Origin of the sequence: Tepidanaerobacter acetatoxydans Re1, from assembly GCF_000328765.2 — a bacterium.
Classification (GTDB): Bacteria; Bacillota; Thermosediminibacteria; order Thermosediminibacterales; family Tepidanaerobacteraceae; genus Tepidanaerobacter; species Tepidanaerobacter acetatoxydans.
In genome coordinates this window covers 2,614,675-2,672,345 of sequence record NC_019954.2, presented here as the reverse complement: position 1 = coordinate 2,672,345, position 57,671 = coordinate 2,614,675, and the positions used below count along the sequence as shown (strand labels likewise).

Here is a 57,671-nt window from a genome sequence, read left to right as displayed (position 1 = left end):
ATACTGCCCGTAGTTGCTGTGGGAGAGAAAAAGCAAATGGATGACGAAAATATAATCAGAGCGGTCACCCTAAGTCTCTTGGTTACCATCTATGTAAAAAGTTACACAGGCACTCTTTCCCCTGTCTGCGGGTGCGGGGTTGCTGCAGGTGTGGGCGCTAGTGCAGGTATTGCATATATATTGGGAGGCAGTCTCGAACAAGTTGAAGGTGCTATCAAAAACATGATAGGCACTATGGCGGGAATCATTTGCGACGGCGGCAAACCCGGCTGTGCTTTTAAACTTTCCATCTCTGTAGATGCTGCATTGGAGTCGGCCTTGATGGCATTAAACGACATCGTAATATCCTCCGCTGACGGAATCGTAGACGAAACAGCCGAAAAAACCATATACAACCTCGGCAAGGTGTCAACTGACGGTATGATAAATACCGATAAAACAATTTTGGAGGTGATGTTGGGGAAATGCCAATAATTATGGTATTATTGATGGTGTAACGATAATTTTCATCCATAACCACATTTTGAAGGTATGGATGATCTTGTTAAATACCATATTATATGTACAAATTATAATTAGGAGGTGTTTTTAATGTCAAAAAACAAAGGGGGCAGCAGTTTAATAGTCAAACTGCTGGTAAGTATTGTTATCGGTATTATTCTCGGTCTTATAGTTCCGGAAAATGTTATGGTAGTCATAGAGACGATTAAGTATTTCCTAGGTCAGATAATCTTCTTTACAATTCCTTTGGTTATCCTGGGATTCATAGCACCTGCAATAGCTGAACTTAAATCTAATGCCAGCCGATTTATGACTGTTACTATTTTATTGGCATATCTATCATCGGTAGGAGCTGCAGCATTTGCAATGATTTCAGGATACGCTATAATACCGCATTTATCGATTGCTTCAAACTTAGGCAATTTAAGAGAAATTCCAAACCCCATAATAGAACTTAACATACCTCAAGTATTCAGTGTAATGAGTGCGTTGGCATTAGCTTCAATGGTAGGCATTGCAGCTGCAAATACTAAAGCTGAGACTGTAAAGAAATTATTGCAAGAATTTCAAAAAATGGTCTTATATATCGTTCAAAATATCGTGATTCCTATACTGCCTGTTTTTATAGCTTCAACTTTTGCAGGACTTTCCTATGAAGGCAGTATAACAAGACAGCTTCCTGTTTTTCTGCAAATAATAGTCCTTGTTATACTGGGCCACTTAATATGGCTTACAGTACTGTATACACTGGGCGGGGTTATATCCGGCAAAAATCCTTTAAATGTTGTAAAACACTATGGCCCCGCATATATGACAGCGGTAGGTACCATGTCAAGTGCTGCAACACTGCCGATAGCTTTAGAGTGTATCCATAAAAATAATGAAATACCGAGGCATATTCAAGATTTTGTAATACCGCTTTGCAATACTGTTCACCTTTGCGGTTCTGTACTTACGGAAACATTTTTTGTAATGGCTGTTTCTAAAATCCTCTATGGCACGATGCCGCCGCTTACGCAGATGATAACATTTATCTTTCTTTTAGGACTTTTTGGTGTTGCTGCACCGGGAGTACCGGGCGGAACGGTTATGGCATCCTTGGGCCTTATTACAAGTGTGCTTGGTTTTGATCAGGCAGGAGTTGCCATGGTGCTTTCTATCTTCGCACTTCAGGACAGCTTTGGAACAGCGTGTAATGTCACAGGGGATAGTGCAATAGCTCTTATGGTAACAGGAATTGCAAAAAAATTTATGAAGGATGATGGATCGGCAGATAGCGTCTGACAAGATAAAACTTTTAACGCAGCATTTTAAATATAAATAATATATGATTCTTTTGTGGCAACATATTTAACAGAAAACTAAGCCTTATATTTGTTAACAAATTAAAAAGCCTGTATCTCATATTTTGATACAGGCTTTTGAACATTTATTACTTGACAAAACAGAGCTTAAATAATTGTGCAGCGAGAGTAATTGGAAAAATAAGTTAGAAGTTTATTAAAATTGATTGGTTATATAAGACTTTGTCCTTATAGCTTAGACAATTTCGCGAAACTGTAAGAATAAAAGGAGGAAGAGTTTAAGGTGAACAAACTCTTTTATGGGTATATAGGAATTACTGTTTTATTGGGCATATTAGCCATAATTTTAAGGAGCAATATTATAGTTTTATGTATTATTATTATGTCTAATATTTTATTTTCTCTTTTAACGATTTGGACCATTGTTAAATCTTTCAGTTGTTTACAGGGTAATCTAAATGAGATTGTCAACGGACAGCTCAATATCAATATTAAGCGATCAAAGATTAAAATAATTGACCAAATAGGACAAACGATAAACAGCTATCTGGTTAAAATTCGCAAATTGATTTGCCAGTACCAAAACTTTTCAGAAAAAGCAATAAATCAATCTAACTCAATTAAAAAGCAAGCGGAAAGTATCAAGGATACATCAAGGGAAATAGCGTTAACCGTGCAAAGTATAGCCGAAGCAGTGACGAATCAAGCTGCATCTACGTCTGAAGTGAAGGAGAATATAGAAGTATTTTCTAAAGAAGTCGATGAAATATGCCAAAATGCCAGGCTCTCTGTTGATGTTGCCAAAGACTCAAAAAACATAGTAAAGGAAAGCTTCGAAACCTTTCGTGAAACCTTTAAAGAGCTGGAAGGTATCAAAAATTATAATGATAAGGTTTTAGAGGATATGGAAATCTTGGACAAATCGGTGAGGCAGATAAGTGCTATAACTGAGGCAGTAGAGGAGATTGCCTCGCAAACACATCTTTTGGCATTAAATGCTTCTATCGAAGCCGCAAGAGCCGGAGAAGCAGGAAAAGGCTTTGCGGTAGTAGCGGAAGAAGTAAGCAAGTTAGCTGATAATTCTTCTGATTCGGCAAAAAAGATTAAAGAATTAGTTAACAGTATAATAAGTGAGATAAAGGGTTTAGCAGTTGATATAAAAGGTCAGGCGGATGTAATCAGCAAAAATGCGGTATATGCACAAAAGGCATTGGAAAAATCTGATGGGATAAGCAAGGCGATGGATGATAATATAAAAGCAACAAATGCCATAGTAAAACTCACAGAAGATCAAAGAGCAAAAATAGAAGATATAACTTGTGCAATTGATGTGATAAATCAAATCACACAGCATAATGCGGCTACATCGCAGGAGATAACCGCATCGACACAAGAGCAGCAATCCATAATTGAAATGATATATGACTCTATTGTATATCTTAATAATGCCATAGAATATAGTAACAGTATAATAAGTGATTTTACTAAAGGGTTTAAGATTACTCCTGAAATTAAAGAAAAGGTAGATAAGGCAAAACAGTTAGTTGAAGAAATATCAACCTCTCATGAAATATTAAATTTAAAAGGAGAAGAATTGCGCAAATATCTTATAAGTAAACAGAATTCAGTTGATTTTATTGAGCTAATTTCATTTATTAACAAGGATGGCTATCAAGAGGTTACTTCAGAAGATGTGCCGGAAGAACACCGGGATGTAAGTGCCAGACCGTACTTTTTGAAGGCAATTTCAGGAGAAACGTTTATAAGTGAAGTATATGTTTCTACATTCACTAACAATTATAATATAACAATAGCTGTGCCGATATTTAAGAACAATGCCACAGTAGGTGCTGTTTTGGCGGATATAAACCTTAACCAGAATTAGAGTTTGATAGCGAGAAAAATTAATTATTTTTTAGAACATTTATTCATACTAATAAAAAATATATAATTAAATGAACTTTATAAACATAAAAAGTATATTTTGATCCAAACAATATCTGAATTATACAAATATTTTCAGGAGGGTAGAATATGTACAAACCTATTGGCTCTTGGGTGGCCATACCTACACCCTTTAACGAATCAGGAACAATTGACTGGAAAGGTTTTGAGATTCTTATTGACCATCAAGCAGCACATGGTACATCAACATTACTTGTGATGGGATCTGCAGGGGAAGTTACTTTGCTGTCAGAAGATGAGCGAAAAGAAATTGTAAGGCGTGTATCGAAATACGCAAAAGGGAAGATACCGGTATTCTTTGGAGCTACATTTCCTACAACGGAGGAAACCATAAAATTCAGCCAGTATGCTGAAAGTGAAGGGGCCGATGGCTTGGTATATACCGCACCGCCTTATTTGCTGCCGCCCCAGACAGCCCTAGCGGAACACTTATTAGCCTGCACTAAATCGGTATCGATACCTGTTGCCATCTATAACAATCCAAGCCGAGTAGGGGTTTTTATTAAGCCTGATACCATTGGACGTTTGGCTGATGAGTGCCCTAATTTTGTGGCAGACAAAGAGGCCATGGGAAGCGTTCAGCATCTGGTAGAGGTTAAACGACGGGTAGGGGACAGGGTGCATATACTGTGCTGTGATTTTCCACAGTACTCCATTTTATTGCCAACGCTTGCCATAGGAGGCCATGGAGCTGCAAATATAGGCGGGAATATAATTCCTGAAGAGATGGCTATCATTGCAAGACCATGGGACAGCATAGATAAAGTTGAGGAAAGCCGCAGGCTGTATTTTAAGTATTATCCTCTGCTGGAAGCATTGTATTGGTTTTCAAATCCAATTGTAATAAAGGCTGCCTTGAATATTCTCGGTCTACCTGCCGGAAAGCTGCGCAGGCCTTACCCGGAGTTAAGAGGGGAAAAGCTTGATGAGTTAAAGAGATTGATGGACGAAATGGGCATTATTGAAAAATATGGTCAAAGATAAACTTGTCATTACTTTAAAAAGTCAATGTTGACCTAAAATCTCAACATATTTTTCTTGACTATTTTTCCATCAGGGCGAATAAAAGTCTACTGGCAAAAGCGAATTTGTCTAGGTAATTTGCAGGGATATGAGTCTGTTATAGAATTAAGATCGATATTCGGCTAGGGAGGTAAGTTTTCTAATGGATAAACATTTAGTTGTAATCGGAGGCACTGCAGCAGGCATGAGTGCAGCTGCTAGGGCGCGTAGAGGCGATCCATCACTCTCCATAACGGTATTTGAACGCACAGGGCATATAACTTATGGTTCTTGCGGACTGCCGTATTATATAGGTGATGTTATAAAGGATGTTAATAAACTAATCACATATACTCCTGAATATATGAAAAAAGAAAGAAATATTGATGTCTATACATTGCACGATGTTACGGATATTAATACTCAAGAAAAATATGTAAAAGTAAAAGATCTTAAAAGCGGTGACATATTTAAGCAGCCTTACACTCAACTTGTGATTGCCACCGGTGCAATCCCCGTAGTTCCTAAAATATTGGGCGTTGAGCATAAAAACATTTTTACATTAAGAAATGTAGAAGATGGGCTGAGGATTAAGGAGCTTTTGTCTTCCGGCAGGGTGAAACGAGCTGCTATTCTTGGAGCAGGTTTTATAGGGCTTGAAGTATCTGAAGCATTAAGAAACTGGGGAATAGAAGTGACTGTATTTGAGATGCTACCTGCCATACTCCCGCAAATAGATGAGGAATTTGCTATACTGGTAGAAGATGAGTTACAGAAGAATTCGGTCAAGCTATATAAAAATACAAAAGTTGTGGAGTTTCAGGCTTCTGACGAAAATGTTATAAAAATATTGACTGAGGACGGAAGAACTTTTGAGTCAGATATGGTCATTGCTTCGGTTGGGGTCAAACCTAGCACGGCGCTTGCTAGAAATGCAAATATAAGCATTGGTCCTCTGGATGGCATAGCAGTGGATAAATACATGCGGACAAGTGCTCCGTATGTTTGGGCTGCAGGAGATTGCACAGAGACATACAATTTGGTGACAAGAAAACCTGCTTATCTCCCTCTGGGCACTACGGCCAACAAACAAGGTAAAATTGCAGGTGAAAATGTAGTAGGCGGCAGTGCTGCCTTTCCCGGTATTCTTGGAACGCAGGTAACTAAGATTTTTGATACCTATGTAGCATCTACCGGCCTTAATGAAATGTCGGCGAAAGATGCCGGGATTGCTGCAGTTTCAGCTAAGATAGTTCACACAGACAAGGCATCATATTACCCCGGCTCAAAATACATTCACACAAAAATCGTATTAGACAAAAACACAGCAAAAATTATTGGAGCTCAGATGACGGGAAGTGAGGGCATTGGAAAAAGAATTGATGTCTTTGCCACTGCTATCACTGCCGGTATGACGGCTTACCAGCTAAATGAACTAGACCTTGCCTATGCACCCCCTGTATCACCCGTTTACGATCCCGTCCTTATTGCCGCATCAGCAGGGATAAAGGAGTTAGAAAAGGCATAAAAGTTAAAAACTAATCTTATATTCTTTAATATCAGACCATCTTATGAAGACGGCTACATAGAAAACTAATTATGTTGAATGCAATAGATTTTGCAAATAAAAGTCATTTGGCTTTTTCTTCATGGAATAAGTTTAACAAAATAATTCCTACAATAAATAACACAGCACCTAACACAATATAGACTGTAACAGGTTCTTTTAAAAAAAGCCACGCCCATAATAACGTAAATAAAGATGACATCTTGATTTCAATCACTGCCAATATAAAAGATATTTTTTTCATGGCTTCTGTGTAAAGATAAAAGCCTAAGCCAGTGATAATAGTTCCTAGGAAAAACATAGCTACTATTGTCCTAAAATCTAGTAGTTTTGTGTCAATACCAAATATATATGGAAAGGGACATGTTAGTAACATGCAGATCATAAATATAGAATAATTAATACTTATAGAATCCATTCTTTCTATCAAAACCTTTTCACTGATCACGTGAATGCTTTCTCCTACACCAGATAGAAAATACAATAAAAGTAACATGATTGAACCTATATCCAATATATCTTTTAAAGGCGCACCATTCCAACCGATTATGAATATGCCCAGCATACACAACACAGCTGCTCCCCAGCTTTTGGTAGAAATTCTTTCTTTAAAATAAAATTTGCTAATTAAAAGCATGATAATTGTTTGAATCGGACTTATTAAAATAACTCCATAGGCATATCCCAAATACGTAGCCAAATTCATAAACACATAACCGGCTGTTTTTCCAATAGCTGCAATCCAAATCCATGGATCTTCAAAATTAACCTTCAAGTTCTTATTTTTTATAAGCTGATATGCCCCCAAAAACAATACCGCAAAGACGTAAGTGGAAAATGAAAGGACATATGCATTGACATTATTGTCAACTGCTTTTATCAATACACCTGAAAAACTCCATAGGACAGAGGTTATTAAAATCATCAAAAATCCCAATTGCATTATCCTCCCTAAAGAAAATGAAAGGTTTCGCAAAGTTTATAGCTTTACGAAACCTTCATGAAAATAATAATCTTAAGCCTTGTTGTCAGAACCAAACAGCCGTATATATCTTTCTAGCTCGCTACTATAGCCCTTTATTCCTTCATCGTAAAAGTCTATAAGATTAATCTGCTTAGCTGATTCTATTTCCAACATTTTTTTCATAAAATCTATAGCTTTGTCACTCAGATCTGTGAATAAATTTACCTTTGAGATACCACTTTTTATGGCTTTCTGCAGAGCTTCATCACCGGTAGATGAACCTCCGTGCAAAACCAATGGAATATCAAGACTGTTTCTGAGTTGGGTTATCCGCTCAAAGTCGAGTTTCGGCACACCGGCATAATGACCGTGAGCAGTGCCTACAGCTATTGCAAGGCAATCTACTCCCGTTTCTTTTACGAAAATTTGTGCTTCTTCAACTTTGGTAAAACTATTATTATCATCGGCATATTCTTCGCCTACTCCAACATGACCTAGTTCAGCTTCTACGCTAACATCGGCAGCATGAGCGATTTTACATAGTTCCTTAGTATCCTTTAAGTTTTCCTCGAAGGGCCGACTGGATCTATCTACCATTATAGAAGTAAAACCTGCCTTTATAGCCCGAACAGCACCTTTGAAGGTTTCGCCATGATCCAAATTGATAGCTACAGGAACACTTGCATTTTCACCATAATGCTTGGCAATCATGGCTACTTCAAAGATATTTTCCTCATATCCGCCTTCACCGTAATCCAAAATAATAGGTGACTTTAATTTCTCTGCAATTCCTACAGCTGCCTTTATAGTCTCTAAGTTCCACACATTAGGTGCAGCTACACCGTATTGCTCTTGGGTAGCTTTTTTCAAGATATCATCCATTCTGCAAAGCATAAAACCACATCCTTTAAAATTCTATAGTAACTCTATAAGCCGAACCTGAAGTAGCTCGCTTAAAAGCCTGTTCAGCTTCTTCTACCGTATATTTTTCATCCAACAATGCTTTAACATCAATTTTCTTTGAATTAATCAATTCACAAGCTGCTCGGAAATCATCAGGATCTCCACCATAGGTTCCGATAAGGGCAACTTCTGTGTAATGAATATTGTTTGGATCAACAGTAATTTCAGGTTTCGGATAACCGGCGGCAAAAAACAGTACATTACCCTTGTGCCTGACAATTTTTAAAGCCTGATTATTGGCAATGGTATTCCCTACTGCTACTATAACGTGATCGACACCCCTACTTTCGGTCAAGCTATTTATGGAATCTTCTATATCTTCTTCCTTAGAGTTTATGACAAAATCACACCCCATGCCCTTAGCTTTCTCCAAGCGTTCTTGCTTAATATCAATTATGACAGTTTTAGCTCCATGATTTCGAGCCATCATCATATTTAACATTCCCATAGTTCCTGCTCCAAAGACAGCTACCGTATCTCCCGGCTGGATACCCAACCGCTTCTGGCCGTGTATCACGGTGCCAAGAGGCTCTTCAAAGCCTATATCTGCAAAGGGAATGGATTTACTAAAACTATATATAGTTTTGACAGGCATTACTAGATAATCAGCTAAACCGAACATGCCATAATAGCCGTCATACCTTATATCGGTCTTATATAGCGTTGGGCAGTTAGTATATATGCCTCTCCTGCAGTACCAGCATTGGCCACAGAAAGTATAGCCACACGCCACGTGATCTCCAACAGCTATATCTTCTCCTGTATCTGGGCCTAATTCCTCTACAATACCCCCGAATTCGTGGCCGCCGATATACGGATAGTTCAATGGCCTTTTACCCAAGTACTGTCCTTGTTCAGTAGTACAAATATTGCATGCTTTCACACGAATGAGAGCTTCGCCGGGACCGGGTTTAGGAACATCTAGCTCCCTTATCTCCAGTTTTTCCGGACCTGTAAAGACTATAGCTCGCATCTTTGCCATATCAATGTCCTCCTTTGATTTAGAATATATACAAAGAACCTCCTATAATTCCAATTATGAGAAGATACAACATAATGGTAGTTATCTTCTTTTTTCGAAGCATCATCTGCCAGCAGAAAAGAACTAACCCCAAAGGCAAAATCCCTTTTAAAATGTTATCCAGCACATCAGTCTGTAGTGACAATGCTTGACCGCCGGCAATAGGAATTGTTATTTGTGTCGACAGATTAACATAAGAACCAGTCAAGGCTCCAAGCACCGACATGCCAACTATTCCTGCAGCATAAATGAGTTTATTGATTGATCCACTTTCTAGTAAGCTAGCAATCGACTGTTGACCATATTGGTAGCCTCTGAAAAACAAGAAATAAGATTCGCCTAGCATAATACAGCTTATCAATAGAAAGGGTATAATTGAACCAAGGGAATTTCCATTCATAGCAAAAGGAAGCCCTATAGATACCGCTAATGGTACTAAGGTTCCCCAATCTATAGTATCGCCTATGCCTGCCAATGGTCCCATAAGGCCAGTTTTCAAACCATTTATTGCTTCATCAGAAAGCTCTGCACCATTAGCTCTTTCCTCTTCCATGGCTAAGACTATGCCGCCGATAATTGAACCCCAGTTGCCTTGAGAGTTATAAAAAACTAAATGTCGCATAAAGGCTGATGCTTTTTCACTTATATCGGAATACAGCTTATCTAAAGCATCACTGATGGAGTACAAAAACCCTGAGGCCTGCAACCTTTCCCAACTGGGACATGATTCAATAAACCATTGCCATCTAAACCAAGCTTTAAATATATCCTGTCGAGTAAGTCTTTTCTCTTTATTATCTTTAGTTGCCATTATTTAAACCTCCCTTTAACTCGAGGTTGATAAACGCTATACAGGTTGCTAACACAGCGACAGGTAGTATTCCTAGATTCATATACTGTGTCAACAAGAACCCGACGAAAAAGTATGGAAGTATCGACTTTTTTCCTATAACTCTCATACTAAGAGCAATACCAACTGCCGGCATCATACCGCCGATAACCTCCAGAGAGTGCATAAGTCTTTCCGGGATAGCATTCAAAAGGGCTTGTACCGCTGTATTACCGTAATATACGGCTAAAAAAGTTGGAATGCCATAAAGTACAAATAACATAGCTTGTGGGATAATTACATGAAACAAGAAAAACTTGCTACCATCACCTTTTTCAGCATACTGATCCATCATATGTTGCCAAATGGCATTGGTCCCCATCCTTACCTGATGTAGTAATATCCCCAGAAGACCGATAGGTACCGCCAGAGTTACTGCAGCTTGCGGACTTACTCCTGTAAGAACGGCTAGCGCTGTACCTACAGTGCCAGCTAATATGGCATCAGAGGGCAAGGCTAGTCCTGCCCCGGTAATCCCCAAATAAGGTAACTGCACGCAAGCAGCAACCTTCATTGCTTCGGGCACGTTACCAATGATTAATCCAACAGGAAATCCCAACACAATCGGGCTCCACATAGATCCACAGATAGAATAGCCAAGTACTGCACTATGAGCTAGCCAACATACAACTCCTACCATCAATGCTTGCATAAAAGAAATATTCATATTTAAACCCCCTTATCCTCCAATATCTTTTTAATTGATACTGCTGATTGTTCGGGTACTACTTGGTAGTAAACGTTTATCCCCTTATTTACTAACTTTTTTAGCATTTCCACTTCTTCCGGCGATGCAAAAACATTCTTATAAAATGGCTTCCTACCAGCTGCTGCACCGATTCCCCCTAGGTTTATCGAATCTATTTTGACACCTGCATCAATGAGTCTTGTAGCAGTTTTGATAGTCTTCATCAAAACAATAGTGCGCTTTTTAAAAGATTGTTTTTTTAGAACATCAATTGCATCATTGACTGATAAAATATCAACGGAAATTTCTTGAGGTACAGCCATTTTAAAAATATTTTGCATAAATGAATCCTTGGACAATATATCATCTATGATTGCGATATTTTCTGCGCCTACTGTTCCTAGCCATGCAGTCATGACTTGACCATGAATAAGTCTCTCATCAATTCTGTATAACACGACTTCAGCCATTGAGTCACCTCCTCTCTAATATCAAGTATTAAGAATATATTTCTTGGAAGATATCTTTGATTCCTGAGCAACCTATTTGCATGCAATGATTTTTTAGTTCTCTTAGACTCATAGATTTTCTCATGGTCATAGCTTCTAAGATCATAGGCAGGTTTACTCCGCTTATGCATTCAATTTTTGACTGTTTGAGATTTTTTTGGTCTTTCATATTTATTGCCATCACATTACATGGACTTCCTCCGTATAAGTCGACAAAGACCATTACACCTTCGCCACGATTCAATGACTGAATTTTGTTATTTACTCGCTCCTTAAAGCTATCAATGCCGTCTTCGAGGAACAGTCCTAAAGCAGCAACATCATCTTGTTTTCCTGCTATTAACTCTGCACTCTTAATAAGTTCTTTGCCTAAATTTCCATGGGTTACTACAAGCAAGCTTATCATATAATCATCCCCTTACAGTATATAAATGCTAGTTCAAAGTGAAGATTGCTCAATTTCCACCTCTGTTGTCTTACGTTCAATATTTGATTGCAATAATCATGCCATGAATTTTCTACTTGCGTATCAATTGATAACAAACATGCCTTTGGGTTCATAAATATCAAGAAAAAATCCCCGGTTTGAACCAATTCAAATCGGGGTAAAAGGTATCCGTATCAATAAAAACATTATTAGTATCAAGTTTATAATTGTGTATCAAGATGTGTATCGAATATCTTGGCCACATAAGCAATTTCTGTATCAGGAATTGTCACTCCAAAAACTTCCCCTGCTAAGGTAAAATGTTTTTTCAATATATTAAACAGTATGCGATTATGCATTTCAACTAACTCTATATTTTTATAAGGAAGCGGTTCATGAACTAAAACCCTTTCAATCATGCAAGAACAGTGAAACGTGAATTTTACGAGCATATCATCATTAAGATCCTCGCCAATATCTTCTAAAATTCTCTCCAATGTATACTTTAAAGTATCAAAAGCTTTTTCGGGGTTTAAAAAAGTTAATGTCTTACCCAGTGTATCAATCAGCATCCTTTCAAAAAATCGTTTACCCGAACCTTCGGAGTATATTTTTAATTCTTCACTGTCTACTGATTGACCAATAAATGGACTTATATTCTTTACATCCTCCTCCAGAGTTTCTAAGTCCATACCCGGCACTATGGCCTTCCGAGTGGCTTCTATTACCATAGGAGTGCTTACCATCTCAATCACTTTCGTTGGGATTCCGGTTTTTTCCGTGGCTATTTCGCCAAAGGCTTTGAGTGATCCCATATCTACCAGCATTAATACTCCCTTGCCGGTGTTCAATCGTTTTATTTCTTCTATTGTTTTTTCAAGGGCATCTTCAACACTAAGCTCCAAGGGCATATCTACAGCATGAGCATGGTCAACACCGAGAAGCTTATTGGCTACGTGGGCCATACCACTAGCTACTGCAGGACCATGGGCTATAACGAGGACTCCGATGTTGCCACTGTCTTTTCCTGTCCTTACTGCATATAAAAACATGGCCAAAAATGCAGCTTCATCTTCCGGTATGGGAATTAAAAGTTTATTTTCCAAACTATGCATGATCTTTAAAGCTAGTTGATACTCTTCAGGATGTTCTTTTTTTATACTTTTTCTGTCGGGATGAGATATCACCGTTCCGCGTTTCAATCGTTCTATCAGTGTTTCTATGTGAAGAGCTAGACTATATACGATTTTTCGATTAAATAAAAAATCAAAATCGGCACTAAGCTCAGATAAGGTATCCTCTACTTTTTGCAATATGGATTGATCGATGATATTCGATATAATAAGTCTATTGGCAGGAACGTTACTGGTACTATTAAGCCTGACCGAGAAATTCTGGAAGTAATTTTTAATATTTTTATCTATTTTTTCTCTTATTTGTTTTCCGGAAAGTCCTGCCTTGGAATATCGCTTCCAACTCTTCTCGATTAAGTCATAAAAATCCACAGCCATTTTGTAGTCATCCACTAAAATCCTATTAAACAACCCACCGGCACCTCCAGGATTTTTACCGTCGAACAGAATACTGTCTGTTTCCAATAGACTGAATATCTGAATGATTTCCTTTCTCTTTCCTTCTGTCTTGAACAAACCTTCTCGCACCTGATGGGAAAGCTGAGACAACCTTATCTCCATTAACTCATCCTTATATGTTATGTAATCCAAAAAAGCTTTTGCACAAATCAGTTGGATATCACTTTTCAACTGACCTATGTTGTTTGGGCAATCATACAGCAAAAATGCCTTCAATACTTCCTTTGAGACCTTGATCGAAACTTTAACCCGCTCTGACTCCTCCTGAAAAAATTGACAGATTAAATTCATTCGTTCCCTTAAGCTTCTTTCGTTCAGCGTAGGAAGCTTTATTAGAACAGGGATTCTTCTTAAAAAAGTATCTAACATTACGCTTTCCGGAGCCTCTGATGTTGCAGCTATTATTAATACTCTAGCTTTTCTAGTATTAGCTGCTTCACCCATCATTCTATAGATGCCTTTATCCATCAATAAAAACAACATTTCCTGACCCTCAGGTGGGAGACGATGGGCTTCGTCCAAAAAAAGGATACCTCCATTGGCATGGCTGACCAAGCCTTCTTTGGTTCTGCCAGCTCCAGTAAAAGCTCCTTTAATGTGTCCAAAAAGATGAGATAAGATTAGCTGTGGGTTTTCAGCATAATCAGCACAGTTGAATACTATAAAGGGAGCGTCCTGAGGTAATCGGCCAGTCTCTAGAGCGAAACGGTACATAGCTTCAGCGAAAGTGGTTTTACCTACGCCTGTAGGACCGGATATAAGAGTATGAAGTCCAAAGGGAGGATACAGTATGGCGGCTTTAGCCTGTTCTACCTGAGCTTTCAGGCTGCCGTCAGCTCCCACCAATGAATCCAATGCCCCAGTTGACCCTTTAACAGAACTGACAGGATAAACATCCTTTTTACTATTTGTGTCTGATTCATCGGAGCAGTTATTCACAGTCTGCATAAAGTCCTTAAAATCGGAAAAAGTCGGGTTCTTTATACTTATTGCAAAATAACCTTCGATCAGCTGTTTATCAAGATAAAGCACAGGTCTTCCCCTGATTTTTAGAACTTTTCCCTCTCTAAGCAAGCGGTTTAATTCCTTGCTCGTATTATTTCTGCTGACACCTACCTTGTTACCGATATACTCTGCATTAAAGCCTATTTCTTTGTCGCTATTAAAACCTTTTAGACAGAGGGCTCTGGTCAGACTTTGTAGTTCATTATAAATTTTTGCCTTTCGACTTAAAGCCTGTTTTTTATTACTAGATTTGGACATTGACCAGCACCACCTTTTTAAAAGAATAAGATATTCTATTATAACTAAATGAGAAAAAACTCTTATAAATTAATAAGTTGATAAACGGATTATCCTTCCTCCAACAGTTGCAGCATTACATCAATAATATTGGAGTCATACTTAAGACCTCGGCCGCTCTTAAGTTCGTCAATAACCTCTGCAATGCTTTTTGCCGGTCGGTAAGGGCGGTGTGAACTCATTGCTTCTACCACGTCGCAGACTCTTATAATGCGGTTTTCAAGGTTTAATTCATCATCCTTAAGGCCATCCGGATAGCCTGAGCCATCTAACTGTTCATGGTGATGGAGCGCAACATCTGCTACTGGCCATGGCAAGCTGCAATTCTTTAAGATTTCATAGCCTCTAATTGTATGTGTACGCATGAGCGCCCATTCTTCTTCGCTTAAACTGCCGGGTTTACAAAGAATACTCTCAGGTATTGATATCTTACCTATATCATGAAGTAAGCCGCAAACATAAAGCCCATTAATTTTATCCCTATCCAATTCCATTTTCTCACCTATTTTACGGGCATATTCAGCTACTTTGCGAGCATGACCGGCTGTATATGGATCGCGGGAATCCATTGCCCTAGCAACCGTTTCGGCCAAGTCAAAAAACGAGTGTTCAAGCTGCTTTTCTGTTTCTTTTTTCTTATGCCTTATCTGCGCTTCGCCTAATTCGCGCTCAATGGCAGCGACCAATCTTGCCAAGTTGTCTTTCATGACGTAGTCATGAGCACCGGCTTTCATGGCCGCGACTGCTGTTTCTTCTCCGATAGCTCCCGATACGATAATAAAAGGTATGTCAATCCCGCTTTTTTTAAGCATGTCAAGAGCTGCAAACGCATCAAAACGCGGTATATTATAGTCTGAGAGTATTATATCCCATGTATTTTTAGATAAAGCGTCTTCCATGGCCTCAGGAGTATCTACGCGTTCAAAAGTTGGATTAAAACCATCTCGCTTTAATTTGCGTACCAACAATAGGGTGTCATCTTCTGAATCATCGACAATAAGTACACGAAGCGGTTTATTCATTCAAATCTCCTCTCTACAAGCAGTAATTTCATTTAAGAATACAAATACATTAGCATTATATATAAGGAAAAACCTATTTGCTTTTTAGACTGTATATCTTACAAAGGGAGAGTAAAATAAAAAGTTGTACCTTTGTTTTCATGGCTTTCAGCCCATATCTTTCCGCCGTGACGCTGAATAATTTTATATACGGTTGCTAAACCAATACCCGTGCCGGCAAATTCAGCTTCGGTGTGCAGCCTCTGAAAAGGCTTAAACAATTTATCCGCATATGACATATCAAAACCTATACCATTATCGCGCACAAAATATATGGGGCCATCTTCAGAGTGCATAATACCAAATTCTATCTTGGCATTGGGATTTTTTCCGGTGAATTTCCATGCATTTTGCAGTAAATTTTGTATAACGACTTGCAATAAGCTTTGATCTCCATACACAGTAATATCTTTAGCAATTTCAATTTGTACCCGGCGCTGTGGCTCAAGGTCTTTAAGCTCTGCTGCAATCTCACGGCATATTTCGCTTAAGTTTACACTGCTCATACATAGCTGTGCACGTCCTAATCTTGACAGCTTAAGCAGATCATCGATAAACCCTTCCATGCGTTTGGCAGCTGTATATATTCGCTGCAGGTAGTTTATGCCATCTGAATCCAGCATATCCTCATAATCTTCCAGCAATGCCTGACTAAATCCTTTAATACTTCTTAAAGGTGCTCGCAAGTCATGCGAAACGGTATAGCTGAAAGACTCAAGCTCTTTGTTAATTTGTTCCAGTTCAATCCTTGACTTGGTATCAGTTATATCTACAATATTAAACAGGGTTGCTGTATTCCCATTGTAGTCAATTAGAACATTGCTTATCAGCGCATAAAAAAAGCTGCTGTCTTCTCTTAAAAATCGGATTTCATAAGTATCCGGTTCACTGCTGCCGCTTTGCCTTCGCTCCACCCTTTCCAAAATAAAACTGCGATCTTCAGGGTGAATAATATCAGCAATCCATCGGCCTACTACATCTTTTGCTGTATAACCCAGCATTGTTGCAAACTTTTCATTGGCATAGACTATCTTATTATCCTGATGTATTCCGATGCCGATTAGAGCATGTTCAACTAAGCTTCTGTATTTTTCCTCGGATTCCCGTAAGTCCTGTTCTATCTTTTTGTGCTCTCGAACATCTCTGGCATTGATTACTATACCTGTTGGCTCGCCAAATTTATCTTTTACCGCTGATGCCAAAATCCAGACCGGTATATTTTCACCACTTTTTGCTTTCAAATACATTTCATGGTTATTGACGTCGTCGGACTCTGCAAGAAGTTTGCTAATAATGCTCCCATCTGCCGCAGGAGCAGTAATTAAGTCAAAAGGCTTATCTTGCAGTTCATAAGGCGAATAGCCCAGCAAATCATAGGCGGCATTGTTAGCAAAGGCGATTTTATAATCAGTATCCAACAAGATAAGAGCGTCACTCATTGTTGCGATTATTTCATCGGCAGCACCTGCCGGAGTTAAATCCATCAATTTATAGTTTGATATTGCAAAAACAAAGCCGTTTGCCCAAATAAGAATAAAGACAACTCCGATGGGCGGCACGGCGGTAATTTCAAAAAGCGGAAAGATTATATCTGTAAGCGAGCTTAAAATAACCGTAAGTAAAGGTGTAATAAAAAATAATCTTGCAGCTTTTTTATCTCGCTTTGTTTTTGCTTTCCGCCCATAATCGTATATTAAATAAATACTGGTGGCAACAAAGCCGATATAGTATAAAATAAAGAAAGCGAGAGGAAGTGTTGGCTTTATTATGTACGACCATCCGTAGGGCTGTTTAATAATTCCTGCGATGATATAGCCGGCTTGCTGCCAGTAAATGCAAAACAAAGCAGGAATTATGCATAGTATCACCATCAGCGGATTGCTAACCACTCTGTCATATCCGGTAAATTCCATATAAAAAAACAATACGAAGGAAGGGAAACTGCACCATCCTATGGAAGCGATGTTAAGCCATGCCATGGCTTCATCCGGCGAAATAGCACTGTGAAAAAATACGAATGCAGTGCTCCAGATTGTAAAAGGTAAAATTGCTAATGCACAAAAGCGGTTTAATCGGCTCTTTGGATTTTTGTATAGCAAAAAAACAATTAATAATATATAGAATACTGAGGCGAAGTAGCAAAGTAAAATATTAAATAATCTCAAAATATTTCACCCTTTGTGATGAAATTTGAGTAAACTAGAAAATCATATTTTGGAATTAAACAGGTTTTTATTTATCCGTTTGTACAGTTTATTATAAAGTAAACCTTGAACAAATACCAATCATTTTGTTTAAATGGTAAATTTAAGCCTGCCGGGCTAAGCACTAAGCTAATAAAAGCTAAACATAACTCCAATGTGAAAATCAATTTTATCTGGCAGTATCGGCATACCGTTAATGATAATGATGCACAAGACATGCCGACCGCAGCTTTAGAAAAAAAGGTTTATTTCTAAAGCAGAATCAATATATTACATCGAAAAGACATAGATAGTGATTGAGTCCGATATTTTTGAAATATTCGGTCCCAATCACTATCGCTGTATAACAATCTTCTAAATTATACCTTAAATACCTTAGTTGCCTCTGACAACTCTTTTATCATACTTGCAAGTTCATTTATTGAAGCCGTTATTTCTTCCATGGAAGCTGCCTGTTCTTCAACTGCTGCACTGACTTCTTCCGTGCTGGCGGCAGATTCTTGAGTGATAGCAGAGATATTTTCAATAGCGCTTATAACGCTTTGCTTATTTTTATCGATTTCTTTGATTTGTTCAATAAGTAATGCCAAATGCTTGATTGAATCATTTACAGCTTTTTGTATTTCCTTAAATATGTCAGATGTGTTGTTCATTGAAAGGGTAAAATTACCCATCAAATTTTCTGCATTTGCCATAGATGTTTGTGCCTGCCGTATAACAGATGTGATTTCATTTATCATACCGCCGATATCCTTTGTTGCAATGGCAGTTTGTTCGGCTAATTTCCTTATTTCATCTGCAACTACTGCAAATCCCCTTCCCGCATCTCCTGCTCTTGCCGCTTCAATGGCTGCATTTAGTGCAAGAAGATTTGTTTGGTCTGCTACAGAAGTAATTGTTTCAAGTATGTTTGAAATTGAAGCGGATTTTTCAGTAACAGCCTTTATGGTTTGGGATACCTCTTCTATTGCCATACTGCTTTGTACAAAGTTGCTTTCCAGTTCGGTTACAATTTTTAGACCGCTTTCGCTTTTTGAACTTGTCTGCATTGTAAAATCACTGGTATCTTTGGCAATACTGCTTATGCTGTCAAGTTTTTTGCCAAGCTCTGCAGTTAAATTTACGGCTATTTCAGCATCTTTTGCCTGCTCACTTGCTCCTTCGGCTATTTGCTGAATAGTTGCAGAAACCTCTTCGCTGCCGGCGGCTACCTGCTCTACAGATTCATTTAAAGCACCAGTGGTATCTTCGGAGATTTGTGCTATTTTTTGTATATTTGTTACTATATTTTTAAAGCTTACTACTGCAGTATTAAGTGCTCTTATTGCCGCACCAAATTCATCCCGCCTCTTAGTATCAATAGACCGAGTGAGATTGCCTTCTGCAAGCTCCGCGGCATACTTCTGCACCTCTAATAGAGGGGTTTTAATAGTTTTAGAAATGTAAAACGCAAACAGTATTCCAAGTGCTATAAAAACAATTGTCATTATGATAGTGTTTCGTCTTATGGAATTAAGGCCTGCGAATATCTCGCTTTTTTCCTGAGTCAAAGCAATTGACCAATCAGTTCCCTCGACCGGTGCAAATGCCATATACTTTGCCACACCTTTGTATTTATATTCTCCAAAACCGGATTCGCCTTCGGCCATTTTTTGCTCCAATATTGCCAAACCCTGAAGCTCGGGCGTGTTTTCAGCACTCTGCACAGTATTATCCTTGTCTATGACAAGCTGTGTATCCCGGTGTGCTATGGTTATTCCTTCACTGTTTATCATATACCCATAGCCGGTCTTGCCGAACTGAACGCCGGCAATCATATCATTCATTTTTTTATGATCTAATGCTGCTACTAATATGCCAACCTGCTTGCCCTCATTCTTTATCGGAGTTGCCAAATATATAATCAATTGATTGTTTTTATAGACAGGATCTGAAAAACTGGTTTTGCCGCCAAGTGCATCTTTAAAGAATTTTTCATTATTTACAGTATCCTGCGTTTCATCTATGTATACAACATTGCCGTTCAAGTCTGCTACTCCTATATTATAGTAGCCTAAACGCTCTTTATCTTCTAATAAAGCCGGTTTTTGTTCGACCCAAACCATATTGCGTACTCTTATCTTTGCAGCACAACTTTCAAGCTCGGCTGCTATTTTTTCGTTCCACATTTTTATAGATTGTGCATGTGCTTTAGCTTGTGCCAGTAACAGTTCCGAAACACTGCTTTGAATCGTCGACGCCGCACGCATATATGACATATATCCTAAAGTGCTGCAAATGATTACTATCAGTATAGAAATGCTGAAAGTGATAAACCTACCGATACTGGAGCTTTGTTCGAACCTTTTACCGCTGAGCGCCCTGCTTTTTTTTGACATTTTTGACTACTCCTTTCTCGTCTTTCTGTTTGTTTATGCAAATAATTGTAGGAATTTGTAGAAATTTGTAAGACTAGCTTATTTTAATTATAAACCAGCTTTTATGGTAAATCAAGCAAATTTTGTAATTTCCCAAAAGAATCAATTGTATAATAATGTGCTAATATTAATAATTAATAGAAATATTGTAAGTGAGAGCTAAAAAGAAGAGCATAAGATTTGCTTTAAAAAACTTTAAATGTATAGTAGAATTGATATGGAACTCTTGAGAACTTTATTGTTAATAATTCAGGGAGGTTTTTATATGACATCCGATATTCAGGATACCGGGTATTCCCTTAGAGCCAGAATATATAATAGTCTAAAAAAAGCAATATTAGATGGAACTTATAAACCGGGTGAAAGCCTGATTGAGATGAAGCTGGCAAAAGAATTGGGTGTTAGCCGCACACCTATAAGGGAAGCACTCAGACAATTGGAACTTGAGGGCTTGGTATCAAGTATTCCAAACAAAGGCGTTATCGTTGAAGGAGTTACCCTTCAAGATATTGACGATATTTATACTATCCGAAAAATGATAGAGGGTTTAGCCGCCAGATGGGCTGCAGAAAAAATTTCCGATACTCAACTAAAGGAACTAAAAGACATTTTAGACCTGATGGAATTTTATACCAAGAAAGGGAATACAGAAAAACTTTCGGAATTGGATTCTAAGTTCCATGATATAATATTCCAAGCAAGCAATAGCAGACCACTGGAATCGGTGCTTACTAATTTTCACCAATTTATTCAGCGTGCGCGGTTGGTATCTGTAAAAGCTGAAGGAAGAGCGATTCACTCACTAAAAGAGCATCGGGATATTTATGATGCATTAGCAGCTCATGATGCTGATACCGCAGAGAAAGCCATGACAAACCACGTAGGCAATGCCAGAGTAAACCTCATACCATTCTTTGAACAAGAAGAACTATAGTTAGAGCTATAATAACGGCCGGTCGTTCGGACCTTGAAAGACCTTATGGGGATTGTCGATAAGAGACTGAATACTTTCGGCTAGCAGGGCAATTCCCTCTTCAATATCCCATTCCGAAATCTGTGCAATACTTAATCTAAAACCTTCTGACGGTCTTTGCTCTATAAAAAACAACTCTCCTGGCATTATGGAAACTCCATTTTTTAAGGCTTCATAGTAGAGATTGGTGGAGTATATGCCTTGTGGAAGATTGATCCAGAAAAAATGACCTCCTTTAGGATAGAAATAACTCACATCGCTAGGCATATACTTTTCTAATGACTTTACGGTTTCTTGCCATTTTTTATAAAATATTTTTTGAAGATGGCTCACGTGTTCGGCCCAAAGGCTTTTCCTTAAAAACAAATCCAAGATTCTCTGTGAAAGCCCTGAAGTAGATATATCCGAAGAATATTTAGCTAGAGCGATCTTATCAAAATGTCGTCTTGGAACCCATAGAAAAGCTATACGTAAGCCTGGTAAGAACAGTTTTGAAAAACTTTTGATATAAAATACCTTATCTGAATCGTCAAGTGCCTTTAGAGCAGAGGGCTTTTCATCATAGTAAAGGTCGCTAATATGATCATCTTCAATTATATAGAAATCATATTCCTTGGAAAGAGCTATCAGCTCTTTCTTTTTTTCTATACTGTAAGAATAACCGGTAGGATTTTGGAAAACCGGCATTGTATAAAAAAGCCTCGGAGGATTTGACATTATATTTTTTTTCAAATCATCAAGATCAACTCCATCCTCCTGCATGTTAATTTCAACAATGCGGGCATTTCTAGACTTAAAGGCATTGACGGCTCCCGGATAAGTGGGAGCTTCCACATAGACCACATCCTTGTAATTTAAAAAAGCCTTTGCAACTATATCAATTCCTTGCTGAGCTCCTGATACTATCTGTATTTCCTCAAGGGGGATATCAAGGTTATGCTGTGCCTTCATAAAATCACGGATAGATTCCCTAAGCGGCTGATATCCGCTGCTTTCTTGATATTCTAATGCATAACCGCCGTCCCTGTCCAAGACCTCGTTGATTACCTCTTTAAAATCTTTTACAGGAAAGTATTTTGGCGAGATAGATGCACCGGCAAAATCAAACTTTATAAAACCGTCTTTTTTTACATATACCGATTCTGCAGCAGAATCAGAAGAAATCATATTTTCGATCGGAACATCGAATTCTCCCAAATGCGTTTTTTTACCGATAAAACTCACATAAGTTCCGCTGCCTATTTTAGATTTTGCATAACCATCTGCCTGCAGCTTTTTATATGCATTAACTATTGTAACTGTATTAACATCGAAAAAAGAAGCCATTCGGCGAATAGGCGGAAGCTGCTGTCCACAAGTTATAACACCGCTTTCGATAAGTTGTACCATGCCGTTGTAAATTTGGATATAAAGCGGAATATCAGAAGTTCTGTTCAAATGTATCGATACGAATTTATCCATAACGCCCTCCAAAGCCTAAATTTTAAAAAGTGTATTGACAAACGCTTTTTAAAATGGCATAATATTGTATGTACAAAATGATTAAAGTGTACTATAAACAGTAAAAAATTTAAAAGTAAAGTTGCTCATCATTTTGTACCGATACATTAATTATACCACATTATTTAAGCAGTGAACATAAGGAGGTTAAAACATGTCAAGTCAAATCAATGCTAAATTAATGGGTGGCGTCATAATGGATGTCACTACTCCGGAACAAGCCGAGATCGCCGAACAGGCCGGAGCTGTAGCGGTCATGGCTTTAGAGCGCGTACCTGCGGATATCAGAAAACAGGGCGGAGTTGCTCGCATGTCAGACCCAAAAATTATTAAGGAAATTAAAGCAGCGGTATCAATACCCGTTATGGCCAAATGCCGAATTGGGCATTTCGTAGAAGCCCAGATTTTAGAGGCATTAGGAATTGACTACATAGATGAAAGCGAAGTTTTAACTCCCGCGGACGAAGCCTTTCATATTGATAAAACTAAATTCAAAACACCTTTTGTATGTGGGGCCAGAAATCTCGGTGAAGCCCTCCGCCGTATAGGTGAAGGGGCTGCCATGATTCGGACCAAAGGTGAAGCGGGTACCGGCAACGTAGTTGAAGCAGTAAAACACATACGAACCGTTATGGGGCAAATCCGCAAACTTGCCAGCACGCCTGAAGAAGAGCTCATGAGTGCTGCCAAGGAGATGGGTGCTCCCTTTGACCTAGTTAAGTATGTAGCCAAGGAAGGCAAACTTCCTGTTGTAAACTTTGCCGCCGGCGGCGTTGCAACTCCTGCTGATGCAGCTTTACTAATGCAGCTGGGGTGCGACGGAGTATTTGTAGGTTCCGGTATCTTCAAATCTGCCAACCCTGAGAAAATGGCAAAAGCCATAGTGGAGGCTGTTGCCAACTATAACAATCCTGATGTTTTAGCCAAAATATCCGAAAACTTGGGTGAGGCCATGCAAAGCATTGAAATAGATAAACTGGAAGACCACTATGCCGAGCGCGGGTGGTAAATCAATCAATTTCATGTGCCTACCCCTGCAATAATGTGTAAGTTTGGAAGCTGCTGGATGACGAAAAGTCGCCGCTGTATGAATGCTCTAATATCATTAGCCGACTTTCAAATCCGGCAGTTCTTTCCCTGCTACTGTTTTGCGATACATATAATAACTGTGAGACAAGTGCAATTTCCAACTGTGTTTTAAAGCATCTGGTATCACATATTTGTCACATACCTTTTCGCTAAATTAAAAACCTTGAATTCACCCTTGACAATATTTAGAAATAGACATATTCTTACACAATAATTTCGGATATATCTTCGGGAAAATCTTCCATCATCGAATTACATATGGCATTAATTAATTTCATCTCCGTTAGCGGTTTGGTTAAAATATTTATTTTTTGTAAGTAGTTTGCATGATCCATATCCTTTAAAAGAATAATTTTTTTATGCCTGCTGAGTTTTTTGATTATTTGCATGAGAGCCTTTTGACTTTCGCGTTTAAAAGAATCCATGTCGATCATGAGAATGTCATAATAATTACTACATTTTTCTATATTATCCACACAATCAACTTCAAAAATATTAAGGCTGTTTAACATGTCTTTTATTCTTTCACTCAATGGTGTCTCATTACTTATAATTGAGATTTTTATTTTATCCATTGAATAATAACGCCTCCGTTTTTTATAATTTATTTTTCAATTAATCCATCAATCACATTAATCAGATTAACGATTTCAGGCTTGCTAATCTGAGCATCCGCTCCCACTTTTTCACCTTTTTGCTTCATATCGTCACTAATCAATGATGAAAACAATATTACCGGAATTGTATGCAGCACAGGGTCTTCCTTAATGCGTTTGGTTAGATGGTGCCCGTCCATCTGCGGCATTTCAATGTCAGATATGACACAGGATAAAAGCTCATTAGGCGGCTTATCATCTTGTTCTTTTATTTTTTGAAGTATATCCCAAGCCTCCTTTCCGTTAGATGCTGTAATCAAATCTTGATACCCGGCTTTTGTCAGGCAATCTTCAATCATTCTTGACAGCGTTTGTGAATCGTCGACTATTAAGATAGGTTTATGGTTTCTTGCCTTATTACCCGTTTTTGCTACACTGCTAACTTGAATACCTGTGCCGGGGCTGATATCAGTTAAAATTTTTTCAAAATCTAAAATTGATACTAAACCATCACTGTTTTTTACGACGCCATTGATGATTCCGTCAACTTCACCATAAATCGTAGAACTCGGCTTTTCGATTTCTTCCCATGATAAACGCTTAATTCCAATTACGTGACTAACGATGAAAGCAACCATGGTTTTATTAAAATAAGTTATTAGAAAAAAATCTCTATTACTATAAACCTTGCCCGAATCCAGATTTAGGTATTTAGGTAAATCGATGACAGAAACTACCGAATCTCTCCATTTGAACATTCCGTGTATGCATGGATGAGCTTTTGGAATTTTAACCGTTTTTTCATATCTTATAATTTCCTTGACTTTAGCTACATTGATTCCAAAGTTGCTTTTTTGTATTTGAAATTCTACAATCTCTAATTCATTAGTTCCGGTTTCCAGTAATATATTGCTGCCATTCATAAGCTTACCTCCCTCCTGACTAAATTTCATAAAAAAATAGTCCATAAATAAAAGCATGAAAAACTTTTATCTATGGACTATTTTTATTGCAAATTTTCATTTGATAAAAATAGCTGCTCCACAGTCATTTTAAATTATTTATTTAATTAATTTTAATAAACACAGCTTATATCATAAATATATCTGCGTTTATTGTCGATAAGCTTTGCTGCATGTAAATAGAAATGCGAAGTCAAAAGCTTGATAATAAAATATCATAAATAACAAGTTTTGTCAAATATTATTTTAATTTACACTATATGATTTTTATTAAAATTCTTTCAAATTTTTCCTTAGGAGAAATTTCTATTTCTTTTACAGACACTTTCCTGTTTATTAATTCGGATATCTGATTTTCTACTTCATGTATTGTATTATCATATATCGTTTTTCGAACGACCTCTATACTTTTATAATGATATCCGGTAGACAGCAAGCTTTCTTCCAGTGTAGTAAAATTTTCTTTTGCGAAAATTTCTATTTCCCTTCCGTTAATAAATACCTTAATAAGTTTAGCACCTTTACCTATAACTTTTTTTAGATATTTAGAATATATATTTCTAATTTCTACTTCAAGCTCATTTTTCATATCTTCTGTTAGCATTAAGTTATCTTTTAAAACTATCGAATCTGTTTTTCTTTCTATGATTTTAGCAGCTATTTGAGTCAAGCTGTCCAGCAAGATATCAACATTTATAGGTTTTATCAGATACTTATCAATCTTTAAATCTACTGTTTCCAAAATAGTGCCGGAGTCAGATAAAGCGGATGTAATGATAAATGGACAATCAAATCCATCCTCTCTTAATTTTTTCATCATTTCGATTCCGTTCATATATGGCATTACTAAATCAGTTATTATAATATCCGGCTTAAATTCGATGAATTTTTTTATTCCGTCTTTTCCGTTTTCTGCTTCGAACACTTTACCTACTCGCTTACTCAGGAATTTACATACTTGCTTCCTCGTGATAGGTTCATCCTCTACATAAAGAACCTTTATACTTTTTAATACATTTATATCTTGCATAGCAACCTCCCCTAATTCATACAAAGGAAACCTAATTATTTACAAAGGAAACCTAATTATAACTTTATTTTCCATTTCACCATTTATTAAATCAATGCTGCCCTGCAAAATTTCATGTATAATATGGGCAAATGCATGCATATGCTCTAAATCCAGTGTAAAATCAGTGTATTTTTGCCTATCAAATATGATTTGTATGCTTATAACAGCATTTTTTTCATCTTTATAAATTTCCATATTTAATTTTCTGTTAAAAATATCTAAATGAGCCTTGCAGTGCTCTATAATATCAAAGAATATGCAGTACATTATTTGCACAAATTCATTAGGTGAACCATATACCTCGAAAGAATCTTTAGCATCTATATGTATTTGAATATTTTCTTTTTTTACCTTCTCATCTAAAATCTCGAAAATTAGATCAAGATACTGAATCAAATCATAGTGCTTTTCTTCGTAATTTCTCTCAAAAAAGCTTCTAAACTTTTCGATTTTATTAGAAAGACTTTCTAAGATAGCCCATATTTCGTTATAATATTCATTTACAAGTTTTACATCTCCGGTCGCATCGATTATCTCATCTTTGAAATTAATAATAGAAAAGTTTAAACTGTTTAGAGGCTGCCTCCAAGAATGAGTTAAATTTGAAACAACTTCAGATATATTTGTGATTTTATCATTATAACTATTGATTTCCAATATTTTGCCTATCCTGTTGATAATTTCTATTTCTTTATCGAAGTTTCTTACAACAAAAAATATCCTCAAGGATGTGACGCTTCTGTCAAAAACACATGTCATTATTTCATAGAATTCATTTTCAATGTCATATATATAATTTTTATCAATATCTATTATTTCAAAGTTTTCTTGGTCTTTTTTTATATATAAATTAAAAAAATCTCCTGTATTATGCTCAATGAGATAATATATTAACTGGTAGTATAAATGTTTAAACTCATCGTCAATATCTTTAATATTAGCACCGATGAGGTCATTTTTTTTAATTTTTACCCTTTCACAGTAATGTTCATTAGCACCAATGATATAACACTCAATGCTTTTATTTGTTTTTTTTGCTTCAATTTCGAGTGAAAAACCGTCTGATTTTGACTGATTGATGTAATCTGCCAGCTTTTTATCTTGGTTAATGTTTTGCAAATTATATTGATTATCCAAGAAATCACCTCTTTTAAGTGCCTTTTAAAATTTTCTAAAACCGTATTGTCTAACTCGAATACAATTATAGATTATAAATTATACATTGGCAAGATATGTTAAACTGATGTTTCGGTATTTTACCTGAATCACAAGGCAATCGATGGTTTTAATTTTCAGGCTGAGACAGTCGACGATATGCTATAAAATTATACAATTCATATGCTTATGCAATTTTATTTAATTTTTTTGCAGAAGTTCAAAATCTTAAGAAGAAGCTGACTGCCGATTAAATATATACTAATTTGTTTTCTATTTTAGTTGTAAATCGGTCGAGAAATTGGTAATATTATATATATTATCACAAAACTGGTTTGTACAGGAGGGAGATGAGAGCCGTGGATAAAAAAAGAGTGGTTATAGTTGATGATTCGGATTTTTCCGTTTTAATTATTAAAGACATTTTAGAAAAAAACGGTTTCGAAGTAGTTGGACATGCAGGTTCGCTAGAAGATGTGATATCGGTTGTGTCTGAAACAAAGCCGGATTTGGTAACAATGGATATAACCTTACCCGGAACTAACGGCTTCGAATGCACTAAAGAGATACGTAAGATTAATAAAGATATTAAAATTGTGATAGTAAGTTCCATGATGGATGATGAGATGTTAAAAAAAGCTAAAGATTACGATGTAAACGGCTATGTACAAAAGCCCATAGATGAAGAAGAATTCATACTGACGATTCAAAGGCTAATAGATGACGAAGAATTATTTAAATATTTTAAAAATTTATACGTACCAGTATTTAAAGAGGCTTTCTCAGACGCGCTAAACAAGATGACAAAAACTATAGCTAAATATAAAGATGAACATCTTTCCAGCGAAACGATGAAATCAAAGGGGATAGCTGTAGTAATTGGTATAATAGGTAAATATTCAGGCAGAATGATACTTGATATGTCTATCGAAACTGCGACTGATCTGTCAAACAAAATGCTTAAAAGAGAATGTAAACAAGCTAATGAAATTATAGCTGCTATTGGCGAATTTGCCAATATTATTTCAGGTAATGCTTGTTCAATGTTAAACAGAGAGAATAAAGTTTTTGGATTAAGAGTGTCGCCCCCTTCTGTATTCTATGGAAAGAGCTTAAATATATCGTCGGCAAAATTTAAGACTTCTTCAATAATTATTGATACAGAATTTGGCGAAATGCTTTTAAATATTGGCTTCAGTAGGGGTGATTCTGAATGGATGCAAAACATGTAAACCCTTTTTTGATGGCATTCCAAAACGTGATGCCGCAAATAGGATTTCAAAGTATTAAAAGAGGCAAATTAAGTGTTAAAGGGAAAAAGCTGCAGACAGACGGTATACTTATAATAATAGGCATTGTTGGGGATTTAAAAGGAAATGTAGTATATTCTATGAATATGGATGATGCAAAAAAAATTTCTTCAAAAATGATGATGGGCATGCCGGTCGATGAATTTAATGAAATGGCTCAAAGTGCTTTATCTGAGCTTGCCAATATGCTTACCGCAAATGCAAGTACAGAGTTTTCTAAGGAAAACGTAGGTATTAGTATTTCAACTCCTACCCTCATGTATGGGGAAAACATTACAACAAAATTAAGTACTGAAAAGGTTTTGTGTGTTGAAGTTATTGTTGATGAGGATATAGTAATTGAATTAAACATATCAATTGAAGGCTAAAGCCTGTTTCATAATATTATAATCAAAAAAACACAAAGTTTATATTACATATAGATAGAAACTCTTGGGCCGGAATCTATTTTTCATAGCATTGTTTTAGTTAAACAACAGTTTTCAAAAAGCAGTGCTATACTATAAAGGAGTGTAGGGATTTAGCATGAGTATAAAATGGTCCTTACATAATCAAGTTAAAGACAAAAGAGGTTTTACCTTAATTGAACTCATAATTGTCATTGCAGTCCTGGGTATTTTAGCCACACTGACAATCCCAAAGGTTATTAATATAAAGAGCAATGCTGAAACAGCGGCTAATGAAGCAAATGAGAAAATTATTAGAAACGCACTTGAAAGATACTATGCGGATAATATGGAATATCCGAACCCAGATTCAGGGAATAAGCTGCCGAAAGAAGCACTGAAAGATTATCTGAATTTGGAGGAAAAGTTAATAGATGAATGGGAGTATACGAAAACAGGTGAAGTTTATAACTTAGAAAAAAAGCAGCATTAGTCTCTTAGCTGCATATAAACATTGCAGAGGGTGCTGGTCTTGTGAACCTTTTTATCTTTATCCTAGGAACAGTCATCGGTAGTTTTATAAATGTATGCATATACAGAATTCCAAGGGGAGAATCGATAGCATATCCATATTCTCGCTGCCCGCAGTGTGGATATAAGATTGCTGCACGGGATTTGATTCCAATCTTAAGTTTTTTATATCTGCGTGGTAAATGCCGAAGATGCAATGCCAAAATTTCCATGCGATATCCTTTAGTGGAGTTTTTAACCGGTGCAATGTTTTTCCTTGCATTTATTAAATTAGGGTTTAGCCTTGACTTTTTGAGTGCAGTAACATTAATTTCAAGCCTTATTGTTTCTGCCTTTACGGATTTGGAATATCAGATAATACCTGATAAAGTTGTTTTGACTACAGCAGTTATAGGCTTGCTATTAAACATTTTAATACATGGGAAAGACGTTCTATATTATCTGATGGGTTCTGTTTTAGGAGGGGGAACTATTTTTTTAATAGCTGCCTTTTCTCAAGGCGGCATGGGCGGTGGTGATATAAAGCTGTTTGCAGCGGTAGGTTTGTTTTTAGGCATGCGATTAACATTATTATCTTTGCTGCTTTCTTTTATTCTCGGTGCTACTGCAGGAATTATTCTTATTGTATTAAAGCTCAAAGGAATAAAGGATGCTATTCCATTCGGCCCGTTTATAGCATTAGGCAGTATTGCAAGCTTGTTTGCCGGAGATAAGATCATTTCATGGTACTTCTTAAAATACGCACATATTTGATTCTGCTGTGGAAAGTTAATTTCGATCCGGAATATCAACATGTTGTTTTTGATTATGCTTATAATAAGGCAAGCGGCATGCTATATGCTGATCGTAAATTTAGGAAAAGAGATGTTTACATTAGAATTATATAAGTTTAAAAAGGTAAAACCAGCTTATCAAAGATATTAAAAAAATTTAAAAGAAGGTGTTAAAGTGCGCAGAGCAATCTTTTCAGTGCTTGTTCACAATGAGTATGGTGTTGTCACAAGGATTTCAGGGCTTTTTACAAGAAGAGGCTTCAATATAACCAGCTTTACCGGTGAGGAAACCGATGACCCAAAGATATCCCGTATTACTATTGTAGCGGAAGGTGACGAGAGGGAACTTTCGCAGATAAAAAGCCAGGTAGAAAAATTGGTGGATGTGATAAAGGTCGTAGAGCTCGATGCAAAAGCCTCTGTTCAGCGGGAGCTTGCCCTTATCAAAGTCAGAACTGATGATGTTAACAGAACTGAAGTATTTCAAATTGTTGAAACATTTAGGGGTAAGATTATAGACATTGAGTCTGAATCGGTAATTGTAGAGCTTACGGGAGATGTAAGTAAAGTCAAAGCATTTTTAAACTTGATGAAGCGCTATGGTATAATTGAAATAGTAAGGACCGGCGGCATAGCACTGCAGCGAGGCAAAGAGAGCATATACGATGCGCCGGAACCGGATAAGACACCAGCAAAGGAGGAAATCCAATGATAAGCGACAGAGTAAAAAAAGGCGTTATGAGAGCGCCGCACCGCTCGTTATTTTATGCAATGGGATATACCAAAGAAGAACTGGCGAGGCCCTTAATAGGCATTGTAAATGCCCAAAATGATATAATTCCCGGACATATTCACTTGGACACTATAGCACAGGCAGCAAAACTTGGTGTTGCAATGGCCGGCGGCACGCCCATAGAGTTTCCTGCTATAGGGGTATGTGACGGGATTGTAATGGGGCATATAGGCATGAAATATTCCTTGGCCTCTCGCGAACTCATAGCAGATTCCATCGAAGCAATGGCTATTGCTCACGGGTTTGACGGATTAGTGCTCATACCTAACTGTGATAAAATCGTGCCGGCAATGCTCATGGCGGCGGCGCGCATTAATATCCCGGCTGTTGTTATAAGCGGCGGGCCTATGTTTGCAGGCAGATATAAAGGCAAGGACATAGACCTTAATACCTGTTTTGAAAAGGTGGCTGAATTTACTTCGGGAAAGATAAGCGAAAAAGAGCTTGAGGAAGTAGAACAACAGGCTTGCCCCGGGTGTGGTTCATGCTCCGGTATATTTACGGCAAATTCCATGAACTGCCTGACTGAGGCTTTAGGCATGGGCCTTCCCGGCAACGGAACCATACCGGCAAGTTCGGGAGCACGTATCGGTTTGGCGAAAAAGGCCGGAATGCAGGTTATGGAAATGGTAAAACAGGATATAAAACCGCGGGATATAATGACAAGAGAAGCTTTTGAAAATGCAATCACCGTTGATATGGGTATGGCAGGTTCAACCAATACGGTGCTCCATCTTCCGGCGATTGCCCATGAAGCCGGCATAAAGCTTGAGCTTGATATTTTCGATAAGATAAGTCAAAGGACTCCCTATCTTGCAAAACTTGCTCCCAGCGGCCACTATCATGTCCAGGACTTTCATGAAGCAGGGGGAATATCTGCGCTTATGAAGGAGCTTTCGCGTAAGGGACTGCTCAATCTGGATTTAATGACAGTTACCGGTAAGACAATCGGCGAAAATATTGCCGATGCAGAGATTAAAAATACCGATGTGATTCATCCGCTGGAAAATCCGTACAGAGAAACAGGAGGTCTTGCCATACTTCGCGGCAACCTTGCTCCAAAGGGTGCAGTAGTCAAGGAAGCAGCAGTAGCACAGGAGATGCTCTATCATGAAGGCCCGGCACGGATTTATAATTCTGAAGAAGAGGTTACCGAGGCAATTTTTTCTGGCAAGATTCAAAAGGGCGATGTGGTGGTTATTCGCTATGAAGGGCCTAAAGGGGGCCCGGGCATGCGAGAGATGCTATCGCCGACCTCGGCAATAGCAGGTATGGGCCTTGATAAGGATGTGGCACTTATCACCGATGGAAGATTTTCGGGGGCTACCCGAGGTGCATCCATAGGGCATATTTCTCCTGAAGCCATGGAAGGCGGCCCCATAGGCCTGCTTCAGGACGGCGACATAATCCGAATAGATATAAATAACCGAAAAATTGAAGTGCTTCTTTCAGATGAAGAACTGGCACGCCGCAAGACCTCATGGCAGCAGCCTGAGCCCAAGGTAAAAACGGGATACCTTTCCCGCTACGCGCGCCTGGTAACATCTGCCAATACCGGTGCGGTGCTAAAATAAAATATTCGGTAGACAATAATTTATGGCAGTTGCGTCAGTCAAGTCTGATGCCCGCTTATTAAATATTAATACCCCTTAGCTTTATGATTAAAGCTCAAGGGGTATTAATTTGCCGAGTACCGAACAGACATTAGACCAGCAAGAACAATGCCTCCGGATAGGTCTTTTGGGAGATGGAAATATGAAGTGTTATTATGCAAATTATATGATATAATAATTTTCAGCTAATATTTTATTTGCTTAAAAGAGTTCTGCGAAAAGAAAATATTCTCAAGATAGACATTATTCAGGATACAGGAATTATAACATCATAATTAGGTTGTGTTTAGATGGCAAATACAAAACATATCCAAAGAATCATACTTATTATAGTTGCAATTATATGTTTGTACTTGTTTTATTTATTGTATTTAAAGCAAGTTTCTATTAAGCTGAATATAGAATGGAAAACATTTTCCAGCAAGCCTGAAGAAACCATATGCTTAAAATTTATTCAAACTGAGATGTCTGGCGAGCAAGGGATTTTTACTAATTTTTTGGATGATTATAAAGTAAATGAATGGGCAACAGGTCATCAAGTGTTATCAGAATCTGAAGGCCTTATAATGCTTTATGCAGTCCAAGGAGGTAATAAATCTCTTTTCGATGAACATTTTAACATAGTAAGGAACATGATTTTAGATAACGGAGTCATAATGTGGAGGGTAGGATCAGGAGGAGAGCTGCTTACTAAAAGTTCGGCATCGGTAGACGATCTAAGAATAGTTCGTTCTCTTATCTATGCATCTGACCGCTGGCAAGATATGCAATATAAAACATTTTTGAATGAACTTGCACGCAAGGTAAAAAAATACGAGTTTACAAAAGAAGGCCTTGTGGGCTACTATGATGCTGAGAGTAAAACGAAAGCGGACACTATAACTCTTTCTTATATAGACCTTTATACGATGAAACTTCTATCCCAAATCGACAGTGATTGGGGAAATGCTTTTGAAAAAGGTCTAAAAATTATAGACAATGCTTTTATATCACAAGACAAACCATTTTTTAGGAAAACTTATAGTTATAAAACAAAAAGCTATAGTAAAGAACAGGAGATTAACATTATAGATTATTTAAACATACTGCTTCACCTTAGTGAAGTGGGAATGTGCCCTCCTGAAGCTATAGACTGGCTTAAAGGCCAAATAAGAATGAATAATGCGCTGTTTAACAGTTACCGAATAAACTCGTCACAGCCGGCTTCTGATTTACAGTCTGCTGCCTCATATGCCATTGCCTGTAGAATTGCAAAAAATATTGAAGACAATGAGCTATATGAAATGATGAAAGCAAAACTTTTGATGTTCCAAATCAGTGATAAAACAAGTCCTATTTGCGGTGCGTTCGGTGATCCAACAACTTTAAAAGTTTACTCATTTGATAATTTGCAGGCACTACTGGCACTGCAAGGATTTGGGGGTGTGAAATGAACGGTAAAAGCAAAAAGATTAAAATTTATTTTGTTTTACTTATCTTGGAGTTTTTTGTTTTAATATCAATGTTTTTTCTAAATCCTGATATGATAAGCCATAAGAACTACATATTGCTATCTTCCGGTTTTTTCCTTGCACTGTGGTCCTTTTCTACAAATTTGGTTATGGGGCTTTTTGCCGCACTGTTCTTAGTCTTTGCATATGGAAGCTACATTTTGTATGAGGCAATTTTTGGAGGGATCTTTAGTTTTACTTTTTTAAAGGATTATTTTTGGCTCATGGTCTTTCCTGTTATTGCATATACTTCAAGCCGGTTAGGCGAATGTGTTAACAAATCTTTTAAAGTTGTAAAAGAATTAAAGAAGAATGTGCAAATATTGGTAAGAGTGGATAATCTTACAGGCTTAGGTAATAAGCAAAAATTTTATGAAGATCTATGTGAGGAAATTCGGCGGGCCAAAAGGCATGGATTTACTCTATCTTTTATGATTGTAAGGATAATGTTTTTTAAAGAACTAACGGATATTTACGGCAAAAGCAAGACTGATGATGTGGTGTCTTTAATGGTAAAAAATATTGAAGATACATTAAGAACAGAGGATAAAAAGTATCGATTAGAAGATGATACTTTTGCTTTCATTCTTCCAAATACGGATAAAAAGGGTGCTGAAGTGATAAAAAGCCGAATACGCACAAACTTAAGCAGCATAACTCTAAATTCGGGGAAAAAAGAAGAAAAACTCAATTTTAATTTTAAAATAGGTATTATGCCCTATGATGGCAAGACTGATGATGTATTTGAAATAAGACATCGATTGGAAAAAGAGCTGGAATATGATGTATAAGAGTAAAATTTGCGGCATAACTGCAAAAATATTGATACTGATTACATGTCTGACGTTTTCAAATAATCCTGCCACAGCCCGAGAATTAATAAAAAGAGAAAATGATGTGAAAAACGTTCTGGTAATTTATGACAGGAGAAACTACCTTGGATTTAAAACCGATGAAGTTACTGCTATAAGTCATCTCTTTTACCATTTCAATGTTGCAGTGGAAGAAATACCCGCCTCGTACTATAAAAGCGGCATGATGCACAAGTATGACAGGACAGTCTATGTGGGAATTTCCAACGAAAATTTAAGTGAAATACTGCTGGATGATATGGCAAAGTATAAAAATCCACTACTTTTTATTGGTATTGGAATAGAAGCTTTTATTGAGCACAATCCCCGCAATGGTATAGCATTTGCAGGTAAGGATCTCAAACCTATAAAAGTTAAGTATAAAGGTAAAGAGTTCATATTAAAGACTGAGCGCCTTTTTCAAAAAGTTACTGCGGAAGATAATGCCGGCAAAGTAGTAAGCAGTTTAAGCGATGGGCACACTTTATATCCATATATAATTAAAATATCAAATTTGTGGTATGTATCCTGCCTTGATACACAAGGAGTCTTATTTTATATACTGGCTGATGTCTTACACGATTTTTTTGAAGAATATCATGATGAAAACCCTCAAATTTATGTGCGCATAGAAGATGTCCATGCTCAAACATCTATAAATAACCTCTGCGAAATAGCAGATTATTTTAACAAAGAGGGTATACCATATATGGTGGCATTAATTCCTGCATTTTATGATGTAAAAACAAAAAATATCTACAATATGAGAGATGATAAGCAATTTAGCTATATTATTAAATACATGCAGGATTCAGGTGGAACTATTTTACTGCACGGCTATACGCACCAGATTCATGAAGATATACCTGGGGAGGGCTTTGAATTCTGGGATGGAGAAAATGACCGACCGCTCGATGTTGATATGGGGAAATGGGTTGATGAGCGAATAAATGCCGCAATTAATGAGTGCACAGCAACAGGCATAGTGCCTTTGGCATTTGAAGCGCCTCACTATGCTATCTCAAGAGAAGGGTACAAAAAGCTAAAAATGTATTTTTCTACAATAGTCGGCCATTTGCAGACATCGGATAAGGGCTATACAACTACTGCATTTCCTTATAGGCTATACGATTCTCCACTTTATAACCGACTTATTCCTGAAAACCTTGGCTACGTAGATCCTGAGGATGTATTATACAGGCAGCATATACTGGAAGAGCTGGATAAGCTTTCAATAGTGAGGGACTATACTGCCGGATTTTATTTTCACCCTTATCTTGATATAGATCTGCTGAAAGATGTAATCTCTGAAATTAAAAAACGCGATATACGATTTCTTGATTTAAAACAAGATGATAATTGGGTAAAGGGTGAAAATTACATAATTCGTTCGCAAGATGGCGATATTGCAATTAAAGAAGTAAAAAACAGACAGGAATCACAATTAATACCTTTTTTTAGAAAGATACTGCTATATTTAATAATTCTAGTGCTTCTTATCTGCTTTCGACTCCTTTATATATTCTTAGATAGGAGAAGACAGAGCAGAGAACATCTGTTTAAAGAATGAGGGAATATAATTGCTGAAAACGGTAGATTATTTTTTTATGTATTCGCTTTTTGCAATTTGGATTTTGCTGCTTTTCAATGCATGGCTGTCCTTTGCAGGTTATAGTTTTTTTCAGGAAACAGAGGAAAAAAAGATTGATGTGGTAAGGGGTATTACAAACCATCCGACAATTTCTATATTAGTGCCTGCACATAATGAAGAAAAGGTTATTGAAAGATCAGTTATGGCAATGCTGAAGATGGACTATCCAAAAAGCAAACGGGAATTAATAGTAATAAATGACAATTCGGAAGACAATACAGGTGCTATCTTGGAAAATATTAAATCCAGATACCCTTTCGAAAATCTAAAAATCATAACGACTGACAGTATAACAGGCGGCAGAGGCAAGGCGAATGCGCTAAATACCGGCTTGCAGCATGCAAATGGAGATTATATAGTTGTCTATGATGCAGATAACACACCTGAGGTTATGTCGCTGCGCTATCTTGTTTACGAGATTACCAATTCAAAGGAATATGGTGCGGTAATCGGCAAGTTCAGAACCCGGAACAAAGATACAAATCTTTTAACAAGATTTATAAATATAGAAACTCTCAGTTTTCAGTGGATGATTCAGGGTGGCAGATGGAAGCGCTTTAGACTGTGTCTTTTGCCAGGCACCAATTTTATAGTAAGAAAAGATTTATTAGAGCAGATTGGAGGCTGGGATTCTAAGGCCATAGCTGAGGATACCGAGTTAAGCATCAGGATATATATGAACGGCTACAAAATAGCCTTTATGCCAAAGGCAGTATCCTGGGAGCAAGAGCCGGAAACCCTTCGGGTGTGGTTTAAACAGAGGACTCGATGGGTGAAAGGGAATATTTACGTTCTCAGCAAATATCTGTTCCCTCTCCCAAAATGTTCAGGTTCAATACTTATCGATCTTTATTACAGACTTTTAGAAAGCTGTTTGTTCTTTTTTGCAGTAATATCATCGGACATTATTTTTATTCTGGGCTTACTAAATATAAGTAAAATTTCACTGCCCGGCAATTTTATAATAATATGGATGTTAGCCTATATATTATTTATTCTAGAAATAAGCATAAACCTTACAATGGAAAAGGGCGAGTATAACTTAAGCAATTTTTTACTTGTGGTAATGATGTATCTTACTTATTGCCAGTGTTGGATTGCAGTGTGTCTTTCCGGCATATATTCTTACATAAAAGACTCGATTTTTAAAAGAGAACATATTTGGTATAAGACTGAAAGATTCTAGGGGGTTGCCATGAAAAAGATAACATGTATAATCATTATCTTTGTTGTATTACTAAATAGCAGTGCTATTAGTGCTTACGCTGAATCAAAGCAAGACATTTATTATGTTGTTCAGGCGGGCTTTTACAAAGATAAAGCAGTACTTGAAGAAAATTACAATAACCTAAAAACAAAGGGATTCCCTGCATATAAGTTTACTGTTGCAGGCGGAACTCGTTTGTATGTAGGGAATTATAAAGATATGCAAACTGCAAAAGAAGTGGCAAATAAACTGCAAGCTCTAGGCTTTGAAACTTTAATACACACTCAAGAATCAACGACCAAACCTATGGTAACCTCAACTGGCTTGCCGGCAGATATAATAAATACGGCTGCAAATATAGCTGCTGAAGCTCCGAAAATTACAGCAAATACACAGAACATGGTAAAAAATATTCCTATGTCAGAAGATGCTACAATAAAAGGAATCTTTGGGGGGCACAGCATTTTCTTTTTTGTCGATGAAAACTGGCAGGTAAAGGATGACTGCTTTTTGGAACTAGTATTTAGTCAAAGCGAGATAAAAAAATATAAAAATTCTACATTGACAGTGCTCGTTAATAATATGCCGATAAAAAGCATCACATTGAGTGACAAAGCAGATTATAAAGCAATAGAAAAGATACCGCTGCCAAAAGAACAAATCATAAAAGGCTATAACTCCATTAAATTTTCTACATATCATCGAATTACTGAAGAATCTTGCACTGATGACCTAAATCCTGCTAATTGGATTACACTTCACAGTGAATCATACATACATATAGAGTATGAAGAAATTCCGGATAAAATTGGAATCAATGATTATCCATATCCTTACCTTAAAGTATCAGCTTTAGAGCCGGTTAATTGCATCATAGCGGTACCGGATAGAGCCAATAATAGTCAAATAACTGCTGCCATGGTGATTGCGGCAGATTTTGGGCGGAGAGTTCCTTACAACAATGTGGATGTTAAAGTAGTGCATTACAGTGATATAAAAAACATAGATGAAAATACCAATTTTATTGTTATAGGCAGCTCTGCTGATACAGGCGATCAAATCTTTGAACCGATAAGAAAAGAATTACCCGATTTAAAAAATAGAGCCTTAATAAAAGAAAAAGCGTCACCAAATGATACGTCTAAACGTATACTCTATCTAATATCAGATAACGATGAAATGCTGCTTACAGCAGCCAGGTCTCTGACTTTAGATAATTTAATCTTACAAATGAAAACAGATACTCAATTTATATTAAAAAATGATGTTGAAAATTATGAAGCCGAAAAACAGACTGATATATTGACCCTGAAAGATTTAGGATATGAAGATACCATACTTAAAGGAATATTTTATCAGCAGGCAACATATACGATAAATCTGCCCAGAAATCACAGGTTAAAAAAAGAATTCCTCTATAAAAATTCCTCTGCGATATGCAGGGGCGCTGGATTTTGACAAATCTTCTGTTACAGTTTATTTAAACAATATACCGGTAACCAACAAACTATTAAGTAAAGATAGAGCAGATAACGATGAGATCACAGTAAAAATACCGGAAGAATTTAGAGATGCCGATTCTTTAGAATTAAAATTAATTTTTTATCTTGAGCCACATGATTTTGACTGCAAAAATTGGCGTTACGGAGATATATGGGCTTTAATATCAAAGGATACAAGCTTTAATATTCCTCAAGAAGTTATTGAAGACAGATTTTTTCAGTACTATCCGGACATGTTTATAAAAAACGGCACATTTGATGATGTTTTATTAGTGATCCCAGATAAAGTAAACCAAAATTACCTTACAATGGCAGCAAATATAACAGCATTTATAGGGCATAGTGTAAGTAGAGTGGAAAACCTATCGGTGATAAAAGGCACCGAACTTGAAACAACCCACAACAATATTATAGTTATCGGTACACCTTGGGACAATGTTGCTATAAAAAATCTAAACGATAAACTGTATATAAAGTTTGATAAGAACTTTGAAAAATTTGAACCAAGTGATAAAATTTATCTACTTGAAGACTACAGCAGGGGTTTGTCATCTCTGCAACTGCTGGCTTCGCCATTTAACAGCAAGAAACATTTAATGGTGGTTACGGCAGCCGAAGAAAAAAATTTAATGCCGACACAAACTTACCTTAAAGACTTGGCGTTTAATGTGCAGCTTTCTGGTGATGGGTTGGTAATTGACAGTGATGGGGATATTTATAGTGCATACTTTGTAAAACCAAAACAAGCAGCACAAGATGAAAGCGGCCAAACCTCTCCGAAAGGCAAAATAAGATTACGCGACAATCCTCAATTTATAATATACCTGATCTTCTTCCTCATGATAATAATTATAAGTGTTTATGGCTTAATAATTATAACCCGAAGTAAAGAATAACTTAAATAGCAAGTTGTTGAAATTATAAAAAGCTCCACGGAATTGATATGCTGCGCCTCATCTGTAAATAGTCTTGTCTTTATCATTTTCACTGCTTATTCTATTGAGAATGAGACGTGCATTATGGTTCCTGCGGAGCTTTTTACTATACTACGGTATCTATTTATATTGTTTCTTTATTTGAGACTTTTTCTAAGTGATTTTAAGCCGCCGATGTCTTGTTTCGTGCCAAAATAGCAAATATACTTAACAATATTAGATAATTCAAGCGCGGATTTCTTGCCGAATAAAGAGTGTATAAGTTATGCCAAAGATAATTACAGTCCCTGCTACAAGACCTGTAAGATGCGGCCATATCAGAAGCAGGCTCTGGCCTAGAGGCAAGAAGCCCGGTATGGCTCCATAGGCCTGTTCCAGCAATACGGGTCCCAGCGTCCTGACACTTGGCGAGAGAATAGTTACTGCTGCTTCGCTGTAAAGCGTTGACGGTGATAACCTGCTTATGCCCTGAGCAATCCTGATATTATTTAGCTGTGTCAGAGCATCTGCGCTATCGGCTATGGGGTAGAAGGTATCGGCCACCATGCCTGCAAATATAGGTAGAAATATGGTAAGAAACAGCCATAATGCGATGCCGGAAAGAGCCGAAGTTGCCGTTTGGCGAAAGATAACTGAAAACAGCATGGAAAGTGCCAGCCAAAAAGCCATGTAAACTATGCTTAATAATAAATATATTAAGAGTCTTACGATTTCCTCACCCTCCGGTGCAACTCCCGTCAATATAATACCCATACCTGCCACAAAACCGCCAAGCGCAAATGTCATCAGAGCCAGTATGAAAAGCCGTGCAAGAAACTTTCCATTGATAACATCATCCCTGTATATGGGCTGTGCCAGCAGTCTTGTCAGTGTCCCGCTGTTTTGCTCTGCATTTATGGCATCAAAACCCATGGAAAGCCCCACAAGCGGGCCGAGCAATGACAAAAACCATGTAAAAGATGGCAGGGAAGTTCCTGAAGTTGCAAATAGCCGAATAAGTATGAAGTTTGCTCCTGAATCTTCACTTACTGCCCCTATATTTGAGGCTGCTGAGTAAAATGAGACAATCCCTGTAAGTGCAATCAAGGCAAACAGAATAAGGCATCTTATGCTTGAAAGCTGGTCGGCCAGTTCCTTTACAAATACCACTTTTACACCGCCGGAATTTTCTTCGGAAGAAGAGCTTTTGAATTTTTTCAAGAGAAAATCCTTTAACTTATCCATTGCTACTTGCACCTCCTTCCTGAAAATACCGATGATAAATATCATCAAGATCGGAACCGCATATCTTCAAGTGGTAAATATCCATATTTTGTGCCACAAGTTCCCTTACTATTTTGGGTGCAAGTTCCTGCCCTGCCCCGTCAATAACAATCATGTCATTTTGCATGCTGATTGAATTAACGCCGGGCATCGACCTTACTACATCAGACGGAAAGGCCTCTATAGGGCTTGCCTTAATTTCAATCGCCCGCTCGCCGCCTATTTTTTGGGCAAGTTCAGAAATAGTGCCTGCCGCTACCAGCTTGCCCTTTACAAAAATTCCAACTCTGTCGCAAATAGCCTGAACCTGATGGAGGAGATGAGAAGATATCAGAACGGTCTTACCTTCTTTTTTGCCAAGCTCCGTTATAATGTCCAAAAGCTCTGCAGTGCCTTCCGGGTCAAGACCTAAAGTAGGCTCATCCAGGAATACCACTTCAGGGTCCTTTAAAAGCACATCGGCCACACCCAGCCGCTGGCGCATGCCCCTTGAATACTCGCGGACTTTTCTGTCTGCCGCATCTTTAAGGCCTACCTTAGCCAGAAGGCTGTCGATTAAGTCATCTTGCCGTTCTTCGGGAATCCTGTTTAGTTTTGCAGTATAATAAAGGTTTTCCCTACCTGTCATATCACCGTAAAACCCAATACTATCCGGCATATAGCCAACTATCCGCTTTACTTTGATTGGCTCGCGGGTTGGATTTAAACCTGCCACACTGATACTGCCGGAAGTTGGCTCAGAAAGCCCCATAAGCATCAATATTGTAGTGGTCTTTCCAGCACCGTTTGGCCCGAGCAGGCCGAATATCTCGCCCTTCGATATCGAAAGATTCAAATTATCCACTGCAGTGATGGAACCGTAACGCTTTGTAAGGTTTTGAATTTCAATTATATTTTGCCCGTTCATGGTTATCGCCGCCCGTATTTCCTAAAGGTTGTAACTACCCAGGCCACTACTCCTATGATTATTACAACCCCTACCAAACCCCAGAGCGTAGAGGTATGAATAGTTGTCCTAATATCTGCACTGTCAGATGTTTCGGCAGCTGTAGCATTTATCGTAACCATATAGTCTCCTGCAATGGCCTTGGCACTGGGAGTAATAAAGGCGGTAACCTGTTTCTTTTCTCCACTCTTTAGCATCTCAATGGTATTTGGCTCAAAGGTTACGGTCCAGCCGGACGGTGCCGTTGCAGAAAGATTTATTCCTTGTAGGTTGGCACTTCCACTGTTTTCGAGTTCGAGAGTTAGTGCACCCTTTTTACCGGCAGTTAAGTCCTGATTTAATCGACCCGACGGCGTAGACAGTTCGAGACGATATGTTCCGGAAATTACTACCTCCAGCTCTGCCTTGGCAACCTCGCTGCCATAGACCGCCGCTGCCGTTATAGTATATTTGCCTGCCTTAACTCCTTTTGGAGGTTGTACAATTATGTCAAGGTCTTGAGACTTGCCGGCCTCTAAACTAAGACTTGTAATTTGATTGCTTTGATACGCCGGCTTAAAGGATACCTGCCAGCCCTCGGGAGCATCGGCACCGAGACTGTAAAATCTGGGGCGACCGCTGTTATTGTACAATGTGCCCCTAAAACTGAAACTTGCCGTATCCGGTCCCGAAAGCGAAGGATACTGAACTTCTATCTTGTCGGCGCCGCCTGCATCGTCATCGATTCTAATACTCAAAGGAAGGTTAGCAGTTCCGCCGGCTCCAGAAGCTTTAACCGACAAGCTATAACTGCCGCTTTTTGCATCTGATGGAATTTTGACTCTAAGCTCTGCCTCTGCGGCATCATCTGAAGGCACATAGACCCGGTGTATTCTCATACCGTTGCCATAAATTCCGGCTGTCCATCCGGAAGGCACGGAAGTTACTTCAAGGTCTACGAATCCCGAGCCCTTTACTGTGAGAGGGAATGTTATATTACTGCCCGGTTGAGCCGAAATCCCCGGATATGGAGTATAAAGAACTAAAGCATTTGCAGCATAAGCTGTTTCACATAAAATAAAGCATAAGATAAAAAATATTACTGCTAATTTTTTTACTTTCCTCGAGCTTAAGCCCTTAAATTCAAGTTGCTTTAACAAACCTCATCACCTTCCTTATTAATATTTTTAATTAATATTTCTCAATTAATATTTTAAAATAAAATTTTGAAAAAACTGTGAGGATTTTGTTACAATTTTATAAAGCTGCATAAGAGTGCCACACAGATATGTTTCGGATAACAAGCCATGTCTTCTGCTAAGGTAAAAACTTCTTGCGAGTGGACTATAGCCAGACAATTAGAGGAATAAAAATAAGTTTGCCAAATAAACCCGGCCTTATGCTATAAAAATACTTTACATGGTATAATACATTTAATAAGCTCTTTGTTTAGTTATCATTAAGGAGACTATGATATTTGAGCTTTGTCAAAAGAGGCAAATAATTCGTATATGCCTAAAAAGAAAAGCTTCAAGAAAAAGAAAGTGAGGCTTGGGTAAATGCTGTGGTGAAAAAAGTATGTGATAAAGTTATATGTAAATAAAAGCAGTATGCAATTATAGATAAAGAAGATTGTTACTAAATTATGAGAAAATCATTTTATAACCATGAAATTTGGGAAGGGAAATTATGTACAATCTTATAAAAGTCTTTTTGAATGACTACAAACAAAAAAATCGGAAAAGTTTTTATTTAAATGATCTTGAAAAGTTTTTGTTGGAAAAATCAGGAGGATTCTCTGCCTACCATAAAAAGGGCGGCTATCATGGCCTATATGAGGGTTTAGAAAGACTCCTGCAAGAAGGATATATAAAACCAATGAAAACCGTGGGATACAATGGCAAATATCCGCCATTGAAACTTCGATGGTACGTTACAGAAGATGTGATTACTCCAAGATGGAAGAGTGAAGACATCCTAAGACTGTCCGATTTATTGGACCTTAGTACATATATTAAATATCCGAGGCTGCAAACTGACAGAGAATGGCAATTTATTTTACGAATATATGAGTTTTTGCAAAACAGAGACTGGCGAGAGTGGGCAAGTTGTGAGGAAAGATGTTTGGAGCTTTTTGATAATGAGAAGTTTTTAGACCCAAAAGAAGAACCGGATAACGGAGTAATCAAAAGATTAAAGCTGTCTTATGAAGACCTTAAAATGAAAAAATACGGCCAGATGTTTGTATATTGGAACAGGGGCGTAAGGCAGATTAAAACCGCAATTATTTTGGAAAATCATTCCACATTCTTTACTTTTAAAAGGGCTGCGGCAAAGGGATATGACCTGTTCGGCATTATTCCCGACGCTATAATTTACGGTCAAGGCAAGGATATAATAAGCAGCTTTGCTTTCATCCGTGAGATTGCCGATATCGGCGACTTAAAGGTCTTTTATTTTGGGGATATTGACCCGGAAGGTTATATGATTTACAAATCCTTAAAAGAAACATATCCTTCCGTAAATATTTCACTTCAATTAGATGCCTATAAAAATTTGTTAGATTTTGGAAAATCTTATCCAATTAAAAAAGCCCAGAATATGAATATTGAAAACTTAAATTTTGTTATAAGTGAGTTTACTGAAAATAATTATCATGAAACGGTGAAACATCTAAAAAGGCTGTGGTATGCAAATCGGAGAATTCCACAGGAGTTTATTACTTATGAATATCTAAGGCAACCAACTAATACATAAAATTTCAGGGAGAACAAAAATGGATAGGGTAGAAAAGGGATTAAAAGATCGATTAAAAAAGACCCAAGCCATTAGGATGCTTGGAACCGGTATGGATGTAGGAGATTTAAACGATTATGCTCATGAGATTTGTCTATTTCTCCTTTTGAAAGTCTTTCGCCGGGAAATAACAGAGAATCCAAACAGAACCAGACAGGATTTAATCTATATGACCGAAGAAATATTAAGAGAGATGGATTTTGTGGCCTCAAAAGAGGTGGTGGAACGGCTGGTAGACGGAGTTTTATGGTATAAGGATCCGAATAGGCAGGATCCTTTTTCCTGTTATATCTTTGATGAAGAAACCAGAACCCATGAGCTATATAAATTTCGCTACCTAAAACCCGACAGGGAGCATAGTCAATGGGAAAAGGGCGGTTCTACCGTATATATGCTGACTGAAGAAGCCCAGGAAATTATATTTATAACCAGGGAAATATTGGAGGAATTTGGGTTTGACATTGAGCAGTTCTATACTCTGCAATTAATAAAATCCGGGAATTTTAATAAAGCTCAAAACAGTGTCAGTAATTTAATTGCCAGGGTAAGAACTCTTATACGGCGGGAAAAGGATTACCGACAGGATGTGCTTAGAAATCCTCAAATAATATTTATGGATAGTAAAAACAGGCGACGAAAGAGTGAAGATGAAATAAAGAGGCAGTTTGAAGATGAGAAGAAGGTATTTGAAGATATGTTTTCATGGAAGAATCGGCTCAACTCTTTTCCTGCTGAGGCCAGAGCAGAGGCAGAGCAGGTATTTGAAAGCCTGGAAGTAGCTAGAGCGCTTCACGATGTACTTGCAAAACTTGTAGTGGAAAATATGGCATTTGAAGTAGAAATCCGGGTTAAGTATCCGGATAGTTTTTGGAAGACTTCTAATTTAACTTTTAAAAAAGATATCTGGCAAAATATAATTGATAAAAAAGGGTTGGCCAATTTTGATGTATTAGAAAGTCTTTTGAATCCACTGTTTTCTCCCGAGGTGGATTTCATATATCCATTAGATTGGGCCTGGGAAGAGCAAAAAATCAAAAAAACAGAGGGCGATGAAGAGATATATGAGGATTTTGGCGAAGAAGAAACCTGGCAGCCAAAATCCGCAGATTGGGAGATAATTGTAGAGCTGTGGGAAGACATATTCGATGAACTTATGAAAAATAATGAATTTTCCATAACAGAGTTACAGGATATAGATAGTTTTAAAAAACAAAAATGGCTTATGCAAAAGAAAAATATTGAGCTTTTTATGATGTTTGTAGTGACAGAAGTAGAGCTAAAGCTTGAAGAACAAGAAACAAATGATGACAGGCTGGAGCTGTTTCGGCGATTATGTGATAAAAATCCGAAATATAAAAAGCTGATAGGCCGGAGGATATCAAGCGTCAATGAAGAGGATAAAAAACCTCTGAGATGGGAAGAACTTTATGTTTCACCCTATAAGATTAAACTTTTGCCCAGTAAATCAAACTTAGAATAATAAAGTTAGGGAGGAGAGCTTGCCTTGATTACTCATGAGCATTTACAAAAAGGTTCTGAGGTGTTTTTTTCATTGCTTGAAAATAGAATATTGCCACTGACTGATGCCCGGGTATATTCCTATATGGAGGAACCTGAAATAAGGGAAGTTGTAAAAGCTATGGCTCAAGGAGCCGGGCTAAGGATTTTAGACACCAGGGAGAACTTGCATATTGTAAGCCAAGCCCGTGATTCGATTTTTGCCACTTCGTATACACATATGAAAAGCAAATACAAACTCGACAGAAAAAAACACTTCTATCTTGCCAATATAATTATTTGTATTTACCTTGCGGAAATAGATAAGGAAAATGATATACGGGTGAGGTGGGAAGAGGAAGGAGTGACTTATTATAAACTGGAGGAACAGGTGACAAAGGTGCTTGACTCCTGGAAAACCCGGTTGGATGAAGAAGACGGTTTTGCCGAGGAATGGGGAATCGCCGTTGAGGAGATTTACGATATTTGGAATAATGATTTTTCCATGTACAAGGAATCAAAAACCGGTGATGTGGATGTGCAGAGGAATAAAAACACTCGTCTTGGTTTCATATATGAAGCCATGCGTCCGTTAGCCGATCAGAAACTAATCATTAATAATGTCAATGAATTAAAGATAATACCTAAAATTGAGTTGTATGAGAGACTAAATTATTTATATCATCAACGGGATCGATATAAAGAGATAATGGACTTGATTCAAAGAACCGAGGAGGGAATCACCGATGCCGAGAATAACCGGAATCAGGATAACGGGCTGTAAATATGATGGTTTTAGAAAATATCATGAGAATTCAGTATATGATTTGACAAGGGACGGTGAGCCGGATCACACTCTATTTACTCTAAAAAATCAGGGAGGAAAGGGCGTATTTATGCAACTTCTATCTCAAATCGTTTTGCCTGAGACTCGATGGGGCAAACAGGGAGGCAACAAGATTACCGGCATGTTTTATGATCAGAAAAACCGGTTCCGCCCCTACACCTTCCATGTAATGATAGAGTGGAAACTGGATACCATACCGGAAAAATGGCTGATTACCGGTATATGTGTCACTGCCGTAAGACAAAATTTGAACGATGATGATGAGGCCGAAGAACGGGCAGGTCTCAACTATTTTTTATATACATACGAACATGATAAAAATGACATCTTTACCTTGGATAACATTCCCGCTTATGATTCAAGAACCGGTAAAGTTACTGAATATAATGAGTTTGAACAATTTATAAACAAGTATCAAAGATATTTTATAAAATACTCCAAAAGCTCCGTTAGGAGATTAGATTCGGATTACTATAATTATCTTAAAAGTCAAGGAATACATCGTTCAGAGTGGGAAGTATTAAAGCTAATCAATAGACAGGAAGGGGGCTCGGGGAATTATTTTTCTCGTGCTGCTGACAATAAAACGGTATTTGACAAATTTATAATCCCTGCCATAACTGAGAATATGAGAAATTTTTCCGAAGGGGACCAAGACAGTTTAAAAGGAATATTCAAAAGTAATTTAAGTATCACTAAAAATTTGCCTGTACTTATAGAGCGGGAGCAAGATTACAGAAAACTGCTAACCTATATAGAACCATTGATACAACTGACAGAAATAGGGTTGCGGCGACAAAGGATTTTAAACAATTCCATTCAAGAAGGAAATAACCTGTATGCCGGACTTAACAATCGACTGACTACTATTGAAAACGATATTTTAAAATGGAAAGATGAAAGGGAGAAAACCCAGGCTCAGATAAGGGAGTTAGAATATGAAAAGGATAACCTGGAATATGCCCGAGAATACCGGAGAGTTGAACAATTAAACAGCCAGAAACTGGCACTGGATGCCTCAATTAATGAGATAAAAGATAAAATCGAAGAACTTAAAATTGACATAAAGCGCTACGGAATCAGCGAGTTGCTGCTAAAAATGAGTAAATTGGAAGATGAAAAACAATCCCATATAAATAAAAGAGAGCAGCTCATAAAAGATTTAAATCTCAAAGATACCGAAGAAAAGATACAAACCCTAGAAATTAATATCCGAAGTAAATGGGAAAATACCATAAACCGCTGGTCTAAAATAAGCAGGGATCATTTATCTTATGAGGCCTATTTGGACGGCAAAATAAATGAACTTGCAAGAGATAAAAAGAGAGAGGACACAGCGGCTAATGATGAAAAACTTAAAATAATTCAATTCCAAAGCGACAGAAATGCTCTGGAAAATAAACGAGAGGAGCTTTCTCGGATATTTGATCCAGTGAGAATGATTTTACCGGAGATGCTGAGAGAGGAGCTAAAAGGGCAAGACAAGGCTGAAAAGACTGAAATAGAAAAACTAGAGAAAGACATGGATAATATTAACCAAAAGATATATGATTGTCGAATTCATCAAAACGGCAAAGAAAAAGACATAAAATATATGCAATCTGAAATTGACAAAATAGAGGCGGAAATTGCTAAGCTAAAAGGCCAAGAAGATTCCTTAAAACTTAGGATTGCAAATGAGCTGAATTTGGATGCACTTAATGAAACATACCGAGATAGTTGGTTAAAAGACAGGTTATATGATTTAGAAAAACTAATTCAGGAAAAAGAAATAAAGCTTGACCAACTTAAGCAGAGTCTATGGGAAAACAATATCGACAAAAGTTTAAACCAAGAAGATTATTGGGTGCCGAACAATGATATTCTCTCGATAAAAAATAGAATCAAAGGCTTGGGAATCAATGCCCAATTGGGTACGGAGTTTTTAAGCTCCCTTGGAGATGATGATAAACACCGTCTTATTGAGGACTTCCCCTCCATTATCCATGGTATTGTAATAGCAAATTTACAGGATTGGGAGCTTTTAAAGGAAAATCTCAAAGAAAATATATTTTTACGTTCATCTGTTCCTATATATATTCGTTCAGCAATGCAAGGCAAAGGTAAATACGCTTTTGAAATCATTGCCGGCGATGAATTGGAACTGGTTTTAAATCCATCAGCATATGTCAAGTGGAAAAATAATATCTTAGACCGAGATGGAAAATTAAAAGATGCATTACAGGTCGTAAGCCAAAATATCCATAAACTACAGGATTTGATGAAAGATATAAAGTTTCAGCAAGATAAAGAAAGCTCAGAAGCACTATATATAAAGCTTAAGGAGAAGGAAGAAGAACTTGAAAAACTAAAATTTGATGATATCAAACTTAAAGAAACTATCAGCACACTGCAGGAAGACCTGAAAAAAATCGGCTGCAGATTAGATAACTGCAAGAAACAAAATCAAGATACCGCAAAAAAAATTGATATTCTCTCCGAATTCATAGGGCGCTTGCAGCAGATAAGGGTCAGGGAAAAGGAAATTACTGAAGTAGAAGAAAAACTAAAAGCCATAAATCTTCGGTGTGAACGTTTAGAAGAACAGATTAACGAGTATCGAAGGCTGAAAGATAAAGATGTTCAAAATCATGTAACATGGAAAATACAAGTTGAAAGTCAATTAAAAGAAATAAAAGCTATTATCAGCGATGCAAAGTTTGTGGAAACCGGATTTAAAACTAAAATTGTGGAAAGCACTTCAGAACCTGTATATTCACTAATTGACGAAGATTTTACATTGGATATTTCCAGGTGGGAGAGCCTTTCAAAAGACATGGAGATTCGAAATAATGATATTAGCTTAATTAACAAAGATATCGAACTTGTTCAACAAAAACTGGCCGATGTAGAAAATGATCTGAAGCAGATTGATAAAAACTGGCAGGAATATGAACCCATTGAGGGCACAGCGGACAGTCTGTCCTTAAAGAAGGATTTTATAGAAGTTGAACTTGAGAAAGCCGGCGAAACACTTGCTCAATTGTCGAAGACGCTTGTAAAGGTTGAAACCAAAATAGAAGAGGCTCAGAAACAATTAGCAAAAATTCAAAGGCAAATAAAAGAGGAATATGGCAAACCTACCCAAATATGGGCCGATGCTGACCTTGATGAAAAAGAATATCTTATAAACAAGGGTTTAAAAGATAATAAGAGTTTTCTCCTTGAGACCGAAGATATAATAGCTGCAAGAGAACAAGACAGAAATAATATTAAAGATGTTATTTCCGACATAAAGATATATAGTGAGCTGGATTTTAAAAAAGGCAAAATTAGTGAAGAGTTAATGATAAAAATTCGTGAAAATTCCCGTCGGGAACTGGATTTGTGGGAGGATAAATTCAAAAGATCAAAAGACCAGTTGCTGCAAAATCATCAGCAGGCAGGTCAAAACTTTCAAGAGTTTATAGATATAGTAAAGAAAGAGATAAAGGACGATATACTTAAGAACTTGATACTCAGCAGCCTTCAAGATACACAAATTGAAATGTATGACAGCAACTTAGTTTCTTTTTACACCATGAAGGACCATTTTCAAAAGGAAATAAACAGCATATCTTCAGACAAATCTAAGGCTGAAGAAATTCGGAACACTTGGGCAGAACGGGCCTCAAGACATGCCTTGGCAATGGTGGAATCTTTAAAGGAAATGGTGGCGGGCATGAACTATGTCAATGAAAACGGCTATGTCTTTCCTTTACTGAAACTTAAGGAAGAGGAAGAGCTCCCCAAGAATGAAGAAGATGTCTTTTACACATTAAGAGATTACTTCGTTGAATCAATAGCCGAGGTTATGAAAGAATATGAAGATATAGACGATATAGAAGATGAAATAATTGAAAAGATGATGGGTGATCAGGCTATATTTTCTCGCTCTGTTCGAGGCAGATATCCTACACTTATGGTCTATAAAATGACTGAGAAAAATGAATTCCGATATGCCAAACCCCATGACTACTACTACACCACATGGGAAGCCATAAACAAAGGGGAAGGCGATCAGCCCGAAGGCAGCGGAGGGCAAACCTTATCAATTAGCACATTTGTAATAATGATGCTGATGAATTACAAAAAACGCCATTTTGGGAATAACAATCCCTGGACAGTGCTCATACTGGACAATCCCTTTGGTAGTGCATCAGGGAATCATGTCTTAGATCCCATCTTTGAGATTGCCGACAAATTAAACTTCCAAATTATAGCCTTTGCTGCCCCGGAGATAATAAAAGCCGAAATAAGTGAGCGTTTTCCTGTGTTTTGGGCATTGGACATAGGCGATGAAGATTCTGGAAAGTCAGGAACAGTCACCGGGCGGGTGGTTCACGGCGGACGAGTAAATAAGATATAATAAAAAAGGAATTACTGCTGTTGTAAAAATGACCAAGACAAGTGCCTGCTTGCATAATTTAAAAGCTTGGCCGGCCTAATATAAAAGAATCACCCCCTCATCTAAATAAATAGTTATATTTCTATAAGATGAGGGGGTAGTTAATTTTACCGAAACCCGATAATTGGAATTCTGAGAACTTGGCCGGTATATATTGTGGCACTGGGGCCTTCTAAGTTGTTGGCTTTTACAACGGCGTCTACTGTACTGTCAAACCTTCGTGAAATAGCGGTTAGGGTATCTCCGCGCTGCACAACATAAAGGACTTCCTGTTTAATATAAGGTTTTAGCATTGATAGAGGATCCATAGCATCTTCTGCATCACATGCATACTGGTCTCTGGGGATGAAGAGAATTTGCCCCGGAACAATCATCATATCAGTTCCGACCCAATTGTTTTCTATAATTTTTTGGACGGTAACATTGAATCGATTTGCTATCATGCTGAGAGTGTCGCCGGATTGTACAATATATATTATCATACCACCATCCTCCTTTTTATACTTTAATAGTATATTATTCAATTGGCTCAAAAAGTTTACACTAATTAAATTGACTTTGCATTAACCTGGGGGAACATTGCTTTGCCGGCATTTTTATTATACAGTCCATAACGCATATGATTTTATTTCGTTTTTTGAGAAAAATAAAGTATAATATATATTGACAAATATTTAACAATAAAATATAATATCTATCAAAGATAAAAGACACGGGTAACCAATATTTTACGGCTTTATTTTTTGCTCTTATTTGTGAAAGTATTAACAATCACATATGCATTGGATTTCAAAATACCGTGATAAAGGAGGACTTAAATTTGGTAAATGATATTTCATGCAGAAACTTTGAAAAGGTAAACGAGATTCTTGAAAAATATGATTATAAACCGTCAAATCTTATAAGCATATTTCAGGAAGTGCAGGAGATTTATCGCTATTTGCCGGAAGAAATTCTTGTTTACATTTCCACTGCTATGAGAATAGCGCCATCTAGAATATTTGGCGTTGCTACTTTTTATGAAAGCTTTTCACTGGAGCCAAAAGGGAAAAATCTGATAAAGGTCTGCGATGGAACGGCATGTCATGTGCGAAATTCGGATAAAATCCTATCTACTACCAAAGAAATACTGAATTTAAAAGGTGATGCAAAAACGACCGATGATATGCTCTTTACGCTTGAGACTGTTTCGTGCTTGGGAGCATGTGGTCTAGCACCTGTGATTGTTATAAACGACAAGGTATATGGCAATATGACACCTGAGAAGGTAAGGCAGCTGATTAATGATATAAAGGAGGTAAGCTGCAATGATCAGGACAGTTGATGAGTTGCAAGGGAAATATGATGAGTTGAGCAAAATGGTGCAAGGCTACCACATGCGTATTCTTGTATGCGGAGGGACCGGGTGTATTGCTAACGGTTCACTAGATGTCTACGAAAAGTTCAAAGAAATTTTACACAAGAAGGGGCTTTATACTGATCTAAAGCTAATTCAAGAAGGGAAAGAAGGAGTCGGCATATCTTCTAGCGGCTGCCACGGATTTTGTGAAATGGGCCCTCTTGTTAGAATTGAACCTGAAGGCTATTTATATGTAAAGGTAAAGGCCGAGGATGTTGAGGAGATTGTTGAAAGCACAGTCTTGAGAAAGCAACCTGTTAAGCGGCTTTTGTTTAAAGACTCTGCCGAGAAAAAAGAGTTTCTAAAAGAAGAGGAAATTCCTTTTTATCGCCGTCAAACGCGCCTTGTGCTGAAAAACTGCGGCAAAATTGATGCCGAGGACATAAGAGATTATATTGTATGTGGCGGTTATAAAGCACTTGCAAAGGTGTTAATGAAAATGACACCTGAAGAGGTCTGTGATGAGATTTTAAAATCCGGACTTAGAGGGCGCGGTGGAGCAGGGTTTCCGACAGGGAAAAAGTGGAAACAGGTTCTTATGCAGGATGCGGATATAAAGTATGTGGTGTGCAATGGAGATGAAGGAGATCCCGGAGCCTTCATGGATCGCAGTGTAATGGAAGGTGATCCTCATCAGATGCTGGAAGGCATGATAATAGCAGGATATGCATCTGGAGCCAGGGAAGGCTACATATATGTAAGAGGTGAATATCCTCTGGCGGTTAAAAGACTGCAGGTGGCCATACAACAAGCACATGAATGGGGATTTCTCGGGAAAAACATATTAGGCAGCAATTTTGATTTTGATATTCATATCAACAAGGGAGCAGGTGCGTTTGTATGTGGTGAGGGTTCGGCGCTTACTCAGTCTATTGAAGGCTTTAGAGGAATGCCTCGACCCAGACCGCCTCGCACTGTTGAAAAGGGCCTTTTTGGGAAACCTACGGTTTTAAACAATGTAGAAACCTTTGCAAATGTACCTCTTATAATATCTAACGGAGCTGATTGGTATCTGTCCATAGGTACTCCCGGAAGCCCCGGAACGAAAATATTTGCATTGACAGGCAATATAAACAACACGGGCTTAATTGAAGTGCCTATGGGTATTACACTTCGCCAAATAATATTTGATATAGGTGCAGGTATAAGAAACGGCAAGAAGTTTAAGGCGGTTCAGATTGGAGGCCCTTCAGGCGGATGTTTGACCGAAGAGCATCTTGATATTTCTATGGACTTTGATTCTCTGGAGGCTGCCGGTGCTATGGTGGGTTCAGGCGGTTTGGTAGTTTTAGATGAGGATAGCTGTATGGTGGAAGTGGCCCGGTTTTTTATGGATTTTACCCAAAGAGAATCCTGCGGCAAATGTGTGCCATGTCGAGAAGGAACAAAAAGGATGCTGGAGATTTTAGAAAAGATAGTGTCAGGTAATGCGAATATAAAAGACTTACAACTTTTAGAGGAGCTTGCCGAAGTAGTAAAAATCGGTTCCTTGTGCGGTCTTGGGAAGACTGCGCCTAACCCGGTATTGACAACGATGAAATATTTTAAAGATGAATATATGGCACATGTAGTTGAAAAAAGATGCCCCTCAAAGGTATGTAAAGGCCTTGGTCAACTTGCCATTGACCCGGATAAATGCCGCGGCTGCGGAAAATGCAGGAAAATATGTCCTGCATCGGCTATTGAAGGCAAAACGAGGGAACCTCATAAAATTGACATTACTCGATGCTTGCGGTGTCTTGCATGTATAGATGCATGCCCCTTTGATGCCATAAGGGAGGAATAAGCCATGGAAAAGACTATGAAAATAAACGGAAAACAAGTGTCGTTTACTGATGAAGCCAATCTCTTGGAAGTAATACGAAAAGCTGGCATTGAGCTTCCAACTTTCTGCTATCATTCAGAGCTTTCGGTATATGGTGCATGCAGGATGTGCCTGGTAGAAGATGATAACGGCAGAATAATGGCAGCATGCTCAACCCCGCCTCGCCCCGGAATGTCTATCAGGACTCATACAGAAAGGCTAATACGTCAGAGAAGGGTTACTTTAGAGCTTTTGCTGGCAAACCACGATAGAGAGTGCACAACCTGTGTAAAGAGCGGCAACTGCCGCCTACAGGAATTGGCAAACATTTTAGGAATTGGGGAAATCCGATTTGGACAGAAAAACGGTAGGCTGCCTATAGATGATTCAAGCCCTGCTATAGTAAGAGATCCAAACAAGTGCATCTTATGTGGAGATTGTGTTAGAATGTGCGAAGAAGTGCAAGGTGTAGGTGTGCTGGGTTTTGCATATAGAGGCAGCAATGCCAAGGTTGTGCCGCCTTTTAACAAGAATATTTCCGAAGTCAATTGCGTGGATTGCGGCCAATGTGCGGCAGTTTGTCCGACAGGAGCGCTGACAATAGCATCACATATGGAAAAGGTGTGGTCTGCCCTTTACGACCCACAAAAAACAGTAGTAGCTCAGATTGCTCCGGCTGTAAGAGTTTCCCTTGGAGAAGAATTCGGCTTAAAACCCGGTACCCCTGCAACCGGAAAAGTCGTAGGTGCTTTGAAAAAAATAGGATTTGATAAGGTTTTTGATACTTGTTTTGCAGCAGATGTTACTGCAATAGAAGAATCCTGTGAATTCCTAGAAAGGATTTCTAAAAACCAACGTTTGCCTCAATTTACATCATGCTGTCCTGCGTGGGTAAAATATGTGGAGCTGCACTATCCGCAGTATAAGGACAACATTTCTACCTGCAGATCTCCTCAACAAATGTTTGGCTCACTGATGAAGGGCATTTATGCCAAAGCCATGGGCACAGACTCTGAAAATATATTCGTAGTTTCTATAATGCCATGTACGGCGAAAAAGTCTGAAGCTAAACGGGAAGAATTTTTCAAGAATGGTATTCCGGATGTTGATGCAGTGCTTACCACACAGGAGCTTGCAAGAATGATAAGGGAAGCCGGAGTAGTCTTCGATGAGGTGGAAGAGATGCCCTTTGACATGCCTCTTGGCTTTGCTACGGGAGGCGGAGTTATCTTTGGCGGCAGCAAAGGTGTGGCAACTGCCGTAATGAGGGTAATCGGAAAAGAACCTGATTTTAAAGCAGATAAGGATAACCCAAACATAAAAACAGCTGAAATAGATTATAATGCAAGAAAAATTAAAGTTGCAACAGTTTCGGGATTAGGTAATGCAAAAAAGCTTCTTGAAGATTTAAGAGCCGGGAATAAATACTATGACTTGATAGAAGTAATGGCATGTTCTGGCGGATGTATAGGAGGCGGCGGTCAACCTCAGCCGAACAGCAATAATATAAGAAAAAGCCGAAAACAAGGTCTCTTTGGACATGAAAAACTTATGCAGCTTAAATCTCCCATAGAAAACCCAGTAATAAAAGACCTATATAAAGACAATCTCGGTGAGCCGGGAAGTGCTAAAGCTCATGCAATGCTCCACACAGCCTATACAAATCGAAAAAGAATTAATGAAAGTATATGCTTTTTTGAAGGGCAATTGAATACTGCTAAAAAAAGAGTTGTAAAAGTGTGTGTGGGCACATGCTGCTATCTGTCAGGTGCCTATGACCTTTTTTCAACCCTAAAGGATAAATTGAGTCAAGAAGATTTTAAGGATAAAGTAGAACTTGCTGCAACATTCTGTTTCGAAAATTGCACACAAAGCCCATGCGTTATGGTCGATGATGTGCTGATTGGAGAAGCCACAGTTGAAAAAGTAATTAATGAAATTTTGAAACA

The 57,671-nt window shown here is 37.8% G+C and carries 46 protein-coding genes (2 of these 46 only partly in view); 26 read left to right on the top strand and 20 right to left on the bottom strand.

The genetic code is table 11. From position 1 onward, the window contains the following. The 5 genes from TEPIRE1_RS12755 to TEPIRE1_RS12735 form a co-directional block, all read left to right on the top strand. Nucleotides 1-474, top strand: the 3' portion of a protein-coding gene (locus TEPIRE1_RS12755) for an L-cysteine desulfidase family protein (protein WP_013779566.1). 801 nt of this gene lie to the left of the window's left edge; 474 of the gene's 1,275 nt are visible here — the last part of the coding sequence; its start codon lies beyond the left edge, outside the window; the stop codon is at nt 472-474. A 117-nt stretch (nt 475-591) separates the two neighbouring features. Continuing rightward, nucleotides 592-1,785 carry a dicarboxylate/amino acid:cation symporter gene (locus TEPIRE1_RS12750; protein ID WP_013779565.1) on the top strand — a complete coding sequence of 398 codons (1,194 nt, stop codon included), beginning with the start codon at nt 592-594 and terminating at the stop codon, nt 1,783-1,785. A 303-nt stretch (nt 1,786-2,088) separates the two neighbouring features. Next, entirely contained in the window at nt 2,089-3,690 is a 1,602-nt protein-coding gene (locus TEPIRE1_RS12745) for a methyl-accepting chemotaxis protein (protein ID WP_013779564.1), read from the top strand. Nucleotides 3,691-3,839: 149 nt separating this feature from the next. Next, a complete protein-coding gene (locus TEPIRE1_RS12740; RefSeq protein WP_013779563.1) occupies nt 3,840-4,754 on the top strand; it encodes a dihydrodipicolinate synthase family protein in 915 nt (304 codons plus the stop codon). 181 nt (nt 4,755-4,935) lie between these two features. Beyond that, entirely contained in the window at nt 4,936-6,300 is a 1,365-nt protein-coding gene (locus tag TEPIRE1_RS12735) for an FAD-dependent oxidoreductase (RefSeq protein WP_013779562.1), read from the top strand. A 103-nt stretch (nt 6,301-6,403) separates the two neighbouring features. On the opposite strand, the gene TEPIRE1_RS12730 is transcribed toward TEPIRE1_RS12735, so the two are convergent. The 11 genes from TEPIRE1_RS12730 to TEPIRE1_RS12680 all read right to left on the bottom strand — a co-directional run bounded on the left by TEPIRE1_RS12730 (nt 6,404) and on the right by TEPIRE1_RS12680 (nt 20,337). Then, nucleotides 6,404-7,282, bottom strand: a complete 879-nt coding sequence (locus TEPIRE1_RS12730) for a DMT family transporter (protein ID WP_015295970.1) — start codon at nt 7,280-7,282, stop codon at nt 6,404-6,406. A 72-nt stretch (nt 7,283-7,354) separates the two neighbouring features. Continuing rightward, the gene (locus TEPIRE1_RS12725) at nt 7,355-8,197 is read right to left on the bottom strand and encodes a class II fructose-bisphosphate aldolase (RefSeq protein WP_013779560.1); all 843 of its coding nucleotides are present in this window, start codon (nt 8,195-8,197) and stop codon (nt 7,355-7,357) included. 13 nt (nt 8,198-8,210) lie between these two features. Beyond that, nucleotides 8,211-9,248: a zinc-dependent alcohol dehydrogenase gene (locus TEPIRE1_RS12720; protein WP_013779559.1), complete on the bottom strand. Its 1,038-nt coding sequence runs from the start codon at nt 9,246-9,248 to the stop codon at nt 8,211-8,213. A 19-nt stretch (nt 9,249-9,267) separates the two neighbouring features. Then, the gene (locus TEPIRE1_RS12715; RefSeq protein ID WP_013779558.1) at nt 9,268-10,098 is read right to left on the bottom strand and encodes a PTS system mannose/fructose/sorbose family transporter subunit IID; all 831 of its coding nucleotides are present in this window, start codon (nt 10,096-10,098) and stop codon (nt 9,268-9,270) included. Beyond that, nucleotides 10,088-10,828 (bottom strand): PTS mannose/fructose/sorbose/N-acetylgalactosamine transporter subunit IIC, encoded by a 741-nt coding sequence (locus TEPIRE1_RS12710; RefSeq protein ID WP_269450253.1) that lies wholly within the window; start codon nt 10,826-10,828, stop codon nt 10,088-10,090. Before TEPIRE1_RS12710 ends, TEPIRE1_RS12715 begins: the two co-directional genes overlap by 11 nt. Before the next feature lie 17 nt (nt 10,829-10,845). Then, a complete protein-coding gene (locus tag TEPIRE1_RS12705; protein WP_013779556.1) occupies nt 10,846-11,334 on the bottom strand; it encodes a PTS system mannose/fructose/N-acetylgalactosamine-transporter subunit IIB in 489 nt (162 codons plus the stop codon). A gap of 28 nt (nt 11,335-11,362) precedes the next feature. Then, nucleotides 11,363-11,779, bottom strand: coding sequence for a PTS sugar transporter subunit IIA (locus TEPIRE1_RS12700; RefSeq protein WP_013779555.1), 417 nt, complete (start codon nt 11,777-11,779; stop codon nt 11,363-11,365). A 242-nt stretch (nt 11,780-12,021) separates the two neighbouring features. Continuing rightward, nucleotides 12,022-14,655, bottom strand: a complete 2,634-nt coding sequence (locus TEPIRE1_RS12695; RefSeq protein WP_013779554.1) for a sigma-54-dependent transcriptional regulator — start codon at nt 14,653-14,655, stop codon at nt 12,022-12,024. Between the two features lie 89 nt (nt 14,656-14,744). Further along, complete coding sequence (locus tag TEPIRE1_RS12690) at nt 14,745-15,716, bottom strand: HD-GYP domain-containing protein (RefSeq protein ID WP_013779553.1); 972 nt, start codon at nt 15,714-15,716, stop codon at nt 14,745-14,747. 98 nt (nt 15,717-15,814) lie between these two features. Then, entirely contained in the window at nt 15,815-17,920 is a 2,106-nt protein-coding gene (locus tag TEPIRE1_RS12685; RefSeq protein WP_013779552.1) for a PAS domain S-box protein, read from the bottom strand. A 398-nt stretch (nt 17,921-18,318) separates the two neighbouring features. Beyond that, on the bottom strand, nt 18,319-20,337 hold the full coding sequence (locus TEPIRE1_RS12680) for a methyl-accepting chemotaxis protein (RefSeq protein ID WP_013779551.1): 2,019 nt from the start codon (nt 20,335-20,337) through the stop codon (nt 18,319-18,321). A gap of 304 nt (nt 20,338-20,641) precedes the next feature. Between TEPIRE1_RS12680 and TEPIRE1_RS12675 the strand changes: the two genes are divergently transcribed. Beyond that, entirely contained in the window at nt 20,642-21,310 is a 669-nt protein-coding gene (locus TEPIRE1_RS12675; protein ID WP_013779550.1) for a GntR family transcriptional regulator, read from the top strand. A 6-nt stretch (nt 21,311-21,316) separates the two neighbouring features. Here TEPIRE1_RS12675 and pdxR read toward each other — a convergent pair whose 3' ends face one another. After that, nucleotides 21,317-22,810 carry a MocR-like pyridoxine biosynthesis transcription factor PdxR gene (gene pdxR / locus TEPIRE1_RS12670; protein WP_013779549.1) on the bottom strand — a complete coding sequence of 498 codons (1,494 nt, stop codon included), beginning with the start codon at nt 22,808-22,810 and terminating at the stop codon, nt 21,317-21,319. A 193-nt stretch (nt 22,811-23,003) separates the two neighbouring features. On the opposite strand from pdxR, the gene pdxS reads away from it, so the two are divergent. Beyond that, complete coding sequence (gene pdxS, locus TEPIRE1_RS12665) at nt 23,004-23,858, top strand: pyridoxal 5'-phosphate synthase lyase subunit PdxS (protein WP_013779548.1); 855 nt, start codon at nt 23,004-23,006, stop codon at nt 23,856-23,858. Nucleotides 23,859-24,141: 283 nt separating this feature from the next. Here pdxS and TEPIRE1_RS12660 read toward each other — a convergent pair whose 3' ends face one another. The 4 genes from TEPIRE1_RS12660 to TEPIRE1_RS12645 all read right to left on the bottom strand — a co-directional run bounded on the left by TEPIRE1_RS12660 (nt 24,142) and on the right by TEPIRE1_RS12645 (nt 27,705). Continuing rightward, nucleotides 24,142-24,513 (bottom strand): hypothetical protein, encoded by a 372-nt coding sequence (locus tag TEPIRE1_RS12660; protein ID WP_013779547.1) that lies wholly within the window; start codon nt 24,511-24,513, stop codon nt 24,142-24,144. Between the two features lie 29 nt (nt 24,514-24,542). Next, nucleotides 24,543-25,457: a chemotaxis protein gene (locus TEPIRE1_RS12655; RefSeq protein ID WP_013779546.1), complete on the bottom strand. Its 915-nt coding sequence runs from the start codon at nt 25,455-25,457 to the stop codon at nt 24,543-24,545. A 295-nt stretch (nt 25,458-25,752) separates the two neighbouring features. Then, nucleotides 25,753-26,526: a Na-translocating system protein MpsC family protein gene (locus TEPIRE1_RS12650; protein ID WP_013779545.1), complete on the bottom strand. Its 774-nt coding sequence runs from the start codon at nt 26,524-26,526 to the stop codon at nt 25,753-25,755. A 39-nt stretch (nt 26,527-26,565) separates the two neighbouring features. Next, nucleotides 26,566-27,705 carry a HAMP domain-containing histidine kinase gene (locus TEPIRE1_RS12645; protein WP_013779544.1) on the bottom strand — a complete coding sequence of 380 codons (1,140 nt, stop codon included), beginning with the start codon at nt 27,703-27,705 and terminating at the stop codon, nt 26,566-26,568. Nucleotides 27,706-28,082: 377 nt separating this feature from the next. On the opposite strand from TEPIRE1_RS12645, the gene TEPIRE1_RS12640 reads away from it, so the two are divergent. The 12 genes from TEPIRE1_RS12640 to TEPIRE1_RS14290 all read left to right on the top strand — a co-directional run bounded on the left by TEPIRE1_RS12640 (nt 28,083) and on the right by TEPIRE1_RS14290 (nt 40,726). Next, nucleotides 28,083-28,955: a response regulator gene (locus TEPIRE1_RS12640; protein ID WP_013779543.1), complete on the top strand. Its 873-nt coding sequence runs from the start codon at nt 28,083-28,085 to the stop codon at nt 28,953-28,955. Further along, nucleotides 28,937-29,401 (top strand): chemotaxis protein CheX, encoded by a 465-nt coding sequence (locus TEPIRE1_RS12635; protein ID WP_013779542.1) that lies wholly within the window; start codon nt 28,937-28,939, stop codon nt 29,399-29,401. Before TEPIRE1_RS12640 ends, TEPIRE1_RS12635 begins: the two co-directional genes overlap by 19 nt. A 157-nt stretch (nt 29,402-29,558) precedes the next feature. After that, entirely contained in the window at nt 29,559-29,912 is a 354-nt protein-coding gene (locus TEPIRE1_RS14300; protein ID WP_015295963.1) for a type II secretion system protein, read from the top strand. Nucleotides 29,913-29,953: 41 nt separating this feature from the next. Next, entirely contained in the window at nt 29,954-30,703 is a 750-nt protein-coding gene (locus TEPIRE1_RS12625) for a prepilin peptidase (RefSeq protein ID WP_013779541.1), read from the top strand. A 195-nt stretch (nt 30,704-30,898) separates the two neighbouring features. Beyond that, on the top strand, nt 30,899-31,435 hold the full coding sequence (gene ilvN / locus TEPIRE1_RS12620) for an acetolactate synthase small subunit (RefSeq protein ID WP_013779540.1): 537 nt from the start codon (nt 30,899-30,901) through the stop codon (nt 31,433-31,435). Beyond that, the gene (gene ilvD, locus TEPIRE1_RS12615; RefSeq protein ID WP_013779539.1) at nt 31,432-33,090 is read left to right on the top strand and encodes a dihydroxy-acid dehydratase; all 1,659 of its coding nucleotides are present in this window, start codon (nt 31,432-31,434) and stop codon (nt 33,088-33,090) included. Before ilvN ends, ilvD begins: the two co-directional genes overlap by 4 nt. A gap of 329 nt (nt 33,091-33,419) precedes the next feature. Further along, the gene (locus TEPIRE1_RS12610; RefSeq protein WP_013779538.1) at nt 33,420-34,562 is read left to right on the top strand and encodes a glycosyl hydrolase family 8; all 1,143 of its coding nucleotides are present in this window, start codon (nt 33,420-33,422) and stop codon (nt 34,560-34,562) included. Continuing rightward, the gene (locus tag TEPIRE1_RS12605) at nt 34,559-35,410 is read left to right on the top strand and encodes a GGDEF domain-containing protein (RefSeq protein WP_013779537.1); all 852 of its coding nucleotides are present in this window, start codon (nt 34,559-34,561) and stop codon (nt 35,408-35,410) included. Before TEPIRE1_RS12610 ends, TEPIRE1_RS12605 begins: the two co-directional genes overlap by 4 nt. Further along, nucleotides 35,400-37,040: a DUF2334 domain-containing protein gene (locus tag TEPIRE1_RS12600; protein ID WP_013779536.1), complete on the top strand. Its 1,641-nt coding sequence runs from the start codon at nt 35,400-35,402 to the stop codon at nt 37,038-37,040. Before TEPIRE1_RS12605 ends, TEPIRE1_RS12600 begins: the two co-directional genes overlap by 11 nt. Nucleotides 37,041-37,077: 37 nt before the next feature. Beyond that, nucleotides 37,078-38,307, top strand: coding sequence for a glycosyltransferase family 2 protein (locus TEPIRE1_RS12595; protein WP_041591606.1), 1,230 nt, complete (start codon nt 37,078-37,080; stop codon nt 38,305-38,307). 9 nt (nt 38,308-38,316) lie between these two features. After that, nucleotides 38,317-39,786: a cellulose biosynthesis cyclic di-GMP-binding regulatory protein BcsB gene (locus TEPIRE1_RS14295; protein ID WP_015295959.1), complete on the top strand. Its 1,470-nt coding sequence runs from the start codon at nt 38,317-38,319 to the stop codon at nt 39,784-39,786. Then, nucleotides 39,746-40,726, top strand: coding sequence for a cellulose biosynthesis cyclic di-GMP-binding regulatory protein BcsB (locus tag TEPIRE1_RS14290; RefSeq protein WP_158505943.1), 981 nt, complete (start codon nt 39,746-39,748; stop codon nt 40,724-40,726). The genes TEPIRE1_RS14295 and TEPIRE1_RS14290 overlap by 41 nt, the downstream gene beginning before the upstream one ends. A 264-nt stretch (nt 40,727-40,990) precedes the next feature. On the opposite strand, the gene TEPIRE1_RS12580 is transcribed toward TEPIRE1_RS14290, so the two are convergent. From TEPIRE1_RS12580 to TEPIRE1_RS12570, 3 genes are read right to left on the bottom strand one after another with little or no spacing between them, the layout of a single operon-like run. After that, nucleotides 40,991-41,989 (bottom strand): ABC transporter permease, encoded by a 999-nt coding sequence (locus TEPIRE1_RS12580; protein WP_013779533.1) that lies wholly within the window; start codon nt 41,987-41,989, stop codon nt 40,991-40,993. After that, entirely contained in the window at nt 41,982-42,935 is a 954-nt protein-coding gene (locus tag TEPIRE1_RS12575) for an ABC transporter ATP-binding protein (RefSeq protein WP_013779532.1), read from the bottom strand. The genes TEPIRE1_RS12580 and TEPIRE1_RS12575 overlap by 8 nt, the downstream gene beginning before the upstream one ends. Nucleotides 42,936-42,937: 2 nt before the next feature. Continuing rightward, nucleotides 42,938-44,113, bottom strand: coding sequence for an NEW3 domain-containing protein (locus tag TEPIRE1_RS12570; RefSeq protein WP_013779531.1), 1,176 nt, complete (start codon nt 44,111-44,113; stop codon nt 42,938-42,940). A gap of 529 nt (nt 44,114-44,642) precedes the next feature. Between TEPIRE1_RS12570 and TEPIRE1_RS12565 the strand changes: the two genes are divergently transcribed. From TEPIRE1_RS12565 to TEPIRE1_RS12550, 4 genes are read left to right on the top strand one after another with little or no spacing between them, the layout of a single operon-like run. Then, nucleotides 44,643-45,710 (top strand): Wadjet anti-phage system protein JetD domain-containing protein, encoded by a 1,068-nt coding sequence (locus tag TEPIRE1_RS12565; protein WP_013779530.1) that lies wholly within the window; start codon nt 44,643-44,645, stop codon nt 45,708-45,710. A 19-nt stretch (nt 45,711-45,729) separates the two neighbouring features. After that, on the top strand, nt 45,730-47,229 hold the full coding sequence (locus TEPIRE1_RS12560; RefSeq protein WP_013779529.1) for a hypothetical protein: 1,500 nt from the start codon (nt 45,730-45,732) through the stop codon (nt 47,227-47,229). Between the two features lie 24 nt (nt 47,230-47,253). Further along, nucleotides 47,254-48,030: a DUF6063 family protein gene (locus TEPIRE1_RS12555; RefSeq protein WP_013779528.1), complete on the top strand. Its 777-nt coding sequence runs from the start codon at nt 47,254-47,256 to the stop codon at nt 48,028-48,030. Next, complete coding sequence (locus TEPIRE1_RS12550; RefSeq protein ID WP_013779527.1) at nt 47,993-52,480, top strand: coiled-coil domain-containing protein; 4,488 nt, start codon at nt 47,993-47,995, stop codon at nt 52,478-52,480. Before TEPIRE1_RS12555 ends, TEPIRE1_RS12550 begins: the two co-directional genes overlap by 38 nt. Before the next feature lie 146 nt (nt 52,481-52,626). Here the strand turns inward: TEPIRE1_RS12550 and TEPIRE1_RS12545 are convergent, their stop codons facing one another. After that, the gene (locus tag TEPIRE1_RS12545; protein ID WP_013779526.1) at nt 52,627-53,001 is read right to left on the bottom strand and encodes a LysM peptidoglycan-binding domain-containing protein; all 375 of its coding nucleotides are present in this window, start codon (nt 52,999-53,001) and stop codon (nt 52,627-52,629) included. 338 nt (nt 53,002-53,339) lie between these two features. Between TEPIRE1_RS12545 and TEPIRE1_RS12540 the strand changes: the two genes are divergently transcribed. The 3 genes in view from TEPIRE1_RS12540 to TEPIRE1_RS12530 are tightly spaced (at most 3 nt apart) and all read left to right on the top strand, a layout consistent with a single transcriptional unit that may run on beyond the window. Continuing rightward, nucleotides 53,340-53,843: an NADH-quinone oxidoreductase subunit NuoE family protein gene (locus TEPIRE1_RS12540; protein ID WP_013779525.1), complete on the top strand. Its 504-nt coding sequence runs from the start codon at nt 53,340-53,342 to the stop codon at nt 53,841-53,843. Beyond that, complete coding sequence (locus TEPIRE1_RS12535; protein WP_013779524.1) at nt 53,827-55,704, top strand: NADH-quinone oxidoreductase subunit NuoF; 1,878 nt, start codon at nt 53,827-53,829, stop codon at nt 55,702-55,704. Before TEPIRE1_RS12540 ends, TEPIRE1_RS12535 begins: the two co-directional genes overlap by 17 nt. Before the next feature lie 3 nt (nt 55,705-55,707). After that, nucleotides 55,708-57,671, top strand: the 5' portion of a protein-coding gene (locus TEPIRE1_RS12530; protein WP_013779523.1) for a [FeFe] hydrogenase, group A. Its footprint extends 16 nt past the window's final position; only the first 1,964 of its 1,980 coding nucleotides appear in the window; it begins with the start codon at nt 55,708-55,710; its stop codon lies off the right edge, out of view.

Coding starts and splice junctions, on each gene's coding strand:
- TEPIRE1_RS12595 (WP_041591606.1), top strand. CDS start 37,078: ATGTATTCGCTTTTTGCAATTTGGATTTTGCTGCTTTTCAATGCATGG.
- TEPIRE1_RS12650 (WP_013779545.1), bottom strand. CDS start 26,526: ATGCAAGATATAAATGTATTAAAAAGTATAAAGGTTCTTTATGTAGAG.
- TEPIRE1_RS12715 (WP_013779558.1), bottom strand. CDS start 10,098: ATGGCAACTAAAGATAATAAAGAGAAAAGACTTACTCGACAGGATATA.
- TEPIRE1_RS14300 (WP_015295963.1), top strand. CDS start 29,559: ATGAGTATAAAATGGTCCTTACATAATCAAGTTAAAGACAAAAGAGGT.
- TEPIRE1_RS12635 (WP_013779542.1), top strand. CDS start 28,937: ATGGATGCAAAACATGTAAACCCTTTTTTGATGGCATTCCAAAACGTG.
- TEPIRE1_RS14295 (WP_015295959.1), top strand. CDS start 38,317: ATGAAAAAGATAACATGTATAATCATTATCTTTGTTGTATTACTAAAT.
- TEPIRE1_RS12610 (WP_013779538.1), top strand. CDS start 33,420: ATGGCAAATACAAAACATATCCAAAGAATCATACTTATTATAGTTGCA.
- pdxS (WP_013779548.1), top strand. CDS start 23,004: ATGTCAAGTCAAATCAATGCTAAATTAATGGGTGGCGTCATAATGGAT.
- TEPIRE1_RS12680 (WP_013779551.1), bottom strand. CDS start 20,337: ATGTCAAAAAAAAGCAGGGCGCTCAGCGGTAAAAGGTTCGAACAAAGC.
- TEPIRE1_RS12580 (WP_013779533.1), bottom strand. CDS start 41,989: ATGGATAAGTTAAAGGATTTTCTCTTGAAAAAATTCAAAAGCTCTTCT.
- TEPIRE1_RS12660 (WP_013779547.1), bottom strand. CDS start 24,513: ATGGATAAAATAAAAATCTCAATTATAAGTAATGAGACACCATTGAGT.
- TEPIRE1_RS12750 (WP_013779565.1), top strand. CDS start 592: ATGTCAAAAAACAAAGGGGGCAGCAGTTTAATAGTCAAACTGCTGGTA.
- TEPIRE1_RS12600 (WP_013779536.1), top strand. CDS start 35,400: ATGATGTATAAGAGTAAAATTTGCGGCATAACTGCAAAAATATTGATA.
- TEPIRE1_RS12720 (WP_013779559.1), bottom strand. CDS start 9,248: ATGGCAAAGATGCGAGCTATAGTCTTTACAGGTCCGGAAAAACTGGAG.
- TEPIRE1_RS12545 (WP_013779526.1), bottom strand. CDS start 53,001: ATGATAATATATATTGTACAATCCGGCGACACTCTCAGCATGATAGCA.
- TEPIRE1_RS12710 (WP_269450253.1), bottom strand. CDS start 10,828: ATGCAAGCATTGATGGTAGGAGTTGTATGTTGGCTAGCTCATAGTGCA.
- TEPIRE1_RS12605 (WP_013779537.1), top strand. CDS start 34,559: ATGAACGGTAAAAGCAAAAAGATTAAAATTTATTTTGTTTTACTTATC.
- TEPIRE1_RS12535 (WP_013779524.1), top strand. CDS start 53,827: ATGATCAGGACAGTTGATGAGTTGCAAGGGAAATATGATGAGTTGAGC.
- TEPIRE1_RS12700 (WP_013779555.1), bottom strand. CDS start 11,779: ATGATAAGCTTGCTTGTAGTAACCCATGGAAATTTAGGCAAAGAACTT.
- TEPIRE1_RS12675 (WP_013779550.1), top strand. CDS start 20,642: ATGACATCCGATATTCAGGATACCGGGTATTCCCTTAGAGCCAGAATA.
- TEPIRE1_RS12550 (WP_013779527.1), top strand. CDS start 47,993: ATGCCGAGAATAACCGGAATCAGGATAACGGGCTGTAAATATGATGGT.
- TEPIRE1_RS12655 (WP_013779546.1), bottom strand. CDS start 25,457: ATGAATGGCAGCAATATATTACTGGAAACCGGAACTAATGAATTAGAG.
- TEPIRE1_RS12695 (WP_013779554.1), bottom strand. CDS start 14,655: ATGTCCAAATCTAGTAATAAAAAACAGGCTTTAAGTCGAAAGGCAAAA.
- TEPIRE1_RS12690 (WP_013779553.1), bottom strand. CDS start 15,716: ATGAATAAACCGCTTCGTGTACTTATTGTCGATGATTCAGAAGATGAC.
- TEPIRE1_RS12740 (WP_013779563.1), top strand. CDS start 3,840: ATGTACAAACCTATTGGCTCTTGGGTGGCCATACCTACACCCTTTAAC.
- TEPIRE1_RS12565 (WP_013779530.1), top strand. CDS start 44,643: ATGTACAATCTTATAAAAGTCTTTTTGAATGACTACAAACAAAAAAAT.
- TEPIRE1_RS12735 (WP_013779562.1), top strand. CDS start 4,936: ATGGATAAACATTTAGTTGTAATCGGAGGCACTGCAGCAGGCATGAGT.
- TEPIRE1_RS12560 (WP_013779529.1), top strand. CDS start 45,730: ATGGATAGGGTAGAAAAGGGATTAAAAGATCGATTAAAAAAGACCCAA.
- TEPIRE1_RS12725 (WP_013779560.1), bottom strand. CDS start 8,197: ATGCTTTGCAGAATGGATGATATCTTGAAAAAAGCTACCCAAGAGCAA.
- TEPIRE1_RS12575 (WP_013779532.1), bottom strand. CDS start 42,935: ATGAACGGGCAAAATATAATTGAAATTCAAAACCTTACAAAGCGTTAC.
- pdxR (WP_013779549.1), bottom strand. CDS start 22,810: ATGGATAAATTCGTATCGATACATTTGAACAGAACTTCTGATATTCCG.
- TEPIRE1_RS12730 (WP_015295970.1), bottom strand. CDS start 7,282: ATGCAATTGGGATTTTTGATGATTTTAATAACCTCTGTCCTATGGAGT.
- TEPIRE1_RS12705 (WP_013779556.1), bottom strand. CDS start 11,334: ATGGCTGAAGTCGTGTTATACAGAATTGATGAGAGACTTATTCATGGT.
- ilvD (WP_013779539.1), top strand. CDS start 31,432: ATGATAAGCGACAGAGTAAAAAAAGGCGTTATGAGAGCGCCGCACCGC.